Source organism: Sporosarcina koreensis (assembly GCF_000826145.2).
GTDB lineage: Bacteria > Bacillota > Bacilli > Bacillales_A > Planococcaceae > Sporosarcina > Sporosarcina trichiuri.
This window is the reverse complement of the sequence record NZ_LN651335.1, coordinates 173015-229494: the sequence shown is the minus strand read 5'-3', so window position 1 is coordinate 229494 and position 56480 is coordinate 173015. Positions and strand designations below refer to the sequence as shown.

Annotated in this window: 57 protein-coding genes, 1 pseudogene, 2 riboswitches and 1 other annotated feature (1 of these 61 cut by a window edge); of the genes and pseudogenes, 19 read left to right on the top strand and 39 right to left on the bottom strand. The window is 55.5% G+C overall.

What is annotated here, in order from left to right; genetic code table 11:
- The 4 genes from BN1190_RS02605 to BN1190_RS02590 all read right to left on the bottom strand — a co-directional run.
- Positions 1-1810: the 5' portion of an ATP-dependent Clp protease ATP-binding subunit gene (locus BN1190_RS02605; protein WP_040285457.1), read on the bottom strand. It extends 647 nt beyond the left edge of the window; only the first 1810 of its 2457 coding nucleotides appear in the window; the start codon lies at positions 1808-1810; its stop codon lies off the left edge, out of view.
- 150 nt (positions 1811-1960) lie between these two features.
- The gene (locus tag BN1190_RS02600) at positions 1961-3046 is read right to left on the bottom strand and encodes a protein arginine kinase (RefSeq protein ID WP_040285456.1); all 1086 of its coding nucleotides are present in this window, start codon (positions 3044-3046) and stop codon (positions 1961-1963) included.
- Positions 3036-3587 carry a UvrB/UvrC motif-containing protein gene (locus tag BN1190_RS02595; protein WP_040285455.1) on the bottom strand — a complete coding sequence of 184 codons (552 nt, stop codon included), beginning with the start codon at positions 3585-3587 and terminating at the stop codon, positions 3036-3038. The genes BN1190_RS02600 and BN1190_RS02595 overlap by 11 nt, the downstream gene beginning before the upstream one ends.
- Positions 3588-3622: 35 nt before the next feature.
- Positions 3623-4093, bottom strand: a complete 471-nt coding sequence (locus BN1190_RS02590; RefSeq protein ID WP_040285454.1) for a CtsR family transcriptional regulator — start codon at positions 4091-4093, stop codon at positions 3623-3625.
- Between the two features lie 274 nt (positions 4094-4367).
- Here BN1190_RS02590 and BN1190_RS02585 point away from each other — a divergent pair, with 274 nt between their 5' ends.
- Positions 4368-4955, top strand: a complete 588-nt coding sequence (locus tag BN1190_RS02585; RefSeq protein WP_040285453.1) for an acetyltransferase — start codon at positions 4368-4370, stop codon at positions 4953-4955.
- Positions 4956-5011: 56 nt separating this feature from the next.
- On the opposite strand, the gene BN1190_RS02580 is transcribed toward BN1190_RS02585, so the two are convergent.
- The 4 genes from BN1190_RS02580 to BN1190_RS02565 all read right to left on the bottom strand — a co-directional run bounded on the left by BN1190_RS02580 (position 5012) and on the right by BN1190_RS02565 (position 8852).
- Positions 5012-6700: a hypothetical protein gene (locus BN1190_RS02580; RefSeq protein ID WP_040285452.1), complete on the bottom strand. Its 1689-nt coding sequence runs from the start codon at positions 6698-6700 to the stop codon at positions 5012-5014.
- 68 nt (positions 6701-6768) lie between these two features.
- Positions 6769-7815: a tellurite resistance/C4-dicarboxylate transporter family protein gene (locus BN1190_RS02575; protein WP_040285451.1), complete on the bottom strand. Its 1047-nt coding sequence runs from the start codon at positions 7813-7815 to the stop codon at positions 6769-6771.
- A 117-nt stretch (positions 7816-7932) separates the two neighbouring features.
- Positions 7933-8541 (bottom strand): biotin transporter BioY, encoded by a 609-nt coding sequence (locus tag BN1190_RS02570; protein ID WP_098060105.1) that lies wholly within the window; start codon positions 8539-8541, stop codon positions 7933-7935.
- 125 nt (positions 8542-8666) lie between these two features.
- Positions 8667-8852 (bottom strand): hypothetical protein, encoded by a 186-nt coding sequence (locus tag BN1190_RS02565; RefSeq protein ID WP_040285450.1) that lies wholly within the window; start codon positions 8850-8852, stop codon positions 8667-8669.
- 178 nt (positions 8853-9030) lie between these two features.
- Positions 9031-9132: riboswitch (SAM riboswitch) on the top strand.
- A 105-nt stretch (positions 9133-9237) separates the two neighbouring features.
- Between BN1190_RS02565 and BN1190_RS02560 the strand changes: the two genes are divergently transcribed.
- Both BN1190_RS02560 and metH read left to right on the top strand, forming a co-directional pair.
- The gene (locus BN1190_RS02560) at positions 9238-11097 is read left to right on the top strand and encodes a bifunctional homocysteine S-methyltransferase/methylenetetrahydrofolate reductase (protein WP_040285449.1); all 1860 of its coding nucleotides are present in this window, start codon (positions 9238-9240) and stop codon (positions 11095-11097) included.
- Positions 11078-14536, top strand: coding sequence for a methionine synthase (gene metH, locus BN1190_RS02555; protein ID WP_040285448.1), 3459 nt, complete (start codon positions 11078-11080; stop codon positions 14534-14536). The genes BN1190_RS02560 and metH overlap by 20 nt, the downstream gene beginning before the upstream one ends.
- A 50-nt stretch (positions 14537-14586) precedes the next feature.
- Here metH and BN1190_RS02550 read toward each other — a convergent pair whose 3' ends face one another.
- A complete protein-coding gene (locus BN1190_RS02550; protein WP_052461658.1) occupies positions 14587-14910 on the bottom strand; it encodes a hypothetical protein in 324 nt (107 codons plus the stop codon).
- Positions 14911-15047: 137 nt separating this feature from the next.
- Positions 15048-15227 (bottom strand): hypothetical protein, encoded by a 180-nt coding sequence (locus BN1190_RS02545; RefSeq protein WP_040285447.1) that lies wholly within the window; start codon positions 15225-15227, stop codon positions 15048-15050.
- 223 nt (positions 15228-15450) lie between these two features.
- On the opposite strand from BN1190_RS02545, the gene BN1190_RS02540 reads away from it, so the two are divergent.
- The gene (locus BN1190_RS02540; protein ID WP_040285446.1) at positions 15451-15843 is read left to right on the top strand and encodes a thiol-disulfide oxidoreductase DCC family protein; all 393 of its coding nucleotides are present in this window, start codon (positions 15451-15453) and stop codon (positions 15841-15843) included.
- A 39-nt stretch (positions 15844-15882) separates the two neighbouring features.
- On the opposite strand, the gene BN1190_RS02535 is transcribed toward BN1190_RS02540, so the two are convergent.
- Positions 15883-16239, bottom strand: a complete 357-nt coding sequence (locus BN1190_RS02535; RefSeq protein ID WP_040285445.1) for a DUF779 domain-containing protein — start codon at positions 16237-16239, stop codon at positions 15883-15885.
- A gap of 21 nt (positions 16240-16260) precedes the next feature.
- Entirely contained in the window at positions 16261-17802 is a 1542-nt protein-coding gene (gene adh / locus BN1190_RS02530) for an aldehyde dehydrogenase (protein ID WP_040285444.1), read from the bottom strand.
- A 284-nt stretch (positions 17803-18086) separates the two neighbouring features.
- Between adh and BN1190_RS02525 the strand changes: the two genes are divergently transcribed.
- The 5 genes from BN1190_RS02525 (at position 18087) to BN1190_RS02505 (ending at position 23459) form a co-directional block, all read left to right on the top strand.
- On the top strand, positions 18087-19241 hold the full coding sequence (locus tag BN1190_RS02525) for a S1C family serine protease (protein ID WP_244898661.1): 1155 nt from the start codon (positions 18087-18089) through the stop codon (positions 19239-19241).
- A gap of 126 nt (positions 19242-19367) precedes the next feature.
- Positions 19368-20060 (top strand): response regulator transcription factor, encoded by a 693-nt coding sequence (locus BN1190_RS02520; RefSeq protein WP_040285442.1) that lies wholly within the window; start codon positions 19368-19370, stop codon positions 20058-20060.
- The gene (locus tag BN1190_RS02515; protein WP_040285441.1) at positions 20057-21469 is read left to right on the top strand and encodes a sensor histidine kinase; all 1413 of its coding nucleotides are present in this window, start codon (positions 20057-20059) and stop codon (positions 21467-21469) included. The genes BN1190_RS02520 and BN1190_RS02515 overlap by 4 nt, the downstream gene beginning before the upstream one ends.
- Before the next feature lie 111 nt (positions 21470-21580).
- Entirely contained in the window at positions 21581-23011 is a 1431-nt protein-coding gene (locus tag BN1190_RS02510; protein ID WP_040285440.1) for a SulP family inorganic anion transporter, read from the top strand.
- 28 nt (positions 23012-23039) lie between these two features.
- Complete coding sequence (locus tag BN1190_RS02505; protein ID WP_040285439.1) at positions 23040-23459, top strand: universal stress protein; 420 nt, start codon at positions 23040-23042, stop codon at positions 23457-23459.
- Positions 23460-23497: 38 nt separating this feature from the next.
- On the opposite strand, the gene wrbA is transcribed toward BN1190_RS02505, so the two are convergent.
- Positions 23498-24109 carry an NAD(P)H:quinone oxidoreductase gene (gene wrbA / locus BN1190_RS02500; RefSeq protein ID WP_040285438.1) on the bottom strand — a complete coding sequence of 204 codons (612 nt, stop codon included), beginning with the start codon at positions 24107-24109 and terminating at the stop codon, positions 23498-23500.
- 94 nt (positions 24110-24203) lie between these two features.
- A complete protein-coding gene (locus BN1190_RS02495; protein ID WP_052461657.1) occupies positions 24204-25403 on the bottom strand; it encodes a DUF3238 domain-containing protein in 1200 nt (399 codons plus the stop codon).
- A gap of 91 nt (positions 25404-25494) precedes the next feature.
- A riboswitch (TPP riboswitch) is annotated at positions 25495-25602 on the top strand.
- Positions 25603-25719: 117 nt separating this feature from the next.
- Between BN1190_RS02495 and tenA the strand changes: the two genes are divergently transcribed.
- Genes tenA through thiW form a run of 5 tightly spaced genes read left to right on the top strand, consistent with a single transcriptional unit; the run spans position 25720 to position 29182 of the window.
- The gene (gene tenA, locus BN1190_RS02490) at positions 25720-26406 is read left to right on the top strand and encodes a thiaminase II (protein WP_040285661.1); all 687 of its coding nucleotides are present in this window, start codon (positions 25720-25722) and stop codon (positions 26404-26406) included.
- Positions 26403-27212, top strand: a complete 810-nt coding sequence (gene thiM, locus BN1190_RS02485; RefSeq protein ID WP_040285437.1) for a hydroxyethylthiazole kinase — start codon at positions 26403-26405, stop codon at positions 27210-27212. Before tenA ends, thiM begins: the two co-directional genes overlap by 4 nt.
- Positions 27209-28048, top strand: coding sequence for a bifunctional hydroxymethylpyrimidine kinase/phosphomethylpyrimidine kinase (gene thiD / locus BN1190_RS02480; RefSeq protein ID WP_040285436.1), 840 nt, complete (start codon positions 27209-27211; stop codon positions 28046-28048). Before thiM ends, thiD begins: the two co-directional genes overlap by 4 nt.
- 19 nt (positions 28049-28067) lie before the next feature.
- Positions 28068-28688: a thiamine phosphate synthase gene (gene thiE, locus BN1190_RS02475; protein ID WP_244898665.1), complete on the top strand. Its 621-nt coding sequence runs from the start codon at positions 28068-28070 to the stop codon at positions 28686-28688.
- Entirely contained in the window at positions 28688-29182 is a 495-nt protein-coding gene (gene thiW / locus BN1190_RS02470) for an energy coupling factor transporter S component ThiW (RefSeq protein WP_040285660.1), read from the top strand. Before thiE ends, thiW begins: the two co-directional genes overlap by 1 nt.
- Before the next feature lie 387 nt (positions 29183-29569).
- Here thiW and BN1190_RS02465 read toward each other — a convergent pair whose 3' ends face one another.
- The 8 genes from BN1190_RS02465 to ytxJ all read right to left on the bottom strand — a co-directional run bounded on the left by BN1190_RS02465 (position 29570) and on the right by ytxJ (position 36768).
- A complete protein-coding gene (locus tag BN1190_RS02465) occupies positions 29570-30115 on the bottom strand; it encodes a histidine phosphatase family protein (RefSeq protein WP_040285434.1) in 546 nt (181 codons plus the stop codon).
- An 81-nt stretch (positions 30116-30196) separates the two neighbouring features.
- Positions 30197-31087, bottom strand: a complete 891-nt coding sequence (locus BN1190_RS02460) for a dimethylarginine dimethylaminohydrolase family protein (RefSeq protein WP_082023239.1) — start codon at positions 31085-31087, stop codon at positions 30197-30199.
- Between the two features lie 126 nt (positions 31088-31213).
- On the bottom strand, positions 31214-32554 hold the full coding sequence (locus BN1190_RS02455; RefSeq protein WP_040285433.1) for a D-serine ammonia-lyase: 1341 nt from the start codon (positions 32552-32554) through the stop codon (positions 31214-31216).
- A gap of 14 nt (positions 32555-32568) precedes the next feature.
- Positions 32569-33183: a response regulator transcription factor gene (locus BN1190_RS02450; RefSeq protein ID WP_040285432.1), complete on the bottom strand. Its 615-nt coding sequence runs from the start codon at positions 33181-33183 to the stop codon at positions 32569-32571.
- A 7-nt stretch (positions 33184-33190) separates the two neighbouring features.
- Complete coding sequence (locus BN1190_RS02445) at positions 33191-34324, bottom strand: sensor histidine kinase (RefSeq protein ID WP_040285431.1); 1134 nt, start codon at positions 34322-34324, stop codon at positions 33191-33193.
- Between the two features lie 85 nt (positions 34325-34409).
- Positions 34410-35462, bottom strand: a complete 1053-nt coding sequence (locus tag BN1190_RS02440) for a fatty acid desaturase (protein WP_040285430.1) — start codon at positions 35460-35462, stop codon at positions 34410-34412.
- Between the two features lie 145 nt (positions 35463-35607).
- Positions 35608-36354 carry an SDR family NAD(P)-dependent oxidoreductase gene (locus BN1190_RS02435; RefSeq protein ID WP_338066423.1) on the bottom strand — a complete coding sequence of 249 codons (747 nt, stop codon included), beginning with the start codon at positions 36352-36354 and terminating at the stop codon, positions 35608-35610.
- Between the two features lie 87 nt (positions 36355-36441).
- Positions 36442-36768 carry a bacillithiol system redox-active protein YtxJ gene (ytxJ, locus tag BN1190_RS02430; RefSeq protein WP_040285657.1) on the bottom strand — a complete coding sequence of 109 codons (327 nt, stop codon included), beginning with the start codon at positions 36766-36768 and terminating at the stop codon, positions 36442-36444.
- Positions 36769-36961: 193 nt separating this feature from the next.
- Here ytxJ and BN1190_RS02425 point away from each other — a divergent pair, with 193 nt between their 5' ends.
- From BN1190_RS02425 to mscL, 3 genes and pseudogenes are all read left to right on the top strand, one after another.
- Positions 36962-37618 (top strand): phosphatase PAP2 family protein, encoded by a 657-nt coding sequence (locus BN1190_RS02425; protein ID WP_040285429.1) that lies wholly within the window; start codon positions 36962-36964, stop codon positions 37616-37618.
- A gap of 33 nt (positions 37619-37651) precedes the next feature.
- The gene (locus BN1190_RS02420; RefSeq protein WP_040285428.1) at positions 37652-37981 is read left to right on the top strand and encodes an MGMT family protein; all 330 of its coding nucleotides are present in this window, start codon (positions 37652-37654) and stop codon (positions 37979-37981) included.
- 30 nt (positions 37982-38011) lie between these two features.
- A pseudogene (mscL, locus tag BN1190_RS02415) lies at positions 38012-38389 on the top strand (large conductance mechanosensitive channel protein MscL); the annotation flags it as partial.
- 319 nt (positions 38390-38708) lie between these two features.
- On the opposite strand, the gene BN1190_RS02410 reads toward mscL, so the two are convergent.
- The 10 genes from BN1190_RS02410 to BN1190_RS02365 all read right to left on the bottom strand — a co-directional run bounded on the left by BN1190_RS02410 (position 38709) and on the right by BN1190_RS02365 (position 48154).
- Positions 38709-39182: an acyl-CoA thioesterase gene (locus BN1190_RS02410; RefSeq protein ID WP_040285655.1), complete on the bottom strand. Its 474-nt coding sequence runs from the start codon at positions 39180-39182 to the stop codon at positions 38709-38711.
- A gap of 57 nt (positions 39183-39239) precedes the next feature.
- Entirely contained in the window at positions 39240-40169 is a 930-nt protein-coding gene (locus BN1190_RS02405) for a C40 family peptidase (RefSeq protein WP_040285427.1), read from the bottom strand.
- A 23-nt stretch (positions 40170-40192) separates the two neighbouring features.
- On the bottom strand, positions 40193-41113 hold the full coding sequence (locus tag BN1190_RS02400) for a S66 peptidase family protein (protein WP_040285426.1): 921 nt from the start codon (positions 41111-41113) through the stop codon (positions 40193-40195).
- 123 nt (positions 41114-41236) lie between these two features.
- A complete protein-coding gene (locus BN1190_RS02395) occupies positions 41237-42193 on the bottom strand; it encodes a DUF4003 family protein (RefSeq protein WP_040285425.1) in 957 nt (318 codons plus the stop codon).
- 88 nt (positions 42194-42281) lie between these two features.
- On the bottom strand, positions 42282-43064 hold the full coding sequence (gene trpA / locus BN1190_RS02390; protein ID WP_040285424.1) for a tryptophan synthase subunit alpha: 783 nt from the start codon (positions 43062-43064) through the stop codon (positions 42282-42284).
- The gene (gene trpB / locus BN1190_RS02385) at positions 43061-44257 is read right to left on the bottom strand and encodes a tryptophan synthase subunit beta (protein ID WP_082023237.1); all 1197 of its coding nucleotides are present in this window, start codon (positions 44255-44257) and stop codon (positions 43061-43063) included. Before trpB ends, trpA begins: the two co-directional genes overlap by 4 nt.
- A gap of 12 nt (positions 44258-44269) precedes the next feature.
- Positions 44270-44878 carry a phosphoribosylanthranilate isomerase gene (locus tag BN1190_RS02380; RefSeq protein WP_040285422.1) on the bottom strand — a complete coding sequence of 203 codons (609 nt, stop codon included), beginning with the start codon at positions 44876-44878 and terminating at the stop codon, positions 44270-44272.
- Positions 44878-45666 carry an indole-3-glycerol phosphate synthase TrpC gene (gene trpC, locus BN1190_RS02375; RefSeq protein ID WP_040285421.1) on the bottom strand — a complete coding sequence of 263 codons (789 nt, stop codon included), beginning with the start codon at positions 45664-45666 and terminating at the stop codon, positions 44878-44880. The genes BN1190_RS02380 and trpC overlap by 1 nt, the downstream gene beginning before the upstream one ends.
- Positions 45666-46694, bottom strand: a complete 1029-nt coding sequence (trpD, locus tag BN1190_RS02370; protein WP_040285420.1) for an anthranilate phosphoribosyltransferase — start codon at positions 46692-46694, stop codon at positions 45666-45668. Before trpD ends, trpC begins: the two co-directional genes overlap by 1 nt.
- A gap of 56 nt (positions 46695-46750) precedes the next feature.
- Positions 46751-48154 carry an anthranilate synthase component I family protein gene (locus BN1190_RS02365; RefSeq protein WP_244898660.1) on the bottom strand — a complete coding sequence of 468 codons (1404 nt, stop codon included), beginning with the start codon at positions 48152-48154 and terminating at the stop codon, positions 46751-46753.
- A 40-nt stretch (positions 48155-48194) separates the two neighbouring features.
- Positions 48195-48426, bottom strand: a binding site (T-box leader).
- A gap of 213 nt (positions 48427-48639) precedes the next feature.
- On the opposite strand from BN1190_RS02365, the gene rluF reads away from it, so the two are divergent.
- On the top strand, positions 48640-49344 hold the full coding sequence (gene rluF / locus BN1190_RS02360) for a 23S rRNA pseudouridine(2604) synthase RluF (protein WP_040285419.1): 705 nt from the start codon (positions 48640-48642) through the stop codon (positions 49342-49344).
- 46 nt (positions 49345-49390) lie between these two features.
- Here rluF and BN1190_RS02355 read toward each other — a convergent pair whose 3' ends face one another.
- From BN1190_RS02355 to BN1190_RS02340, 5 genes are all read right to left on the bottom strand, one after another.
- The gene (locus BN1190_RS02355; RefSeq protein WP_040285418.1) at positions 49391-50116 is read right to left on the bottom strand and encodes an amino acid ABC transporter ATP-binding protein; all 726 of its coding nucleotides are present in this window, start codon (positions 50114-50116) and stop codon (positions 49391-49393) included.
- A 14-nt stretch (positions 50117-50130) separates the two neighbouring features.
- The gene (locus BN1190_RS02350; protein WP_040285653.1) at positions 50131-50796 is read right to left on the bottom strand and encodes an amino acid ABC transporter permease; all 666 of its coding nucleotides are present in this window, start codon (positions 50794-50796) and stop codon (positions 50131-50133) included.
- Between the two features lie 57 nt (positions 50797-50853).
- Entirely contained in the window at positions 50854-51690 is an 837-nt protein-coding gene (locus tag BN1190_RS02345) for a transporter substrate-binding domain-containing protein (protein ID WP_040285417.1), read from the bottom strand.
- Positions 51691-51823: 133 nt separating this feature from the next.
- The gene (locus tag BN1190_RS15365) at positions 51824-51994 is read right to left on the bottom strand and encodes a transporter substrate-binding domain-containing protein (RefSeq protein WP_425313916.1); all 171 of its coding nucleotides are present in this window, start codon (positions 51992-51994) and stop codon (positions 51824-51826) included.
- Positions 51995-52636: a transporter substrate-binding domain-containing protein gene (locus tag BN1190_RS02340; RefSeq protein ID WP_425313915.1), complete on the bottom strand. Its 642-nt coding sequence runs from the start codon at positions 52634-52636 to the stop codon at positions 51995-51997.
- 185 nt (positions 52637-52821) lie between these two features.
- On the opposite strand from BN1190_RS02340, the gene mgtE reads away from it, so the two are divergent.
- Positions 52822-54210, top strand: a complete 1389-nt coding sequence (gene mgtE, locus BN1190_RS02335) for a magnesium transporter (protein ID WP_052461655.1) — start codon at positions 52822-52824, stop codon at positions 54208-54210.
- A gap of 60 nt (positions 54211-54270) precedes the next feature.
- On the opposite strand, the gene BN1190_RS02330 is transcribed toward mgtE, so the two are convergent.
- Positions 54271-54888 (bottom strand): NAD(P)-dependent oxidoreductase, encoded by a 618-nt coding sequence (locus BN1190_RS02330; protein WP_040285416.1) that lies wholly within the window; start codon positions 54886-54888, stop codon positions 54271-54273.
- The gene (locus BN1190_RS02325) at positions 54885-56405 is read right to left on the bottom strand and encodes an acetyl-CoA hydrolase/transferase family protein (protein WP_040285415.1); all 1521 of its coding nucleotides are present in this window, start codon (positions 56403-56405) and stop codon (positions 54885-54887) included. Before BN1190_RS02325 ends, BN1190_RS02330 begins: the two co-directional genes overlap by 4 nt.
- Positions 56406-56480 lie beyond the last annotated feature (75 nt).

Genomic DNA, 56480 nt, shown 5'->3' with positions numbered 1-56480 from the left:
GCTGTCCGCCTTCGTCATAGCCGACGTACCCTGGAGGTGATCCGACAAGACGCGACGTCGCATGCTTCTCCATGTACTCGGACATGTCGATCCGGATCATCGAATCTTCATCTCCGAACATCGTTTCTGCAAGCGCGCGGGCAAGTTCCGTTTTCCCGACACCCGTCGGTCCGAGGAAGATGAAGGAACCGATCGGGCGTTTCGGATCTTTCAAACCGGCACGCGCTCTGCGGATCGCTCTCGAGATCGCAGTGACGGCCTCCTTCTGACCGATGACGCGTTTATGCAGTTCCTCTTCCATATTCAGCAGTTTTGCGGATTCGGTTTCGGCGATACGGGCAACCGGGATTCCGGTCCACATCGCGACAACTTCCGCGATATCGTTGACGGTCACTTCGGATTCTTTCTTCCCCTGCTTTTCTTTCCATTCGGTCTTCGTCGTCTCGAGCTCTTCTTTCATCTTCTGCTCTTTGTCGCGATAGGAAGCGGCTTTTTCGAACTCCTGGCTCTGGACCGCTGCATTCTTCTCTGAGCGGATCGCTTCCAGTTTCTTTTCGAGTTCACGCAGGTTCGGCGGTGTCGTATAGGAACGCAGGCGGACTTTCGAACCTGCCTCGTCGATCAGGTCGATCGCTTTGTCAGGCAGGAAACGGTCCGAGATGTACCGATCGGACATTTTGGCAGCGGCTTCAATCGCCTCATTCGTGATCTTGACCCGGTGATGGGCCTCATAGCGGTCACGCAGACCGTTGATGATCAATACGGTTTCCTCGACCGTCGGCTCATCGACCTGGATCGGCTGGAACCGGCGTTCGAGTGCTGCGTCTTTTTCGATATACTTCCGGTACTCATCGAGCGTTGTTGCACCGATACACTGCAGTTCACCGCGGGCGAGTGAAGGCTTCAGGATGTTGGACGCATCGATCGCCCCTTCTGCCCCTCCGGCTCCGATGAGCGTATGCAATTCGTCGATGAACAGGATGATATTGCCCGCCTGGCGGATCTCTTCCATCACTTTCTTCATACGATCCTCGAATTCACCACGGTATTTCGTGCCCGCGACGACAGTTCCCATATCAAGCGTCATGACCCGCTTATCACGCAGGATCTCCGGCACTTCGTTGCTGACGATCTGGAGCGCCAGCCCCTCGGCGATCGCCGTTTTTCCGACACCCGGCTCCCCGATGAGGACAGGGTTGTTTTTCGTGCGGCGTGCCAGCACTTCGATGACCCGTGTGATCTCCTTGCCGCGGCCGATGACCGGATCGAGCGTGCCTTCCCGTGCAATTTCGGTCAGATCGCGTGCCAGGCCGTCCAGTGTCGGTGTTGCAGCCGACGCATTCGCGTTCTGGCTGTTCGCACTTGCTGCATCATCACTGCCGAGCAGCTGGAGCACCTGCTGCCGCGCTTTGTTCAGGCTGACACCGGCATTGTTCAGGACGCGTGCCGCGACACCTTCCCCTTCACGGATCAAAGCGAGCAGGATATGTTCCGTGCCGATGTACGAGTGACCGAGCTTGCGTGATTCGTCCACCGACAGTTCAATCACTTTCTTCGCCCGGGGTGTATAATGGACAATCGGCCCGACGTCCTTGCTGCCTGTGCCGATCAGATTTTCGACCCCGGATTCGATCGTTTCGAAGCTGACACCGATCGCTTCCAGTGCTTTTGCAGCGATGCCGCCGCCTTCACGGATCAGCCCGAGCAGGATATGTTCAGTGCCTATCGCTTCATGCTTCAGTCGGATCGCCTCTTCCTGAGCGAGCTGAAGGACCTTTTGCGCACGTTGTGTGAATCGGTTAAACATCATATTTCTTCCTCTCCTTCTGCACAGACTATTTTTCTTCATCATACCTATCTATATTCAATGGGACCGCTGAACAATCGGCAGTTCCGCGAATTGACTTTGACTATCTTTGATTAGGTTATCGGATTATCGTCTTCTGCGCAAAAAAGACGCTTACGGCGACTCCGGATTCCGGCTGCTGTCCTCCGTCCTGCGCTGCAGCCGTTCCCTGAACAGCTTCGCCCGGCTGCTGTCCAATTCTTCGGACGTCAGCTCTTCCCCCTCGTAGTTCTGGAGGAAGCCGGACTGCATGAAGACCATCAGTTCGTTCAGTATATTCATATCGACATCTTCAATCAGACCGAGGTCGATGCCGAGCCTGACATCGGACAGGCACCGTGCCGCTTCCGCTGAAGGGAGCAGCCGTGCGTACGACAGCGTGCCGAGCGCGCGGAACACACGATTCTCGAGTGCCAGTCTGGACTTGCCGAGCAGCATCTCCCTGGATTTCCGCTCATGGGCGATGATCCGGCTGACGATGTTGGCGAGTTCGGCGAGTATCTCCTTTTCCGACTTGCCGAGTGTCAGCTGATTGGAGACCTGGTAGACGTTCCCCGGCGCTTCACTGCCTTCTCCGTAACTCCCCCGGACGGTCATGCCGAGCCGCGAGACAGCCGGAATGATCCGGTTGATCTGCTTGGTCATGGTCAGCGCCGGTAAATGCAGCATGACCGAGGCGCGCATGCCGGTTCCCGTATTCGACGGGCAGCTCGTCAAATAGCCGAATTGCTCATCGAATGCATACGGCAGCCGGCTCTCCAGCAGATTGTCCGTCTCGTCCGCCTTCTGATAGGCATTTTCGATCTGGAGACCCGGATAGATGCATTGTATGCGCAGGTGGTCTTCCTCATTGACCATGATGCTGACGGTCTCATCTTCCGACAGCAGGACGGCCCCGTACATCACCGCATCCGCCAGCTGAGGACTGATGAGGTGCTTTTCCACAAGCGTCTGCCTGTCGAGTTTCTTCAAATCACTCATTCTGGTATAGGAATACCCTTTTTTCTCCGGGATAAGCAGCGCATCCGCAATGAGCTCCCCGATTTTTTCCGCTTCCTCGTGGGGGAAGGAAATCGGGAACCGGAACCCGCGGAGATTGCGGGCAAGACGGATGCGGGTCGACATGACAATATCGGAATGCTCGCCATGCGGGACCATCCATCCCGTCACGGCGTTCTGCATGTACTTGTCATTCCCCATCCGAAATCCCTCCTTCAGCCGGTTCCGCAGCCAGCTTGCGCTTCCACTCGTTCACTTCATCGCGCAGGACAGCTGCCTGTTCGAATCGTTCTTCCTGGATGGCCTCCTGCATGCTGGCCCGGAGCGCTTCGATCTTTTTCCGGATTGTCATCTTCTCATTGAATGACGCCGGTATCTTTCCCGTATGTGCCGTGCTGCCATTGTGCAGTTTGCCGAATACCCGCGGCAGCCGTTCACGGAATGTGTCGTAGCAGACCGGGCAGCCGAATTTACCGATTTCCAGGAACCTGTGGAAGGTCAGACCGCATTCCGGACATTCCGGCATCCCCTGGTTCCCCCGCGTCTGCGGCTGGATCGCTTCCCCGGTCAGCCACTGAGAGAGGAACTGCTGGATCGACATCGGCTCCTGCTGGGGACTGAAAGAAAACGTCTGCAGATTGAAGGCGCACTGGTCACAAAGGTTCCGTTCCACCGGCCCATTCGGCGTCTCCTGTTTCAAAATGACCGATACCGGCCGTTCCTTGCAATTTTCGCAAAGCATGATAATACCACCTCACTGATTGGTTGGTTGTCCGCTCATTCGGACTGGTCGTAAAGGAGCGAAAACAGCATTGCCTGAAGCACCCGCGCCCGGATCACTTCCCGTTCCTGCAGGGGATAGTGTTTAGCGGCATGATCGACCGCCGCCAGCATCAGGCGTGCTTCGCGTTTCGTCACCGCCTGTTCAGCGAGGAGCCGGTAGATGATATCTTCCGTCATGACGGAAGATGCCCCTTCCTGCAGACTCTCTAAAATATGATCGACGAGCTCCTTGCGTGAATTGGTCTGTATGCGGTGGATCCGGATGTACCCCCCGCCGCCCCGCTTCGACTCGACAGCGTACCCCCGCTCGATCGTGAACCGAGTCTTGATGACGTAGTTGATCTGCGAAGGGACACATTGAAATTTCTCAGCCACTTCATTGCGCTTGATTTCCGCGATTCCATTATCTTCATGTTCGATAATCGACTTCAAATACCCTTCTATGATGTCGGAAATGTTTCGCATCGTTTTCACCTCTTTTGCCGGCAGATTCTTCCGTTGACTTTGACTATCTTTGACTTAATTGTACCGCAACGGAGGAAGGCTGCGCAAGGATTTTGCCGCGGCGCAGCAGTATGCAGCAAGCCCGAATCAGTTGAACGCTCCCTGCATAGTATGATAAAATTGAATGCGTGAAAGATCCTGAGGATTTTTTTCTGACCTCTTTTTTCCTCTCCTTATGTTTGATCCCCAAACAAAAAGCTCCGGGTACACCCATACCGACGGAGGAGATTTACGTATGAACTGGTACGAAAAACTGAGTGAGTATTTCCCAATCGAAGAGATGAAATCAAAAGAGCATATGGACGCCCTGCTGAAAGATAAGCACAATGTCTACCATAAGGATGAAGGGCCGAAACATGTACTTATGTACGTGGAGACCGAATCATTCGTCTTTGTCGATTATCTGTTCGTGTCCGCAGCGTCCCGCGGCGAAGGACTCGGCAAGAAACTGCTGACCAAGCTGAAAGAGAAAGGGAAGCCGATCCTGCTGGAAGTGGAGCCTGTCGATTACGAAGATACCGACACAGCAAAACGGCTGAAATTCTATGCCCGCGAGTCATTCCACCACGCCCAGCGGATCGGCTACAGCAGACGTTCGCTTGCAACAGGCGAGCATACGGACCTCGAGATCCTGTACTGGTCGCCGGATGATGCGGATGAAGAAACGGTCTATGATGCGATGAAGATGACGTATGAAGAGATCCACACGTATAAAGACGATGAGTTTTACGGGGAATCATACGATCCTTGCCATCAAGTGTTAACATTTAAGACCGAAGGCAAACCTAATATCCTGAAAGAGTTCGCAACAGTCGGCGCGTAAGCCCGATGGTTCCATAGAAAAAGCAGAAGCCGTTTCCAGCGCTTCTGCTTTTTTCGTTATTCTCCGAGCGATATATTCGTCATTTCCTTCACCGGCAGGAACAGCTCGCCGGTTTCCTGATAGGTGATGGCAAGCTTATCGCCTTCCTGGATGTATACAGCTTCCGGGACGGATTCCGTTGAAATGAGGAAATTCCGGCCATCCGACGATTTCACCGATACGATCGTATAATCTCCGGCTGATTCCTTATAGACCCGCTTGACCGTGATGGCGGCTTTCGCTTCTGCAGAATTGGAACTTCCCTCCACAGAACTGCCTCCCCGCTGGAGAGCGGTCTTATACAGCTTCAGCGCATCCTTCGGAGAATTGCCGTAGACCGAGATTTCCGGGTTGGCAGCGGATACGATGAAATAATTCTGCAGGAACCCATTGGAATCGAGGACAGGCACAAGCCAGCTCGCTTCCCCGTAGAAGTTGTAGAGCACAGGCATTTCACCGGACCACTTCTTCTCGATAAATTTCTTTTCGATGATCTGGAGAGCCCCCTGGGAGTCCATATAGGATTCTTCCAGATCACCGGTATAGTACGTCCCCTTCCCTGTCCGGCCGTCTGTCAGTGAATAGCCGAGCATCGAGTCGACGCCCTCTTTCGGGCTCGTGAAATCGGTGAAATAATACATCCGCCCGTCTTCCGAGAAAATCGGACTGACATTCGCTTCCGTCCCTTCATCGGACGGCAGTTTGACATCCTTCTTACCGACGACCGAATTCCAGAAACCATGGATGTATTTGCCGAAGTAGCTGTTCTGGAGGCTGACCGCCTGCGGGGAGACCGCGCCATCGATATAGTCCGGAATCTCCGCTAGCGGGAATTTCTCCGATTCGCCCGTCATCGGATCGGTCATGATGATCCCTTTCACATCGAATCCGTTCCTGGCAGTGATGAAGTCCCCGTACGACCGGATGTAGTGCGGATTGCCGTCATCGTCGATTTCGAGCTGGACGTCCCCGTAGAAGATGAGATCCGGGAACTCCAATCTCATATGACGGCCGACCTGTTTGTTGAAATAGGACGTCTCCGTATAGGTCATCTCGGAAGCGATGAATTTCGGGTTGTCCGCAGAATCGGTCGCACTCATGCGGAAGTAGCCGGGTGTCGTCTTGCCGTTCCACCATTTGAAGAACCCTGAGAACTCGACAGGGGCGATGTAGACGAAGTCGTCCTTGACTTTCTGGATCTGCAGATGGCCCAGATCGTAATAGCTCGTGTCCGGCACCTGGCCGAATGCTTTCTTCATCTTGTTCCGTGCGAATTTCGGCGGGACACTTGCCGGGGTCTTCGTTTCGTCGAACGCCTCGATCTCCACCTGCTGGTCCATCTCCACCGCCTCATACTTGGTGTCTGCGTTGAAGAGCGGCGCGGTGAGCACGTAGATGCCCGCTCCTGCTGCGAGGACAGCAGCAATCCCTTTCAATTTACGCATCATGCCGGTGTCAGCAGCCGTCCCGATGATGGCGGCCGCCAGAATCAGTGCCCACAGGGAGGACCAGTGCTGATCCAGGCTGGTCGTGTAGTAGAAAACGGCGATCCCGGCAGTCAGCAGGACTGCAGCCGAGACAAACAGTCCAGCCCGGAGACCTGTGCCGCCTCCCTTTTCTTCCGTGCCCAGCTTCCTGGAGAACGGAACCGCAAGCAGTGCTGACAGAACGCCTGCCGCGAGAGAAAAAACTAGTAAGTGAATCATTGCTTCGCCCTTCTTTCCGAGGTAGACTTCTTTTCTGTCTTACCATACGGATGAGAGCGCAATCCGTTTCACTTCACATCCCCCATTTTTCCGAAAGACCGCAAAATCGCGGTACACATGGCGAGGAATACGACAATCCATGAACCGACTGCCAGAAAAGCCATCCCTTCCGACAGGACCGATACAAACGGCAGCTGAAGCGCTTTTGAAAACTGGAATGTTCCGGCTGTGTACATGGCCAGCGGGAACACCATACTCCAGATCTGCGGATTGTAGCGGATCGGCGGACGGTGGAATCCATAATGCCAGATCGTCAGGATCACCAGCAGAGGGATCCACCAGGTGCCTGTAATCCAGAAGAACAGCGTGAATCCTTTCAGGAATGGCGTAATCTCATTGATAAGCGGGAAATACTCGGCATGCAGGATCAGACTGGAACCGGCAAGTGTCGTGATCGCCAAGGCGCCCATGCTGATCCAGTACGGCGGCGATAATTCGCCGTAGGAAAACCGGACAAATGCAAAGCGGTAGAAGATGAGGGCCATCAGCGGGAGATAGAGCATGCTGCCCAGGAAGTACATGGATAACGATGTGAACAAAAGGATGTCCTGATGCTGATGGACAGATGGCGACAGCAGGGTTCCAAGCACAGCAATGGATTGTGTCGCGACAGAGGACAGCAGCCATGTGCCATTGAACCCTTTTTCAAGCGGCGGTTTCTCTTTCCGGATGGTCATCGCCGTGAAAAACGTATACATAATAACAGCCCAGAGGATGAGTGCGGTGAACCAGAGGACTTTCGCTATCATGATGCAGCCGCCTGTCAGCAGCAGCTGGCTCCCGAAGACAGCCGTCCCGGCAACCAGAGTGAAAAAGCCCGCTCCTTTGCTGTGGCTGACGACATCAACCCGCACTTCACGCGGCCAGCGGAACAGACGTATCAGCGTCATCAGCCAGAGGACCGTATACAGCACTGTATTGACTGCGATCAGAATAGGCGCAAGTCCGTGGAATCCAAGCAGGTTGAGCCCGACTGCGAGAGCGCCCGTAGCCATGACGGAGGCGAAACTGCCTGGAAACAGATGCTTGGCCTGCTTCATCAGTATATCGATCATCGTTCTGTCTCCTTTTTCGTCTGAGAATAATTACACTATTCCCCACTCAGCAGCCGGCAAGCCTGAAAACGCTGAAAACCCGCCTGCGGCAATAGCAGGCGGGTGCATGGAACGCATTTACAGTGACCGGCGGATTTTGAGGATGCGCACCATCCGATGGCCGAATATGCCGGCAAGGACTGCCAAAATGACATCTTTCGGGATTGTCGGAAGCATCCAGATCCAGGCGATTTTATACGTGAATGCATCCGGCGCGGCTGCCCAGAGCTTGTACGCCGCGTACATCCAGTTCGTGCCGATCGCATAGTTGATGACGAATCCGATAAGTGCTGCAGCGATGAAGGCAGGCAGGGTGCCTTTCTTCTCGACTATTTTACCGGCAGCGTATGCCACAGCTATGAAGGAAAGGATAAAGCCGAATTGTGTACTGACGACCGTACTGAAACCTCCGCCGAATTTTGCGAAGACCGGCGCGCCGGCCAGGCCGATCGCCATATATACCGTCATGGCGGCAGCGCCGTAGCGGCTTCCGAGAAGCAGGCCGGCCAACGTCGCGAAAAACGTCTGCAGCGTGATCGGCACGCCGCTGACCGCCATCGCGGGTATGAAATACGTAATATTCGCCCCGATCATCATCAAAGCCGCGAACATGGCGGAATAGACGAGGCCGAGTGTACCGGATATCGTTTTCGACCGGTTCGGTTTCATTGCTGCTGTTGTTCCCATCCCAGACACCCCTTAACTATTTGTATGGATTAAGAATAAGTGTCTTTTGGATTTGTGTCAACTCAATTTTAACTTAGGTTGACTCAATTTCAGTCAAAAAAAACGGACAGGCGCTTCCCCGTCCGTCAGCGGCGCTCCCCTTCGTCTTTCGGGAACAGGAAAAATGAAATGACCCCGCTGACGATCATCGCGCCTATCGTTATATACAATCTGGACATGACGGGCACATCCGTATAATTTCTGCTTAGCATCACCCAGGCGATCCCGCCGACCAGCAGCGCAATCGGGATGATGAATTTAAACGCCCGCATAGCAATCCCCTTTCCGTACTTGTCCACCAGTTTACCATATCCGGCCGGGGATGGGACAGGGCCGTATACCTCTTTCCTCCGATCACCGGCTGCCATGATGGAGACATCAATTCGTCTATTGACGGAACTCTCAAACAACGGTATGATATGTTCAATAATTATTACAACTGAATAGTCATTCTTATCAAGAGAAGCGGAGGGACTGGCCCTGTGATGCTTCAGCAACCAGCCATATGGTCAGGTGCTAATTCCAGCGGATACAGGATCCGGCAGATGAGGAGAAGACAATCATTATACAGATGACAAAGCCTTCTTCGTTTTGCGAAAAGGCTTTTTTTCTATTCTCTGCTTCAGCGCACTGCCGCAAGAAAGGACGGATGATCAGATGGACTTATTGGAACGCTTGAAAAACGAAGTGCTCGTCGGCGATGGCGCAATGGGGACCTTGCTGTACGCCGAAGGGCATGATTTCTGTTACGAACAGCTGAATGTGGAGAAACCGGAACTGATCGGAGACATCCACCGGCAGTACATCGCTGCCGGCGCGGATATCATCCAGACGAACACCTACAGCGCCAATGCGGTGAAACTCGCCCGGTACGGCCTGGAGCACCGTGTCAGGGAATTCAACGAAGCGGGCATCGCCATCGCAAAGGAAGCTGCCGAAGCCGGCGGTCAGTACATACTCGGCACCATCGGCGGGCTGCGCAGTGTCGGTAAGAACGAAGTCTCTCCCGAAGAAGTGCCGGCGATCGTCCGGCAGCAGGCGGAAGTGCTGCTCGCCGGCGGTCCGGACGGCCTGCTGCTGGAAACGTACTATGATTTCGATGAACTGAGCGCGGTCGTTACCCAGTTGCGGAAGCTTACAGATATCCCGCTGATCGCGCAAGTGTCCATGCACGAACCCGGGGTGCTGCAGAACGGACTTCAGCTGAATGAGGCGCTGCACCGTCTCGAGTCTCTCGGCGCCGATGTGGTCGGTGTCAACTGCCGGCTCGGCCCGTATCACACCATCCAGGCATTCGAAGGGGTCGACCTGCCGGAGAAGGCATTCCTGTCCGCCTATCCGAATGCCAGCCTGCTCGACGTGGAGGACGGCCGGATCGTCTATGTGTCGGAGACGGATTATTACGGGAGAGCGGCAAAGATGCTGCAGGAAGAAGGCGTCCGGCTGATCGGCGGCTGCTGCGGCACGACGCCTGCACACATCTCGGCTGTTAAGACGAGGCTGGCCGGAACGGTGCCGATCTCGGAAAAGAAAACTGCAGAGCGTAAACCGGTCATCATCCGTGAACCGGAGCCGGCCCGCTATGAGCCGCTGCACGAGAAAGCGAAGCGTGAACGGACGATCCTCGTGGAGCTGGATACACCGAGGCACCTGGAGACGGAAAACTACCTGGAAGGCGCAAGACAGCTGAAAAAGGCAGGTGCGGACGCCGTAACGATGGCGGATAACTCCCTCGCCTCCCCGCGCATCAGCAATGTGGCCATGGCGTCCCTCGTGAAGCATCAGGATGATGTCCGGCCGCTCGTGCACATCACATGCCGCGACCGCAACCTGATCGGACTGCAGTCCCATCTGATGGGGCTTGATGCACTTGGTATCCACGACATTCTCGCAGTGACCGGGGATCCGACGAAAATCGGGGACTTCCCCGGGGCGACCAGTGTCTATGATGTATCGAGCATGGAGCTGTTCCAACTCATCAAACAGCTGAACAAAGGGATTTCCTTCTCCGGCAGACCGCTGCGCAAAAAAGCGAATTTCTCGGTTGCGGGCGCCTTCAATCCGAATGTCCGTGTCGTGGAGCGCGCGGTCAAGCGGCTGGAGAAGAAGATTGAGAACGGCGCGGATTATTTCATCTCCCAGCCGGTCTATACGAAAGAGAAGATCATCGAGATCCATGAAGCGGTCAGCCATCTCGAAACACCGATCTTCCTCGGAATCATGCCGCTGACGAACAGCCGCAATGCCGAGTTCCTCCATCACGAAGTGCCGGGCATCAAACTGTCCGATGACGTGCTCGCGCGCATGAAGGATTGCGGGGATGACCGGGAGGCAGCCACAGCGGAAGGGCTCCGCATCGCCAAGGAACTGATCGACACAGCGGCAGGACTCTTTAACGGGATCTATCTGATCACACCATTCCTGCGCTATGACATGACAGCTGAACTGATCCGCTATATAAAAGAAATCGACGCCGAAGCAGAAAGGGAGATGCACCATGCCGCAATCACGCATTGAGACAGAACTGAAGAAGAGGATACTGGTCATGGACGGCGCGATGGGCACGATGCTGCAGAACGCGGACCTGACTGCGGAAGATTTCGGCGGCGACGCCTTCGAAGGCTGTAACGAGTATTTGAACCTGACGAAGCCTGAAGTGCTCAGGAAGATCCACCGGGAATACCTCGAGGCAGGCGCCGATATCATTTGTACGAATACGTTCGGCGGAACACCTGTCGTCCTGGATGATTATGACCTTGGCAGTCGTGCGGAGGAGATCAACCGGAGAGGGGCGGAGCTCGCCCGCAGTGCGGCCGACAACTATTCGTCACCTGAACAGCCGAGATTCGTCGCAGGGGCGATGGGTCCGACGACAAAGACACTGTCCGTGACGGGCGGTATTACGTTCGACCGGCTGGCAGATGACTTCTATGTCCAGGCGAAAGGGCTGATCGAAGGCGGCGCTGACCTGCTGCTAATGGAGACGAGCCAGGATATGCTGAACGTCAAAGCGGGAACGGTCGGCATCCGGCGGGCGTTCGAAGAGACCGGCCGTGAACTGCCGGTCATGATCTCCGGGACGATCGAACCGATGGGGACAACACTCGCAGGCCAGAGCATCGAAGCGTTCTATGTATCGATCGAACATATCCGGCCGCTGTCCGTCGGGCTGAACTGTGCGACCGGCCCGGAATTCATGACGGACCATCTGCGGTCGCTGTCGGAGCTTGCAACCGGATTCGTCAGCTGTTATCCGAACGCCGGCCTCCCCGATGAAGAAGGGCATTACCACGAATCGCCCGAGTCGTTATCGACCAAGCTGGAAGGCTTCGCCGAAAAGGGCTGGCTGAACATCGTCGGCGGCTGCTGCGGGACAACGCCTGCCCATATCCGGGCGATCCGGCAGGCCGTTGATGGCAAAACACCGCGCACACGGCCTGCCGAGGAGGATGCACACGGGCATGTGGTGTCCGGTATCGAACCGCTCCTCTATGATCCAAGCATGCGCCCGATCCTGGTCGGTGAACGGACGAACGTCATCGGTTCGCGCAAATTCAAACAGCTGATCGCCGATGGCAAGATCGAGGAGGCGGCGGAAATCGCCCGGGCCCAAGTGAAGAATGGCGCACATGTCATCGATGTCTGTCTGGCGAATCCCGATCGCGATGAACTGACGGATATGAGAGACTTCATGCGGGAAGTCGTCAAGAAGGTGAAAGTGCCGTTCGTCATCGACTCGACGGATGAACAGGTCATCGAGGAAGCATTGAAATACTCACAGGGAAAGGCGATCATCAATTCCATCAATCTGGAGGATGGCGAAGAACGCTTCGATGCCGTTCTGCCCATCGTCAAGAAGTACGGTGCCTCGGTCGTCGTCGGGACGATCGATGAAACCGGCATGGCGGTGACGCGTGAGCGGAAACTCGAGATTGCCGAGCGGTCCTATGAACTACTGACGGGTAAGTGGGGGCTCGCGCCCGAAGACATCATCTTCGACCCGCTCGTCTTCCCCGTCGGCACGGGAGACGCGCAATACATCGGATCCGCCGTGGAAACGATCGAAGGGATCCGGCTTATCAAGGAGAAGCTGCCGCGTGCGCTGACTGTACTCGGTGTCAGCAACGTATCATTCGGCCTTCCCGGCGTCGGACGCGAAGTGCTGAATGCCGTGTATCTGTACCACTGCACACAGGCCGGGCTCGATTATGCGATCGTCAACACCGAGAAACTGGAACGGTATGCATCCATCCCCGAGAAGGAGATCAAAATGGCGGATGACCTGCTGTTTTCGACGACAGACGAAACACTTGCTGCGTTCACTGAATTCTACCGGGGGAAGAAGAAGGAGAAAACCGAAGATGATATCCCGAAAACCGTCCCCGAGCGGCTCGCCTACTACGTCGTCGAAGGGACGAAGGAGGGGCTGATCCCCGACCTGGACGCAGCGCTGACCCAGTATGACGAACCTCTGGATGTCATCAACGGCCCGCTGATGACAGGGATGGCGGAAGTCGGACGTCTCTTCAACGCGAACCAGCTGATCGTTGCGGAAGTGCTGCAGAGTGCGGAAGTGATGAAAGCATCCGTTTCATATCTCGAGCAGTTCATGGAGAAGAAAGAGGACGATAACGGCAAGGGGAAGATCGTGCTCGCCACCGTCAAAGGGGATGTGCACGACATCGGCAAGAACCTGGTCGAGATCATCCTGAGCAACAACGGCTTCAAGGTCATCGATATCGGCATCAAAGTGACCCCTGCTGAACTGATTGACGTCATCCGGAAAGAGAAGCCCGATATCGTCGGCCTGTCAGGACTGCTCGTGAAGTCCGCCCAGCAGATGGTGCTGACGGCGCAGGACTTCAAGGCGGCGGGCATCGATCTGCCCGTCATGGTGGGCGGCGCGGCACTCACCCGCCGGTTCACGGACACGAAGATCTCCCCGGAATATGACGGGCCGGTCATCTACGCGAAGGATGCCATGCAGGGACTCGACCTTGCCAACCGTCTGCAGAGCGACGGCAAGGACGCACTCCTGCTCGAACTCGATGAACAGCTCGAGAAGCGCGCGGCCAATGATGCCATCAAAGCGGCGAAAGCAGAGGCGCGTGCCGATTCCGCGGTGGCGGTCGCCATCCGGCCCGTCAAGACGGTGCGGGAAGATGCGCCGGTCTTCGTGCCCGGGGATCTGAAGAAACGCGTGCTGCGGGACTATTCAATTGCGCATCTGTCTCCGTACGTCAACATGCGGACGCTCATCGGGCATCATCTCGGACTCCGGGGGAACGTGGACGCCATGCTGCGGAAACAGGAACCCCGCGCCGTCGAGCTGCACGAGATGGTGACCGGGTTCCTGAACTCCGGGAAGCTCGGGGCGTCCGGTATGTATCAGTTCTTCCCGGCTCAGGCAGACGGGGACGATGTCATCATCTATGATCCGGCTGATGCGACGACGGAAATCGAGCGGTTCACGTTCCCGCGCCAGGACCAGGAACCGTTCTTATGTCTGGCGGATTATCTGAAAACCGTGCAGAGCGGTGAATTGGACTATGTCGCCTTCATGCAGGTGACAGCCGGCCATGGCGTCCGCGCAGAAGCCGAGCGCCTGAAAGCGGACGGCAAGTTCCTCGAAAGCCATGCGTTCCAGGCGACCGCGCTCGAACTCGCGGAAGGGTTCGCGGAACGCGTGCACCAGGAGATCCGCGACCAGTGGGGCTTCCCGGACGCCACCGACTTTACGATGAAAGACCGCTTCGCGGCAAAGTACCAGGGGCAGCGGTTTTCCTTCGGCTACCCCGCCTGTCCGAACCTCGAAGACCAAGCCAAGCTATTCGGCCTGCTGAAACCCGAGGAAATCGGTGTCCATTTGACGGAGGAGTTCATGATGGAACCGGAAGCGTCCGTCTCCGCCATCGTCTTTGCCCATCCGGATGCCCGCTACTTCAATGTCGAGTGAACGGAAAAAGAGAGCCTGCAGGCATCGGCCTGCAGGCTCTTTTGCGTTTATTATCGTCTGCCCCACGGCATAGGACCCGGTCCCATCTGAGGACCCCATGGACCCATCCCCGGTCCGTAACCCGGCATGGCCTGGACGGTCTGGCCCGGCATTGTTTCGTTCACTTCTGTGTAATAGTGGCGCGGCACTTGTACGGTATGCTGACGGTTGACGTTCACGAACGGGTGGACCACCGGCAGTTCCTGCGGTGTGAACGTATCGTGATAGCGGTACTGTGTCGGGCAGATGACCGGCTGTGCCGCGCTGTTGCATGGCTGCATCGGCGGCATCGGCTGCGGTCTCATTCCACAGCGGTTCTGATTGGAATGCATCATCTCATCACCTCCTCCCTCCATTACATGCAAATGAGCCGAACTGAAGCGGGCTTGCGCCTCGGAGGAAAAAAGATTCGCTAGTTATGTTTTCCGGATCCATCCATGCATCAAAAAAACCTTCCGGCTGGAAGGTTTTCTCATTGATAGTCCCTTGGGAGTTCGTGTTCATCGAACCCATACTCCGGCGGGGGTGCCGGACGGTGTGCAATCCGTCTGCTGAAATCCGGTGCTCCTTCGCCGATCATCTGCAGGCTTGCGATATAGTCAGGATCGCTGCGCAGATTCATTTCGTCTGGATGAATGTGCTGACGTTCCACTTGGATCACCTTCCCCTGATGTTTTCACATGGCAGGACAACAGTGCGTGAACAAGATCTGCGACAAAACAGACAACAGACTTCCTACCTCTTACTCTATCATATTCCGCGTCTCATTACAATACTATTCATTCTATTCAGATAGTTATACAGCTATCGCCTTGTTTCAGCTCTTTCCATTTCGGCTATAGTATAAAGACCATAAGCAGTGAGGAGGCTGTCGCATGAAACGCATTATCCTGTTTGACGGCGAATGTAATTTCTGTGATGCAAGCGTACAATTCATCATAAAACGCGACCCTTATGAATATTTCCAGTTTGCCGCGTTGGAAAGTGAGACCGGCAGGCAGCTGGCGGAGGACTATCATATTCCTGATGATGTGGACAGCATGGTCCTCATCGAAAACGGCAAGACCTATATGAAGTCAGGGGCCGCCCTGCGGATTGCGAAGAAACTGGATGGACTTTGGCATCTCGCCTTCCTGTTCATCCTCATTCCGGCGCCGATCCGGGACAGCGTCTATGATTTTGTGGCGCGCAACCGGTACAAATGGTTCGGGAAGAAAGAGGAAGCCTGCATGCTTCCATCGCCATCCGAGCGGAAACGGTTCATCTGAAAAAAAGACGGCTCCCCACTCACGGGAAGCCGTCTTTTCTCATGTCTGTAATTGGTCCGTCTCTTCTTTCGTGAACGCCCGCGACCGGGTAAGAAACCGCTTGCCTTCCACCCCTTCGAGGGAAAACATGCCGCTCCGCCCGTCAACGACGTCGATGATCAGCTGGGTATGCTTCCAGTAATCGAACTGCGACTTGAGCATATAGAACGGGACTCCTCCGATATGGCCAAGCAGGACATCCTGACTGCCGATGAGCAGGTCCCCCTCCGGGTAGCACATTGGAGAGGAACCGTCACAGCAGCCCCCTGACTGGTGGAACATGAGCGGACCGTGTTTCTGTTCCAGCAGTCGGATGAGGGCGAGTGCCTCTTCCGTCGCTGTGACTCGTTCCGTCATCTGCGGTTCACCTCTTTCCGATCAGAAGAACCCTTGTTTCTGTTCGCTGTAGCTGACGAGCATGTTCTTCGTCTGCTGGTAATGTTCGAGCATCATCAGGTGATTCTCACGGCCGATGCCAGATGCTTTATAGCCGCCGAACGCCGCATGTGCAGGATAGGCATGGTAGCAGTTCGTCCAGACCCGGCCGGCTTCAATTCCGCGGCCGAACCGGTAGGCCGTGTTCATGTCGCGTGTCCAGACGCCTGAACCGAGGCCGTACAGCGTATCGTTCGCGATCTCGAGCGCCTCTTCTTTTGTTTTGAATGTCGTCACGGCGACGACCGGTCCGAAGATCTCCTCCTGGAAGATCCTCATTTTGTTATGGCCCTTGAATACCGTCGGTTTGACATAGTAGCCGCCAGACAGATCCCCGTCGAGCTTGTTCTGCTCGCCGCCTGTCAGGCATTCGGCCCCTTCCTGCTTGCCGATGTCCAGATAGGAAAGGATCTTCTCCAGCTGCTCGTTCGAGGCCTGTGCGCCCATCATCACAGTCGGATCGAGCGGATTGCCGATCTTGATGGCTTCGACACGGGCGAGCGCACGCTCCATGAATTCGTCATAGATCGATTCCTGGATGAGCGCACGGGACGGGCATGTGCACACTTCCCCCTGATTCAGGGCAAACATGACAAACCCTTCCACCGCCTTGTCCAGGAAGTCATCGTCCTCCGCCATGACGTCTTCAAAGAAGATGTTCGGCGACTTTCCGCCAAGTTCCAATGTAACCGGGATGAGATTCTGTGACGCGTACTGCATGATCATCCGGCCGGTCGTCGTTTCGCCCGTGAATGCGACTTTACCGATCCGCGGGTTCGAAGCGAGCGGTTTGCCCGCCTCCAGCCCGAAGCCGTTCACGACGTTCAGGACACCCGGCGGCAGCAGATCTTCGATCAGTTCGACGAGCACCAGGATTGAGGCCGGTGTCTGTTCCGCCGGCTTGAGGACGACACAGTTCCCTGCCGCAAGTGCCGGCGCAAGCTTCCAGACAGCCATGAGGATCGGAAAGTTCCATGGGATGATCTGCCCGACGACGCCGATCGGCTCATGGAAGTGGTAGGCGACCGTATCGTTATCGATTTGGCTGACGCCGCCTTCCTGCGCGCGGACGGCTGAAGCGAAGTAGCGGAAATGGTCGATGGCAAGCGGCAGGTCGGCGTTCAATGTCTCACGCACCGCCTTGCCGTTCTCCCAAGTCTCCGCCACTGCGAGCATTTCCAGGTTCTGTTCCATGCGGTCGGCGATTTTCAGCAGGATATTGGCCCGTTCCGTAACGGACGTCTTCCCCCAAGCGTCTTTTGCAGCATGCGCCGCATCCAGCGCCAGCTCGATGTCCTCCTCCTTCGAGCGTGCCACCTGCGTGAACACCTTGCCTGTGACCGGTGACGGATTATCGAAGTACTCGCCGCTCAGCGGTGCCGTCCATTTCCCGTTGATGAAATTATCGTAGCGTTCCTTGAAGTTTACAAGCGCCCCTTCTGTGTTCGGATTTGCATATGCCTGATTCTCGACCTGCTGTACCATTTCCATTCCTCCCGTTTGTCAGTGTATTTGTAATTCCGGCTGTTTTGATCAGCCATCCATCCTACGCCGGCTTGTCCGGCCGCATGAAAGATGTATACGCTTTCATTCCGCAAAATAAAAAATGGTCGTTTCCCTATCACTATATCTGACTACTCAAACTATTACAACTTTATTCTGCAATAATTGCTTTCATAATTTACAACCCGGCAACAAGCCGGTAATAATTTGTTCATAACTCCCGCTTACAATGAATGTACGATAGAAAACAAAGGGAGAGATCACGTATGAATACATCGAAAACGAAATGGATCCTATCGACAGTGGGAGCCGGTGCGCTCGGTTCGGTGCTGACGCTCGGCGCCGTCCTGAATACGGACGTGCTGGCCCAGAAGACGGATGTCCAGTCCGCGGAAAAGACAGAAGCCGCACAGCCGTACAACGTAAAGCAGACAAGCACAGCGGCGCTCCCTCTTTCCGACATGGTGGCCAAGGCCGGCAAAGCGATTGTCGCTATTGAAAACTATCAGACGGCAGGGAACCGGTTCGCCGGTAATGCCGAATCGCAGAAGGCTGGAACAGGGTCCGGAGTCGTCTATAAGACGGACAGCGAGCATGCATATGTCGTCACGAACAATCACGTCATCGAAAACGCTTCGAAACTCGTCATCACGACAGCGGGCGGACAAAAAGCAGACGCCGAACTTGTCGGTGCAGATCCGCTGACCGATATCGCGGTCGTGAAGATGGATAAGAACTATGCGGAAGGGATGCTGGCACTCGGGGACTCCAGCAAGCTGCGTGCCGGTGATCCGGTCGTTGCAATCGGCAATCCGCTCGGCATCGATTTTTCAGGAACTGTCACACAGGGCATCGTCAGCGCGCCTTCACGCTCCATCGCCGTGGATACCGCAGCCGGCAAGTGGGAAATGGACGTCATCCAGACAGACGCCGCCATCAACCCCGGGAACAGCGGCGGCGCTCTCGTCAATACGGCAGGCGAGCTGATCGGTATTAACAGCCTGAAGATTGAACAGAGCGGCGTCGAAGGACTTGGGTTTGCTATCCCGAGCAACGAAGTCAAAACGCTGGCGGCACAGCTTATGAAGAACGGTAAAATCGACCGTCCGTATATCGGCATCGGACTCATCGATCTTGCAGACGTACCGGAAATGTATGTCAGAGATCTGCCTGAGGAGGTCCATGGCGGTGTCATGGTCGGCAGTGTCGACGCCTCCTCCCCCGCGGGGAAAGCCGGCTTCAGAGAGCAGGATGTCATCACAGCCGTCAACGGCAAGGCGGTCGAGTCGTCCGCGGACTTGCGCAAACTGCTGTATACCGACCTGCATATCGGCGACCGGGCGAAGTTCACAATCTACCGGAACGGCGATAAGATGGAACTTACATCCCAGCTTGCCAGCAGCTCCTCCGCCACTGAATAATCGCGATCGATCCAGCCGTCCTGAAAACGGAGTATCCCTTTTCAGGACGGCTTTGCCTATGTGTGAAACAGTTGCGCAGCCGCCTTGTTTTCAGATAGGTTAAGACTATACAGGAGGCGATGGCCGTTGAAAATCCTTGTTATCGAAGATAACGAAAACGTATCGCAGATGATCGAGCTGTTCTTTGTGAAGGAAGGGATCGAGGGGCAGTTCATCACCGACGGCAGAGAGGGGCTCCGCCGGGCGCAGGAAGAGAACTGGGACTGCCTCATCGTCGACTGGATGCTGCCGTCGACGGATGGAGTCGCCATCTGCCGGTCACTCCGGTCTGACGGCAATGACGTTCCGATCATCATGCTGACGGCCAAAGACACGGAGTCGGACCAGGTGCTCGGCCTCGAGATGGGCGCCGATGATTATGTGACGAAACCGTTCAGTCCGCTCGCCCTCATGGCGCGCATCAAGGCGGTCACACGAAGGAGAGGCTCTGCTTCCGGCGGCGTACATCTCTTGCAGGCCGGCTTGTTCAAGGTGGATGAACAGGCCCGTCAAATCACGGCTGATGGGCGTCTGATCGATAATCTGACACCTAAGGAGTACGATCTGCTTGTGTTCTTCATCCGCCACCCGAAGCAGGTATTCAGCCGGGACCAGCTGCTAGAACACGTGTGGGGATTCGACTTCTACGGGGACGACAGGACGGTCGATGTGCACGTGAAACGTCTGCGGACAAAACTCGGCCGTCTCGGGGCGTCCGCCATCCAGACAGTCTGGGGTGTCGGCTACAAGTTCGACGGCTTCCCGGAGGACGTCCGATGAAAGTGAATGTGTTCACCCAGCAGCTGATCAGCCACGTCACCGTGATCCTGGCGGCCATCCTGTTGGCCGGCTTCCTGTTCTCCCATTTCTTTGAGCAATACGTATACGATACGAAAACAGAGGAGCTCACCCAGTACGGGCAGTCGCTCCTGAGCGATCTCGGCCGCAGCAGCCAGCCGGCGGATGCGGTGCTGCGCTCATTCGGCCGGGTGCTGAAGAGCCGGGAGATCGAGTACAGCCTGTTCGATGAGCAGTCGAAGATCATCTACTCGACAGGTCTCCGGACGCCGCTGATCGAGCTGGATGAATCCGAATGGACGAAACTGCAGGACGGTGAAACGATCTCCGTCAGGCAGGAACAGGAGCGGTTCAGCCAGGCTGTGACCTTCGTGCTCCTCCCTTATTTCCAGCACGGGCAGTTTGTCGGCGGCGTCCTGCTGACGTCACCAATCGGGGGTACGCAGACCGTCATCGCACAGATGAACCGGTACCTGGTCTATGCAGCAATCGCCGCACTGGCAGCCGCCGTCCTTCTCAGCGGATTGTTCGCGCTCTATTACGGCCGCCGGATCCGAAAGATACGAAGGGCGGCATCAGCCGTTTCCTCCGGGGATTACTCGATCCGGCTGGCAACTTCCGGACGGGATGAGATCGATGAGCTGGCGGCTGATTTCAATGCGATGGTCCGTGATCTGCATGCTTCCCATGAAGAGATCGAAAACCTTGAAAACCGCAGACGCCAATTCATGGCGGATGTCTCCCACGAACTGCGCACACCGCTGACGACGATCCGCGGAACGATCGAGGGCCTGCAGAACGACATGATCCCCAACCAGCAGCGCCGGAAAGCACTTGGACTTGCGGGCAGCGAAACGAAGCGGCTGCTCCGGCTCGTCAATGAAAACCTCGACTACGAAAAGATCCGCTCCAACCAGATCACGCTCGTGAAACAGGAGATCCGGATTCTGGATCTGTTCGAAATCGTCCGTGATCAGCTCGAACCGCTGGCAGAAGAACGCCGGACAGCCATAACCGTCCAAGCATCGGAATCGATGACTGTCCATGCCGACTATGACCGCCTTACACAGATCCTGCTGAACATTACGAAAAACAGCATCCAGTTCACAGAAGACGGCACCATCGCCCTGTCCGCATGTCATGAGGACGGCCTGGATATCCTCGAAATAGAGGATACAGGCATTGGCATGACGCCTGAAGAAGTCGAACGGATCTGGAGCCGTTTCTATAAAGCGGTCGACTCCCGGGCTTCGAACCCGTACGGGGAATCCGGACTCGGCCTGTCCATCGTCCGGCAGCTCGTCAGCCTGCACGGGGGGACGATTGACGCAGTGAGCCGGAAAGGTCAGGGGACTCGTTTCGTGATCCGCCTGCCGCATGCAGCAGACTGAACGGCAGCAGTATTTGCAAATCCGCTGTTTTTTCCTGCCGTCCTGCATGGTAAACTGGGCAGATGCAGCCGGCAGACGGCTGAAATTCAGCAGAACGGAGCTTTTTCTTACATGACAGCTTATTTACAGCAGCATTGGTTTTCAAATATACGCGCCGATATCCTTTCCGGAATCGTCGTGGCACTCGCCCTTATTCCGGAAGCGATCGCATTCTCGATCATCGCAGGGGTCGATCCGATGGTCGGCCTGTACGCATCCTTCATCATCGCGGTCGTCATTTCCTTCACCGGCGGACGTCCGGCCATGATTTCGGCGGCGACCGGCTCGATGGCCCTCCTGATGACACCGCTGATCCGGGACTACGGTCTCGACTATCTGCTTGCCGCGACGATTCTGACAGGGGTTCTGCAAGTGATATTCGGCGTCTTCAAAGTCGCGAAACTCATGAAGTTCATACCGAATGCCGTCATGATCGGCTTCGTCAATGCACTGGCCATCCTGATCTTCATGGCGCAGGTGCCGCACTTCTTCGGGATTTCCACCATGACGTATGTATTCGTCGCCATCACTCTGCTGATCGTCTATATCCTGCCGCGCTTTTTCACAGCTGTACCGGCTCCGCTTATCGCGATCATCGTGCTTTCGGCCGCGGCGATCTATTCAGGCGCGGATCTGCGTACTGTCGGTGATCTGGGGCAGATTACACAGTCCCTGCCGAATTTCCTGCTGCCGAACGTTCCGTTCACGCTGGAGACGCTGCTCATCATTTTGCCTTATTCGCTTGCACTCGCGATTGTCGGCCTGCTGGAGACATTGCTGACCGCAACGATTGTGGATGAAATGACAGAGACCGGCAGCGAGAAGAACCGGGAAGCGCGCGGTCAGGGAATCGCCAATATCGTAACCGGGTTCTTCGGCGGCATGGCGGGCTGCGCGATGATCGGCCAGTCGGTCATCAACGTTAAATCCGGCGGACGGACAAGGCTGTCGACACTGGTCGCCGGGATGTTCCTCATGTTTCTCATTCTGGTGCTCGGCGAATGGGTCGTCCAGATTCCGATGCCTGTCCTTGTCGGGATCATGATCATGGTGTCCGTCGGCACGTTCGACTGGGGCTCATTCAGCTATTTGCGGAAAGCGCCGAAAGCCGATGCAGCTGTCATGCTGACGACCGTCGTCATCGTTGTTGCTACGGACGATCTGTCGAAGGGTGTGCTCGCGGGCGTCATCCTGAGCGCCGTCCTGTTCGTCGCAAAGATTTCGAAGATCGAAGTCGTCCGGATCGCCGAGCCATCCGCCGTCCGTTATGCAATCAAAGGCCAATTATTTTTCGCATCCGTTGAAACTTTCCAGAATTCGTTTAAAATGGAGGAAACGGCAGATACGGTCATCCTCGATTTCACCGATTCCCAAGTGTGGGATGATTCCGCCGCTGTTGCTGTTTCCAAACTGACGGACGCGTACCGGCTCCGCGGTGTCCATGTGGAACTGAAAGGACTCGGGGACTCTGGCAGGCGTCTGCTGCGCGGACTGGACGCCTGACTTCAGACAGATGAAAGAGGTGATGTGCATGTACACGAACATCCTGCTCGCGACCGATGGCTCTGACAACTCTCTCCGTGCCGCACGCGAGGCGGCTCGGATTGCGAACTGTTCGGATGACAGTCTCATCACCATCCTGTTCGTCGCTGACTTCGACAAGGCGAAAGAAGCTGTTCTGCATGCGCCAAGCAGAGAGGCGCTCGAGGCGGCACGAAAAAAGCAGGTCCTGCCGATCGAAAAGATTTTGCAGGAATACGCGGCACCTTACCGGATCCACATCCTCCACGGCGATCCTGCTGCGGAGATCATCAACTTTGCGCATGCCGAGAATACGGATTTAGTGGTCATCGGCAGCCGGGGACTGAACGCTTTGCAGGAGATGCTGCTCGGCAGTGTCAGCCACAAAGTCATGAAACGGGTGTCCTGCCCGGTGCTGCTCGTAAAATAGCAAACCGCCGCTCCTTTACCGGAACGGCGGTTTTTCTTTCACTTCATATGCTGGAGGGCTTCCGCCACGCGGACGGTGCGCTTCGCCTGATGGGCGACCGCTTCCTGGATCGCCTTGCGGTCGGTTTTCATTTCACCGGCCTGGTCGACGGCCACGCTTGTGCCATATGGGTTCCCGCCTGCTGCGAACAGGACGGGGTCCGTATAGCCCGGTGCCGCGACGATCGCGCCCCAGTGATACATCGTCGTATAGAGGGACAGGATGGTCGCCTCCTGGCCGCCGTGCTCATTCTGTGCGGATGACATGGCGCTGACAGCTTTGTCCGCCAGTTTCCCCTGTGCCCACAGACCGCCCAGCGTGTCGATGAAACTCTGTACCTGACCCGGGATGTTGCCGAACCGGGTCGGGATGCTGAAGATGATGGAGTCCGCCCATTCGAGATCCTCGGGGGTCACTTCGGGAATATCCTTCGTTTCCTCATGGTGCTTTTTCCAAGCGGCATTCGACTCGATCGCTGCGGCCGGAGCCGTCTCCTTCACTTTCAGCAATCTGACTTCTGCACCTGCGTCTTTCGCTGCTTCCGCCGCCCACTCTGCAAGCTGGTGGTTCGTGCCGGTGGAACTGTAATATACGACTGCTGTCTTAACCATGCGAACGCCTCTTTTCCTTTTTATCTTGAATTCAAGGTAAATATACCGCATTCCGGTTTTTCCGTCCACTTACATGCTCAGCGGCGAATCATTCTTAGGACAGATTGGAATACCGCCAATACTGGAAGGCCGTCACTTCCGTCATATAGGCCAGTCCTTCACTCCGGCTCTGATGGACGGGGATCCAGCGTGTGCCGCTGCCTCTCCGGAGATAGATTTCATGATCGGGCGACTGGTCATGATAGCCGGTCAGATCGAATGTGCCATTCTTCCTGAGGACCGCCTGCACTTCGTAGTTGATGTCCGGCGCGGTCGTCAGAGGGTTCCCGACAGCATGTGTCAGGAAGAAGCCCGTCTCCCCTTCGCCGTGATCCAGCTGCTTCATCCCGATGCCTTCGTCGGATGCCGTATCGCGTTCCCGCACCTTTTTGTCGAGCCCGTATGCAACGCTTTCGCCCACTTCCTTTGTCATGATCAGCGGCGAATCTTTCCGGCTGTAATCGAGATCGATGTCCACGCACGTCCGGAACGCATCCGACTCGGGATCGAAGCGGCGGTTGTCCCCTTTGAAATAACGGTTCGGGGACAGGACATTCGGGTTCTCCAGTATGTCGTCCTCCAGAAAGGTCTTGTAGCGGAAATGCCATTGTTCCACTTGTTCCGGCGGTTTCCGGTCCCGGACCGGCTTCAGGAGCGCGTCGATCCTCCCGATGCTTTTCATCATCGTGAAGCCTTCGATGGATGCCTTCTTTTCCGTCGTTTTCGGATAGAAGATCCCGAACACTTTTGCGATGATCGACTTGGAAATATTGTACTTCTCTTCGGAGTCCGCGATCGGCCGCTCACTGTAGATCGAATACGTCAGCGGTTCGTCCTTCGGGAAATCCCGGTCGATGAACCGGTTCGCCTCCACTGTCGCCAATTCTTCCCCGTTCCGGTACACCGTATACCTCTCCGTATCTTTCATGCGCTCCCAGGACAGCGCCACTTGTGTCTTCGCGACAATTGTCGTCATAACAAGTGACTGGAGCGGATTATCCGCGTTCTTCTCCATATCGAGCGGAGAGGTCTGGACAATGATGACGTCTTTCACTTCCCCGTCTTCTTCCCGTTCGATTGTATAATCATAGAGTTTCCCCGGAGTGAAGTCCGTGTCCTGGAAGTCGGCTGAGGTCCCTTCGTATACATGCTCCCCGTCTTTGTAGACGTGGTACGTGCCGCCCGCATCGTCCCAATCGAATGCAATCCGGCCGATGTCGTGCGTCACGGATGTGATTTCAAATCGTTCCGGCATGAGTAGTGCCTCCTTTACACGTGGTAGTAGTATTTTGCCCGTCTTGCCAATAATTGAAACTATGATATAGTAGTGGGGAAAACTGAATACGATTGACCACTGGGGGAGTCTTTGCACAAGACTGAGACGCATATGGATATGCGGACCCTTCGAACCTGATCTGGCTCATACCAGCGTAGGGAAGTGGCTCGCAGGCAGGATGTTCCACTATGCAGATTTGTCTTTCCGCAATGATCCCTGATTCGCGAACCGCTTCTTTCGGCTGATGGGCCGATGGAGCGGTTTTTTCGTATTTCAAGGAAAGGGGAAGATGATGATGACATTTTGTGAAGACGTACGGCGCCTGTGTGACCCGATCTGGGAGGAGAGTTTCAACCATCCCTTCATTCGGAAGATCGCCGATGGAACATTGCCGGAGGAGGTGTTTCGCCATTATGTATTGCAGGACTCCTATTATCTGAAGCACTTTGCAAAGGTGCATGCACTGGCGGCTGTCCAGGCAAAAGACCTGCGGACGACCCAGGCGTTCGCGCAGCACGCGGAGGATACGTGCGGCGCGGAGATTTCGCTGCATGAAGGATTCTTCGATCTGCTCGGCATCACACAGAAGGACTTGGATGAGTTCGAACCCGCTCCGACTGCGTATGCCTACACGTCGCATCTGTACCGGACTGCCATGAACGGAGATCTGGCGGATACGCTGGCTGCCCTCCTGCCGTGCTACTGGCTGTACTATGAAATCGGGGAGCGGCTCAAGGATGCAAAGCCGGATCATCCGGTCTATGACAAGTGGGTCGCGACCTACGGCTCGGAGTGGTTCGAACGCGCGACCCGGGAGCAGATCGACCGGATGGACGGACTGGCGGACGGACTGTCGGAAACACGCCGGAAAGAGCTGCAGGCCCACTTCGTGAAGAGCAGCCATTACGAAACACAGTTCTGGGAGATGGCCTGGACCGGCCAGCAGTGGTCCCTGCTCGGTGACAAGGAAGTGACCGTATGAGGCTGCCTGCCGAGACGATTGCAGCTGTCCGGGATTCCTCCCCGCTCGTCCACTGCATGACGAACATCGTCGTGGCGAACTTCCAGGCGAACGGCCTCCTGGCTTTAGGGGCGTCCCCGATCATGGCGGATTCTGCGGAAGAGGCGTCCGATATCGCTGCACTCGCCTCCTGCACGCTATTGAATATCGGGACACTGGATCCGCAGAAGATCGAAGCCATGCTCATCGCAGGAAAGAGCGCACGGGCAGCCGGTAATCCGCTGATCCTGGACCCCGTCGGCGCAGGTGCGACGCCCTACCGGAAACGGACCGCAGAACGCCTGTTACAGGAACTCGACATCACGATGATCCGCGGCAATGCGGGTGAAATCGCTGCGCTCGCCAACATAGAATGGAAATCGAAAGGAGTGGACGCAGGCAGCGGGGATACCGACATCACAGAAGCGGCCCGCCGTGCGGCAAAGGCACACAACTGTCTCGTTGCAGTGACCGGAGACGATGACATCATCACGGACGGGGTACGGACAATCCGCATATCCGGCGGGCACCCGATGATGACAGCGACAACCGGCACCGGCTGCCTGCTGAGTGCCATCTGCGGGGCATTCCTTGCTGTCGGACGGAGTGAGCCGCTCCTGACAGCGGCGTACAGCCTGGCGTTTTATAAAAAGTGCGGGGAAGCGGCTGCGGAAGCTTCCGGAGGACCCGGGGATTTTCCTGTCCATTTCCTGAACGCACTCCACTCCCTCGATGATCCATGTGTCAGGGCCGATCAATTCCGCTTTGAAGAGGAGATGATTTCATGACTTCCGTGGCACTGACGATTGCCGGATCCGATTCCGGCGGAGGTGCAGGCATCCAGGCGGATTTGAAGACGTTCCAGGAACTCGGCGTCTTCGGGACATCCGTACTGACCGCCATCACTGCACAGAATACTCGCGGCGTTCATGCGGTGCAGCCTGTCGAGCCTGCGATCGTCCAGGCCCAGCTGGATGCGGTGTTTTCAGATTTCCCGGTTCGAGCCGTCAAGACGGGGATGCTGTATTCAGCCGAGCTGATCGAGATGACAGCGGAGGTTCTCCGCAGCAGGAAGACGATCCCGCTGGTCATCGATCCGGTGATGATCGCAAAAGGGGGTGCGTCCCTGCTGCAGGAAGAAGCGGTCAGGTCGCTGCGGCACGGACTGCTCCCGCTTGCTGCCCTCGTCACACCGAATATTCCGGAAGCGGAGGTCCTGACAGGGATGACGATCCGATCGGCCGTCGATATGGAGAATGCGGCACGGCAGCTGCTCGGCTTGGGGGCGTCCGCTGTTCTGCTGAAAGGCGGCCACCGGACGGATGTGCCGTTTGCGGAAGATCTGTTCCTGTCAGCCGACGGAACGTCTTTCCTTATGCGCTCCAGTCGTATTGACACGCAGCATACCCATGGGACGGGCTGCACGTTTGCAGCGGCCATCACTGCTGAGCTTGCAAAGGGGCATAGTCTGCAGGCGGCCGCCCGGACGGCGAAGCAGTTCATCCAGCTCGCGATCGAACACGCCCCCGGTATCGGCAGCGGTCATGGACCGACGAACCACGCCGCCTGGCGCGTGCACAATGATGCACGGACAGAGGGGGTTGAACTCATTGCATCCAATTGACCTGCGTCTGTACTTCATCATGGGGTCGGCAGATGTTCCGGCCGGTGATCCGCTGACCGTCCTCGAAGCTGCCTTGCGGGGCGGGGTCACCTGCTTCCAACTCCGTGAGAAAGGGCCTGCCGCTTTGACCGGCCTGGAAAAAACCGCGTTCGCCGAGAGCTGTCTCCGGTTGTGCAGAGCATTCGGAGTCCCGTTCATCGTCAATGATGACGTGGAATTGGCAGTGCAGACCGGGGCGGACGGAGTCCACGTCGGACAGGAGGACCGACCGGCTGCAGCTGTCCGCGGGCTGATCGGTCCTGACCGGATCCTCGGCGTCTCTGTCCATTCGGAAGACGAGGCGGCAGCAGCTGTTGCAGCAGGAGCTGATTACGTCGGCATGGGGCCGGTCTTTGCGACCCGCTCGAAAGCGGATGCCCGGGCCGTTGCCGGGACAGCAGCCATCCATGCAGCAGCCGGCCGTTTTCCGGAATTGCCGATCGTCGGCATCGGCGGCATCACGGCAGAAAAGTCCCCTGCTGTCCTAGCGGCCGGTGCAAGCGGGGTGGCGGTCATTTCCGCCATCGCCTCCGCCCCTGATGCTGAACAGACGGCAGCGGCATTCTTGAGTGCGATGGCGCAGAAGGAGGCACGCGTATGATGTCTGCGAAGAAGCTGACAGCGATCGGACTCCTGACAGCGATCGCCGTTGCCGGGTCCGCCTTCGTTTCCTTCCCGGCCGGGGTTGCACGCGCCTACCCGATCCAGCATGCCGTCAATGTTGCGGCAGCCGTATTGCTCGGACCGATTCCCGCCGTTCTGGTTGCATTCCTCACGGCCATTGTTAGGATCTTGACAGGGACAGGTTCCCTCCTGGCGTTCCCTGGCGGTATGATCGGCGCGGCGATGGCCGGTCTGCTGTATACGAGAGGGCGGCATATTTGGATGGCTGCCATTGGCGAAATGATCGGCACGGGCCTGATCGCCTCCCTGTTCGCCGTCCCATATGCAGCGGTCCTGATGGGGACGTCGGCCGGCGCCTTCTTCTTCATGCCGCCTTTCCTTGTTTCGAGTGTCAGCGGTGCTCTTCTCGGCGGGCTGCTGGCTGCGCGGCTGCAGCGTCTTCCGGCCGGCCGCCGGCTCGCATCCTGGTGACACTGTGGCGCCTGAGGTTTTTTGGAGTGTACGTCTTGACGCAGGTCTGTACCTGGTGTGCTGGACAGGCATGAGCATGACGGTTCTGCAGAAAATGCGCCGGCCCGCCGGCACACACAAGCTTTCTTTTGACTTTCCGCTCTTGAACGCGGCGAAAGTGAAGGATTATGCATGATAAAGGTTCGTGGGCCGGCGGATGGTATGAGCAGTTTTGTGGGGTTATGATCACTTTTTCCGGTTTATGATCACTTTCTGCGGTTTATGATCACTTTCCGCGATTTATGATCACTTTCCACGATTTATGATCACTTTCCGCGGTTTATGAGCACTCCCCCTTTTATTTTGTATACAGACATCAAAAAACCGGGCGGCTGCCCGGTTTTTCCGTCATTTATGATGCTGCAATGGCTTATATATGCCGCTGTCACCCGAAATCTGCAATTCGTAGACATCGGGATGCTTCAGTGCCTGCCAATCCTCGAAGCCTGCCCTTTCGTCGTAGCAGCGGAGGATCAGGATGAACAGCAGGCTGTGGGTGACGATGACGGTCCTGCTGTCATCCGGCAGCTCGGCGATCACATCGCATGCCCGCTGCATCGCATCATGCGACGACTCTCCGTCTTCATAGGACAGATTCAGATCAAGGAATGTATCCTCCACTTTCAGCAGCCAGTCATCGAAGACCTGGCTGCTCATTTGTCGTTCGGCCAGGCGGCTGTCCTCTTCGATATGGATTCCGAGCTTATCCCCGATGGCAGCAGCTGTCTGGCGGGCCCGCCGCAGCGGACTCGTGATGACTCGGTCTGCCGCCGGACATCCTTCCAGAAACTCGCCCAGCTCCTCGGAATGGATGATGCCTTCCGCTGTCAGTTCGTCATGCGCGCCATTGCCTTCCGCTTCGCCGTGATTGACCAAGTATATGGTTTTCCCCATTAAATGACCTCCTGTGTCGTAGTCTGCAATTTCCCGTGTAAAAAAAGACCGGCTGCCTGTCCGGCACCGGTCTCTTTTCCGTCAGTCCTTGCGTACCACCGGCATCGAACAGCATCGGAACGAGCCGCCGGACTTGATGATCTCCGAAAAATCAACTTCGATGACGTCGAAGCCCTTCTTCCGCATCGCCGCATTCACTTCCGGATTTTGCGGAAGGCTGAACAGCTGTCCATCCCCGATCGACAGGACGTTCGTGCCCATCGTGAACTGTTCGGACTCCTTCACTTCAATCAGATCGTACATCGACTCCAGCATCTGCCGTGTGTCCTCGTCGAACGCCTGCGGGAAATAGAGCCCGGTCTCCGGCGAGAGGACATTGAATACACAGTCCAGATGCAGATACTTTTCATCGAACGGCACCCGGATGACTTCATGGTCGGGAAGGCTCTTCTCGAGCTGGCTGACTGCTTCTTCACTCGTCCGGCTGCTGATGCCGATGAATACCCGATTCCGGTCGACGATCACATCGCCGCCTTCCACATGGCTCTCCGATACGCGGAACGGTATATTTTCTTTCAGCAGCCAGTTTTGGAGGGCCGCCTCTTCACCTTTCCGGATATCGCTCGCCATATCTGCGAGGAACAGCCGATCACCGACCGTGAAGCCGATATCCCGCGTGAACACCTGCTCGGGATACCGTTCTGAAGACGGCAGCTTGATGACTTCCACGTTGTGCTCGCGCAGCTTTTTTTCAAACGCCTGGTGCTGCGCCATCGCTTTGGGACGGTCGATATTCTCGTCTTTATACTTTTTCTGTACGTCGTTGATGACATCTTCGATTGCCATGTATTTCGGTTCACACAGAACGACACGACGGAGTGTATCGTACTCGGTTGCACATTTTGCCGCCGGCAGCTGCGGCCGGAAAGCTTCCTGTTCCTTCTCTGCTGTTTCAGTAAGAGGGGAATTCATAGTTGTTCATCCTCCAATAGAGATGTAATTAAGTTTGTCCCTATATATTCCCCTCGCGGCTGATTATCAAACGGGCGAACCCGAATTCCGCATTGTCAATCAATTCTAATCACTGCACATTTACGGTCAATCGTTTTTTGTCGATTTCCCGGGAAATAATTCGACAGCTTTCCCCTTTTCATAGTACTCACCCAAGACATCCTCAGGCACCATCCCTCCGCCTGTCGACCATACAAGATGCCTTGCTTTCGGCGAATCAGCATCCTTCACGCTGCCTTCACTCAAGAAGACCGGACCCATCATACCTGCAAGGGCGGATGGTTCCGCAAAAATCCTCTCCGTATCTGCCAGCATTCTCAACAAGCCGAACAAGGTCCGGTCCTCCACTGTGAAGATCCCATCCAGCAGCGGGGTCATCACCTTTCCCACAAACCCTGACGGCCTTCCGACAGCAAGACCGTCTGCCGCCGTCCGGTTGTCGAGCCCGATATCCCGGACACTGATCTGTCCGTGCAGCTGTGTCATCATGCCCAGCAGCATGCAGGGCGCATTGACGGGCTCTGCAAAATAGCAATGCACAGCATCGCCGAACTGCAGTTTCAGACCAAAAGCAACTCCACCCGGTCCGCCGCCGACTCCGCATGGTAAATAGACGAACAGCGGATGCTCCTCGTCTATCCGGATATCCTGCTCCGCAAGTTGGCTGGCAAGACGCTCACCCGCTACAGCATATCCGAAGAACAGGTCCTTGGAATTCTCATCATCCACAAAGTGGCAGGATGGATCGGTTTCTGCTTCCGCCCGGCCCTCTTCCACCGCCTTGCTGTAATCATCTTCGTATTCTTTCACGATGACCCCTTTGCTGCGAAGCAGTTCCTTTTTCCACTGCTTGGCGTCCGCGGACATGTGGACGGTCACTTCGAAACCGAATGCGGCGCTGAGGATTCCAATGCTCAGACCGAGATTCCCGGTAGACCCGACTGCGATTTTGCGGGAAGCGAACAAGTCACGGAACCGGCTGTCCATGAACTGGCGGTAATCCTCTGAAGTGTCGATCAGGCCATGTTCGGCAGCCAATGACTCCGCCACTTTCAATACCTCATGGAAGCCTCCCCTCGCCTTGATGGAACCCGAAATCGGAAGAGCGTTGTCCTGTTTCAACAGAAGCATACCGGGAATTTCCATGCCGGTTGTCCGTACCAGTTCCTTCTGCATGGCCGGTATCTGCGTAAGAGGTGATTCGATACGCCCTGACCGTTCAGCAGTTTCGGGGAAAACAGCTGCGAAGAAAGGGGCGAACCGGTCGAAACGCCGTGAAGCTTCCTTCACCTCCGTGTTTGTCAGCCCAGAAACAGCCAGCCCTGTTTCGGCATCTGACACCTGAGGATTCTGCCACAGCCACTCATTCCGTTCTTTCAGCTGTCGGATATTCGGGAACCGTTCCTCCCATTCTTCCATTGTCTGCATATTGCTGCCTCCCCTCATTTTCTGGACCATCCTTTTTCCTGGAACCGCTTGACCGCCTCGATACGGCTTCCTGCTGACATCTTATCGAGGATGATGGAAATATAGTTGCGGACTGTGCCCGGCGTGAGATGCAGAGCGGCCGCAATCTGTTTTGTCGTCCTGCCGTCTGAGATCAGTTCCAGCACCTCGGCCTCCCGTTCGGTCAGCGGGCTTTCCGTCTCCGGATCATCCCCGTACGCAAGGTCCACCAGTTCAGGTGCGTAAATACGGCGTCCGGCCATGATGGAGCGTATGGACCCGGCCAGCTCCTCGAACGGACTGTCTTTCAGGAGATAGCCGCGGACACCCGCCTTCCTGGCGCGTTCAAAATAGCCCGCCCGTGCGAATGTCGTCAGGATGATGATCTTGCACGGTTCCGTCTGGAGCCGTTCGGCCGCTTCCAGACCGGTTTTTACAGGCATCTCGATATCCATGATGCAAATATCCGGCTGCAGATGCTGTACGAGCTGCACCGCCTCTTCGCCATTCCTCGCCTGGCCGATCACTTCCATGTCTTCCTCCAGGTTGAGCAGCGAAGCGAAAGCTCCGAGCAGCATTCCCTGATCCTCTGCCAGTACAATTCGGATCATGCGTCCTTCACTCCTTTACGATATGTTTCAGAACAGAGGGCACAGAAAATGTCAACGTGGTACCGCCTTCAGGAGCCGGTGCGATATGAAGAGTTCCGTTGACAAAATCCAGACGTTCCCTCATGCCGTTCAATCCATTGCCCGGAAGCGAATCCCGGCCTTCCGTCAAACCGATTCCGTCATCCGTCACGGTGATGGCATACCTGTCGCCCGCAGGCTGGAATGTGATGGTGCAATGGTCGGCAAAGCTGTGTTTCACAATATTGGTGACAGTCTCTTTCATACACATGCTCAGCACATTTTCTGCAATCGGTGTGATCGACTCATAGACCGGATCTCCATGGACGGTCAGCTCGATTTCCGCAGCACCCAGCATCTGCCGGACACGGGCAAGTTCCTCGTTCAGACGCACGGCACGCATCGTCGAAACAAGTTCCCGCACCTCGTTCAGTGCGATGCTTGCTGTCTGCCGGATCTCCTGCAGCTCTTTTGCTGCGCGTACGGGATCCCGTTCAATCATTTTTCCCGCCAGATCGCTTTTCAGCCCGATCAGTGACAGTTTCTGACCAAGCGTATCATGCAGATCACGCGCAATCCGCTGCCGCTCGGCGACCAATGTCAGTTCAGAGATCCGTTCCTGTGCGTATTCAAGCTGTCCTTCCAGTTTCTCCTGCTTGTTGCGGTTATAGAGGTTGAACGGCAGCAGCACAACGCCGATCAGCGTCAGTATGAGAAAGTGGACCTGCGGCAGGAACAGCTCGATTTCGATGAAGAAACCGGCAACGATGGCGCCGATCATCACTGCGATATGGATACCATATATGATGAAAAAACCGACAGGCCGCCGGATGTTCCCGATGAAAAATGCGGTGAACAGCGAAAGGTAGACATACCCGTACAGCAGGGTGAGCCCTACATTGATAGCCATTTCAAGGCCGATCCACATATAGACGAGCCCGCTCTTCGACCGGAACGAAAATCGGTAACAGAGGAAGAACAGCAAGACCATCACGATGCCGAATCCGATATTTCCGGGGTCGGATGTCCGGAAGATGAAGAAAAACGGCAAAACGCAGAACACCACCCAAATATACCCGCTCAGCCATGGATTCCTGGGAAACAGGTTATACCAATTCTCCATCAGCACTCCTCCCTCCATGTTTGTTTTCAGTGTACCGGTTCAAACAGAAAAAAGCCATCTCACGCAAGAGACGGCTTCAGTCCTGTTATTTCGTTTCCAGTCTCGTTTTCTCCGCTTTCAGCTTGAGGGCCGGCGTCTTGGCATTCATGAGCCTGCGGACATCCCGGAATGTGACGAATGTTTTGTGTTCCGGGTCGTATAGCTTGTAGCGCAGCGACTCGAGACTTTTTTTCATATCAATCGTCGTGGCTTTCTGGAGAGGCGGTGTCAACTCGTGCGCCATTTCCAGATTGTAGTTCGGCACGCGCGGCGCCAGGTGATGGACATGGTGGAATCCGATGTTGCCGGTCGCCCACTGCAGAACCTTCGGCAGTTTGTAATACGAACTGCCTTCGACCGCCGCCTTGACATAATCCCATTCGGACTCTTCTTCGAAATAGGAATCCTCGAATGTATGCTGGATATAGAACAGCCAGATCCCGAGTGCGCCTGCAGTGAACATGGCGATTCCCTGAACGAACAGGAATGCCTGCCAGCCGGTCAGGAGGATCAGGGCTGTGTACAGCACGACAAGTGAACCGTTGATAAGATACGTGTTCATCCGTTCTTTCTTACGGGCATCTTTCCGGTTGAACCGGCTTGAGATCAGTACAAGATACAAGGGTCCAAATCCGAACATGATGAGGGGATTGCGGTAGAAACGGTAGCCGAGCCGTGTCCAGAACGAGGCTTCCTCGTATTCCCGGACTGTCATGACCCAGATATCACCGACGCCTCTTTTATCGAGGTTCGAGCTTGTCGCATGATGGATTGCATGTTCGCGCTTCCATTTTTCATAGGCGAACAGCGTAAGGATCCCTGTTATGGTTCCGACAATATCATTCGCTTTCTTATTCTTGAAAAACGAACCGTGCGTGCAGTCGTGGAAGATGATGAAGGTCCGGACAACAAAGAAAGATGCTGCAACACTGAATCCAGCCGACAGCCACATCGACACGGAGAATGCCTGCCAGGCCGCAGCCCATAGGATCACCAGCGGAAAAATCGTGTTCACGAGCTGCAGAATGCTTTTTTTCATATCGGATTTTGCGAACGGGGCTACACTTTTGTGCAGCTGTTTTGTCTTTTCTTTACTCATGACAGCCTCCCGGTAAGACGATCGAAAGCTCCGACCGTTCTGTGATACCTTTATTATAAAGAGAGGAAGGCAAACACAATAGACATGACTGTCATGAGTTTCGTATGTTAAGTGTCACACTTTGCGAAAAATTTCACAACACCGGTCATTTCAGCATGCCGCCATCCACTTCCAGAACTGTCCCGTTGATGAATGAGGCTTCATCGGAGGCCAGGAACAAGTAGGCGTTGGCGACATCGTCGGTTGTCCCCAGACGGGGTGCAGGCGTCAGCTGCCTCAGTTGAGCGACAACCTTTTCAGGGATCGTGTGGATCATCTCTGTCTCGATGAACCCCGGAGCGACCGCATTCACCGTGATGCCCTTCGGACCGAACTCCTTGGCCCATGTCCGGGTCATCCCGACAACCGCAGCTTTAGATGCTGCATAGTTCGCCTGGCCGATGTTGCCGCCCGTTCCTGCGATGGACGATGCACTGATGACCCGGCCGTATCCGGCTTCCGCCATACCTGGCAGAAACGCTTTTGTACAATTGAAGACGCCGGTCACATTGACATCGAGCACTTTTCGGAAGGCTTCAGCGTCCATTTTCAGCGTCATGGCGTCCATCGTGATGCCGGCATTGTTAATGAGGATATCGACACTGCCGAATTGTTGGACGATTGCTGCTGCCGCCTGTTCCACCTGCTGTTCATCCGACACATCCGCCTTGAAAAATGCAATATCATTCCCTTCCGCATGCAGCTGCCTTGCCAATGCATCCCCTGCCGTTTCGTCAAAGTCGATGATCGCCACTTGTGCCCCCTGCTCGCAGAACAAGCGGGCTGTCACAGCTCCGATTCCTTTTGCTCCGCCAGTGATCACAGCTGTCTTCCCGGTAATCCGCAATTCCATCGCCCTCTTCCTTTGTCTATCTGAGTATTCGAATCATACCATAACAGGACAAAAAAGGCATTCCGTTTTTTGGAATGCCTCTTGCGTTCAGGTATTCTGCTGCTCGGCCATTTGCAGGTTTTCCTGCTGGATATCGTAATGCGATGCATGCCAGGCGGCTTTCCCGCCTTTGATCAGGATTGCCTGGGGGGATTCATGTCTGACACCCAGGTCATCTGCGATTTGTTTTGAAATATCCTTCCCTGTCTGGACGACGACCATATATTTCGGGAGATCTGTGACATATCCCCTGAATGCTTCATAGCCCGCTGCACTGATAGGACACGTGCTGCTGTGTTTCAGTACAAACACCGGATGCTCATCGGATTGACGCAGGGCATCCTGCCATTCTTCTATCGTCTTCAGTTCGTTCATGTATATTTTCCCCTTTCCGGTACTCCTGCTGTATACAGTCTTCATTCTCTTTCCCCCCTGTGCATCTTTGATAAACAGTCCCCCGCTGTATCTTCTTTCATCTGCCGGACTCCATGGATATCGCTTGCATTTTGTCCGGCCGTTCGCAAGAATTAATAGGTAGTGAAATGATGTACAGAAAGGTTTGAATGCAATGCGTGTATTGACAGGCAGGTTGCTTACAGCCCTTGTCTCTTGCCTTATCCTGGCCGCTGTATTCGGCTATGTTGCCTACTCGATCGGAAGCGGAGGGATCGTACGGTTCGACAACGCGGTCATCAGTGCCGTGCAGGGCATGGAATCACCGGCGCTGACTGCTTTCATGAAATTCTTCACAGGCATCGGTTCAACGAAAACCGTGCTGGTGATCTGCGTGATTACGCTTGGCTTCCTCGTCTATTATCGTCAAAAAGCCCAGACGCTCCTGTTTGTCGTCGTGATCGGAGGGACGGCTGCGCTGAATACAGTACTGAAACTGTTCTTCCAGCGGGCGCGTCCGGACACGAACCGGCTGATTGAAATCAGCGGGTACTCGTTCCCGAGCGGACATACGATGATGGCCGCAAGTCTGTATGCAATACTTGCATATATACTATGGTGCAATCTCCGGCACACTGGACGGACCATCTGCTTGGCTGCTGCCGCCTTCATGATCGCCATGATCTGCATCAGCCGGATTTACCTTGGCGTCCACTATCCGAGTGACGTCGCAGGCGGTCTGTGCGCGAGTGCATTCTGGGTGATTGTCGCAACAAGCGTGTATTCGGGATACATCGATCGCAAATCACCGGCGGCAGGGCTCCCACGATGAGTGTGCGGCTTCAACTGACAGAGGAGGTGCCGTATGAACCCCTTCACTGAAAAAGCGGTCCGTACGATCCAGTCCATCCCAGAAGGCCATGTCATGACGTACGGACAAGTCGCCGCGGCTGCAGGCAACCGGCGGGGGGCCCGGCAGGTAGTCCGCATCCTGTACTCCATGAGCGTTTCCCACCGGCTGCCCTGGCACCGGATCATCAACGCGAAAGGCGGTATTTCCGCACCGGCAGACGCAGAAGAAAAAGGTATCCGCCAAAAACGGCTGCTGCTTTCGGAAGGGGTCGTTTTCCGGGAAGACGGCACCGTCGATCTGGAGAGATACCGGTGGTTCCCGCCGGACGCCAGCATGGAGTAGCTAGTTCTGATAGTACAAAAGGAGGTCCCTATGTGGTCTGATTTCAAGAAGTTTGCATTCAAAGGAAACATTTTTGATTTGGCGATCGGGGTGGTCATCGGCTCGGCATTCGGCAAGATCGTTTCCTCGTTAGTGGAAAACATCATTACGCCGCTGCTGGGCCTTCTGCTGCAGGGGATCGACTTCTCTGAGATGGCTTACCGGTTCCCCGGCACAAAAGCGATCATTACATATGGCGTCTTTCTGCAGTCCATCATCGATTTTCTTATCATCGCCTTCTCCATCTTCATCGTGATGCGTTTCCTTGCGAAGTTCAAGATCGAAGAGGCGGATGAACCGGACAATGCGGATTCCGTCGATGCGAAGGAAGAACTGCTGAAGGAAATCCGGGATCTGCTGAAAGCCCAGCAGTCCGCCGCTATGGAATGTGCAGCAGACGGACAGTCGGATCAGGGGAGGACACTTCCGCCGGATGCGGAAAGGGAAGGTCCTGAACCCAGCAGCCCTGGCCCTGACCGGGATTGATGGAATGGGCCCGTCATGGTACAGTTGAGTCAATGACCTGGTAAAGGAGGGGCTTTTTCATGTGGTTCGTGTATATTATGTTTGCACTATTCGCTTTTGTCCTCGTTGGAAGTGTGGCCGGCGTCGCACTGTCTTTCAAAAACCATAAATGAACAGAACAGGCTGCCCGACCGGGAGATCCATCCCCGTCAGGCAGCCTGTTTTAATGTTCCATTTCCATCCGCTGTCTCCGGTGCAGCCGACGGGCCGGTGCTGTTTCGAAAATCCGTTTCTCCCCTTCGCTTTCAGGGATGACACCGGGCACCGGTGTCGGACGGTTATCCGGTCCCATCGCTACCATTGTCAGGAACGATTCGGTGGTCATCTTCCGCTCGTTCGTCAGCGGATTGGCGGAGTGCACCATCACGTACACCTCCATCGATGTCCGGCCTGTCGAGCTGACATTCGCTTCGAGCTCGAGCACATCCCCCACCACTGCTGACGACAGGAAGTCGACAGAATCGATCGATGCGGTGACGACAGGTGTCCTTGCATGTTTCATCGCTGTAATTGCAGCAATTTCATCGATGTAGGCAAGCACCTTTCCCCCGAATATCGTGTCCAGGTGGTTCGCATCCGGCGGAAGTACCAATTTTGTCTGTATCGTTCTGGATTCGCTCATTTTACGTGGTTCCATCATGTCAAGTCCCTTTCTGCGTGAAGTTTTTCTGCATGGTTTCAACTGTATGCCCGCTTACGTATACCGCCGGACAGCGCACAGTCTTTCTGCATACGCCGTATTCTTCAGCTCATCAAGTACGACGGCCCCCCGCTTCGATGAGGTGGCATGGATCATCTGCCCGTCTCCATAGTAGAAGCCGACATGGGTAATACGGTCGGATTCCTCCCCTGTGAAGAACAGCAGATCACCGCGCTGCCAGGCAGCCTGTGTATCGGGAGGGACTGCCTCGCCTTCGGCTGCCTGATCGCCCGCGTCCCTCGAGAGATACAGCCCGCATGACTTGAACATATTGTATGTCAATCCGGAACAGTCATACCCGTACGAGGACATGCCTCCCCAGAAGTAGGGCAGGTCGAGGAACTCGACAGCCCGCTCCGCTGCTTCAGCGGCCGTTTGTTTCTGAAAATGATGGATTGACGTTGCGGCAGTTATATCCTGTTCCCGCAGCAGCCGCTCACCATGGGGTGTTGCAACGGCCGCCCAGCCGTCCCGCATCCCGAGCAGCGGCAAGATTGAATTGAACGGGATGACCAGTGCATCCGGCTGACCGTCCGTGCGCCATACTTGGCACTTCGGGACGTCGGTTCTGACAACGCCTTCCGGATCATCGAGCGGTTCCGACTCTTTCAGCTGGGCGGCAGGCACCCATCCCGGATACCCCCGCTCGTCTTTCACGGAACGCTGCCAGACCGCAATCACTTTCGCCCATCCGTCTTCGATTGAATCGACGATCACCGGCTCCCCATACAGCAGCTGGCTCTGGACCCGGCTCTCTTTGCAGAGCGCAAACCGGTCGTCCTGGGTCATCGCAGAAATCCAGTCATTCATGCTCTGCGGCGCAGCGGTTCCCGCCTCATCCATCGGGTGACGCACCGACTCCGGTGATGTCCAGATCGTCGCTACAGGTACGGCACACACCCACATTGATTCTGCTTGTTCCATTATCAATCAGCTCCTTCTCCGTTTCACTCGATGCCTGGCAGGATCGTCAGCGTTTTTCCGTCGGCATCCAGGCGGGCTGTTGCACCGAGCGGCACAGCGAAATGCGGTTCACAGTGACCGATTTTGAATCCGCTGACGACCGGTTTCCCGAGTGATGCTGTATAAAACTCCAATACGTTCTCCAATGACTGGGACGGTTTCTTCTTCGGTTCAGCATCCGCGAAATCCCCGATGACAATTCCTGCAGCATCTGCGAATTTCCCCGCGAGACGCAGCTGGTTCATGAGGTTATCGACACGGTACGGCTCTTCCCCGACATCCTCGATGAGCAGGATCTTGCCCTTCGTGTCGATTTCGAACTTCGTCCCGATGCCGCTTGCCAGCAGGGATAGGTTCCCGCCGGTCAGCTCGCCGGAGACGACGCCTCCTGACATTGAACGGAGCGGACTGATATCTTCCGAATAATGGAGTTCCATCGGCTCGAACAGCTGCCGGAACAGTTTCGCGGACAGTTCGCTGAACGTATCTTTGCCGACACAGGATGCGAGCATAGGACCATGGAACGTCACAAGACCGGAATACTTGGCGATCGCCGTATGGAGAAACGTGATATCACTGAAGCCCCAGAAAATTTTCGGATTTTCAGAGATCAGCTGGTAATCCAGCCTGTCGGCGTAGCGGGCGGAACCGTATCCTCCGCCGGCACAGATGATGCCGTCGATTTCAGGATCTGCAAACATCGATTCAATATCCGCCAGCCGGTCATCATCTTCCCCGGCCAAGTACCCGTTGACATCCTTGACGTGTTCGCCAAGTTTCCACTTCAGTCCCAGCTGCTCCAGGAATACATACGAGCGCTCCAGGCTTTCCTGATTGGGCGGGCTGGACGGAGAGACGATGCCGATCGTATCTCCGCGCTGCAGCCGTTTCGGTGTGAGTTTCAAACTGTTTCCTCCTTAGATTGATTGCGTTTCTATCAAGTCTATCATATAACGTGAACAAAAAAAGCAGCCCGGGGCCGTCTTACAGAAGACTTGTCCGGACTCCTCCAGTTGTCGCAGTAAAAGTTATGAGAGGGCGGAAGTTGTGGAGGCGGCGATAGTTGCGATGGTGGCAGCCAGGATCGCCTGCCTGATGAGCACTTGGAGTTTTCTTGGAACCCCGGCAGCTTGGCCCTGCTCCATGTACTGCTGCAGCAGATACCCTGTGCCGAATGAGAAGGCCAATGTCTTGTGCCATTTGAACAAGTCCTCTTTCGCCAGGCAGTTCGCCAGACTGATAAGTTCCTCGATCTGAGCTTCATTGCAATCCAGTATGACCATGAAACCGATCAGCGGATAATGCATCGGTTTCAGATTGACACGCTTATGTACATGCTTCAGCAGCTGCTTGGCACGGTCAATCCGTTTTTCTTCGAACGTACAGCGGTCGATTGTCAGCACTTGCGAGAGCCATTGCAGTTCCGTCCCTGACCTGAAACCGGTTCCGTTCAACTCATCATAATACTTGCGCATCAATGAAGCCTGTTCTGCCGGATCATTGTTCAGCTTGCCCAGCAGCATGGCGTAAGAGTAATCTTCATCCGACGTCAGCAGGAAATGCTGTTTCTTCATCTCATTGTACAGCCGTTTCGCCTGTACGGCTTCGGTTTGGTAGGTTGCGGGGACGGGGGTCATCAGCATGGCTGCCAGGAAGGAATGGACCGTGTTCTTGAATCCAGCTTTCCTCAGCACCTGCTGCCGTTCAAACAAGCCGCTGACAGCCTGCTCTGCCGGCATTCCGGCGGTATCCAGGAACGACGCGAGCATCGGCAGGAAATTCCCCCGCACCGGGGACAGCCAGCCGGCTCTCTTCTTCAGCTCATCCATCGTACAAAGAAAACTTTCCGCATCAAAATCCTGCTGTGCCAGCACGTAATAGGCCGATGTCGTCAGCACCACTTTTGCATCGACCGTCCAGCCTGCAAGTGACGTCACTTTTTCATGGGTCCACACCAGCTCGGCGTTCACTGTTTTCCAGTCCATCCCGTCCCCTCCTTTCCTAAGTTGTACGTATGCAACAGGGAAAAGTTTCATGCGTTCCTCTTTACAAGGCGATACCGTCAAGGATCTTTCAGGAGCGGATCGGTGTCCGTCCCGCTTCGGCCAATTGCCGGATGGTGTCCGGGTTCCCTTTGTGGAATGCGCTCACCACCGCACTGCCGACGATGACGCCATCGGCAAGTTGTTGGAATTCAACGATCTGCCCGGGAGATGAAATGCCGAAACCGGCGAGCACGGGAACGCGGGCAATTTCCCGTAATGACTTCAGATGGCCTGACAGGCTGCCGTCAAATCCGCTGCGCACCCCGGTGACACCGTTGACGGTCACAGCATAGATGAACCCTTCCGCATCACGAGCGATCTTTTCGATCCGCTCCTTCGAACTTGTCAGGGAAATGAGCGGAATCAGCGCAATATCAGTCCCTTTCAGAACACCCGCTGCCATTTCCCTTTCCTCATGCGGCAGATCCGGGATGATCAGCCCTTTCACCCCAGCCCGGCCGCAGGCATCCGCAAACTCGGAGAGACCATATGCGAGCACTGGATTCAAGTAGGTCATCAGGACAATCGGCACGTCATGCGCCTGCATCGTCAGTTCCTCCAAGACACGGCGAAGCGTCACTCCGGCAGACAGCGCCCGTTCGCCCGCTTCCTGGATGACTTCCCCGTCTGCGGCCGGGTCGGAGAACGGGATGCCGAGCTCCACTGCATCCGCACCGATCCCTTCCAGATACCCGATCCTCTCATGCAGGATACCGAGACCGCCGTCGCCCGCCATCATATAGGGAACGAATAAGGGGCGTCCTGCTGATTTCTTCTCTTGCAGTGCAGCTGTCAATGTATGCTGTGTCATCGGTTCCCACCTCCCAGTGCTTCCCGTACGGTCTGCATATCCTTGTCACCGCGGCCTGACAGGCAGACGACCACTATCTGTTCCGGGTTCATCTTTCCCGCAAGCCCGCATGCGAAATGAATGGCATGCGCACTTTCGAGCGCCGGGATGATCCCTTCCGTGCGTGACAGCAGCTGCAGTCCTTCCAGTGCTTCTGCATCAGTTGCTGACGTGTAGGTCACTCTGCCGATATCATGCAGGTGGCAGTGTTCCGGTCCTGCTGCCGGGTAGTCCAGCCCGGCCGAAATGGAATGGGCTTCCTGGATAAGTCCGTCATCGTCTTGCAGTACATACATATACGCTCCGTGCAGCACGCCTTCTTTCGCTTCCGCCATCGCGGATGCATGTTTGCCTGTGGACAGACCGCCGCCTGCCGCCTCGACGCCGTACAGTGCGACTTCCCTGTCCTCCACAAACGGATGGAACATGCCAATCGCATTGCTGCCGCCTCCAATGCAGGCGACAACCGCATCCGGAAGCCGGTGCTCTTTTTCAAGGATCTGCCGTTTCGTCTCCCGGCCGATCACCTGCTGGAAATCCCTCACGATTTTCGGGAACGGATGAGGACCGAGTGCGGAACCGAGAATGTAATGGGTGTCTTCCACATTCGCCACCCAGTAGCGCATCGCTTCATTGACTGCATCTTTCAGTGTTCCGGATCCCTTGCTGACCGATTCCACCTTGGCACCGAGAAGCTCCATCCGGAACACATTCGGCTCCTGACGGCGGATATCCTCTTCCCCCATGAACACGACACAATCCATTCCGAGCAGCGCACATGCGGTCGCTGTCGCGACACCGTGCTGCCCGGCGCCGGTTTCCGCAACGACTTTCCGCTTGCCCATGCGCTTTGCGAGCAGTGCCTGGCCGAGTGCGTTGTTGATCTTATGGGCGCCTGTATGGTTCAGGTCTTCCCGTTTAAGATAGATCCTGGCTCCTCCTGCAGCTTCTGTCAGACGTGAAGCGAAATAGAGGGGGGTCTCCCGTCCGACATAATTTTTCAGGTATCCGTCCAGCTCTTTATGGAAATCCTGATCTGCGATCGCCGTTTCGTGCGCTTCTTCGAGTTCCGCCAATGCACCCATCAATGTTTCAGGGACGTATTGTCCGCCAAACCGTCCATATCTACCTTTACCCTCTGCTGTCTGTATCATGCTCATCTCTCCTCACTTTGTCTGCTTCACCCGGCGGATGAAGGCCCGGATCAGCTGCTCGTCTTTTCTCTTGTTGTACTCAACACCGCTTGACACGTCGACCATGGCAGGCTTCAATCGCCTGATCGCTTCGCCGACGTTCCCGGCGTCCAGGCCGCCTGCGAGGATATAGGGACGCTCCGCGAAGACTGACCCTTCCAGCAGCTCCCAGTCGAACTTCCGGCCGCTGCCGCCTTCATATTCAAGTCCCGGGGCATCGAACAGCGGCATGGCCCGGCTCCCGGCTGCCTTGCTCAGGTCCGAGCCGGTCCGGACGGAGATTGCTTTCACTGCCGGCAGTCCGACGATTGCCATATCCTCTTCCGTTTCGCTGCCGTGGTACTGGATCATATCGAGCCCGGCGATTTCAGCCGTCCTCCGGATCTCTTCCGCCGGGGCATCGACGAACACCCCGACTTTCAGGACCGCCGACGGAATCTCCTGTGCCAGCTCGGCCGCCTTTTCCGGCGTGATCCGCCTGCTCGACGGGGCGAATACGAACCCGATGGCATCTGCGCCGGCCTGCACAGCTGCCCGGACATGGGCCGCTTCCATCAGTCCGCAGATTTTCACTTTCGTCATCACAGGTCCTCCTTCCGCTGCACTTGGAGCGTACGCAGCATCTGTACGGGATCAGGGCTTTTCATAAGCGCTTCACCAACGAGGATGCCCGATGCACCTGCTGCCGCAGCCCGTTCGGCCTCAGCCGGGCCGAAAATCCCGCTTTCGCTGATAAGTACTTGCTGTCCGTCGAACGGGAATGCCCCGGTTATTTTTTCAGTCTGGATGAGATCGACTTCGAAGGTCCGCAGGTCGCGGTTGTTGACGCCGATCAGCCGGGCTCCCGTGCCAAGTGCACGCGTCAGCTCCTGTTCACTGTGCACTTCCATCAGCACCTCCAGTCCAAGAGATTCCGCATATTCGAACAAAGCCGTCAGTTCCGCATCCGGCAAGGCTGCTGCAATCAGAAGGATCACCGAAGCCCCTGCCGCTTTCGCCCTGTCGATCTGGACTGGATGGATGATGAAATCCTTGCACAGGACGGGGATTCCGACAGCCTCTGCTGCAGCGGTCAGGTCGTCATAGGAACCGCTGAAGAACTTCGAATCGGTCAGGACGGAGATGCATGCGGCACCGGCCTCTTCGTACAGCCTTGCCTGATGCACCGGGTCCACCGCCGCCTGGATCTCTCCTTTCGACGGGGAGGCCCGTTTGATCTCCGCAATGACCTGCAGGTGCTCCGTCTTCCGCAGCGTCTGCAGCAGGGACGGCCGCGGTTTGTCAGTGCGATGGATGACCGGACCCTTTTGCTTCAGCAGCTCCGCAACTTCCTTTTCTTTCTCTTGCAGGATCGTATCGAGGATTGTCATCACCCCACCGCCTTTCTTCCGACTTGCCGGCAATAGGCGATCACGTCTGACAGCTGCTGAGCGGCCTTCCCACTGGAGATGCACTCTCTCGCAGCTTCGACACCTTCCCTCACCGTCGGAACCGCTCCTTGCGCGAACAGACCGATGCCTGCATTCAGCAGCACGATATCCAGCTTCGGACCTTGCTTCCCTTCGAGGACGGAGCGGATGATACCGGCGTTCTCTGCGGCATCACCGCCCTTCACTTCCTCAAGACCGGCGCGTGCCAGGCCGGCATCCTCCGGTGTCAGGCTGAAGGGGATCAGGTCTCCGCGGTCTGCCAGAACGAGCGTATTGCGGCCCGCCAGCGATGCTTCATCGAGTCCGCCCGCACCGCAGACGACCACTGCCCGCTCCCGTCCCGCCATACTCAGCACTGCTGCATAATCCATGACGAACTCCTTCCGGGAGATGCCCGTGTATTGGGATGACAACGTCGTCGGGTTCGCGAGCGGTCCGACCAGGTTGAAGACTGTCGGACTGCCGATCTGCCGCCGGATTTCTCCGATCCGTTTCAATTTCGGATGATAGGCTTGCGCAAACAGGAACGCCATCCCTGTTTCCTCCATCATCCCTTCGGTTTCAGCGATACTCAGATCATTCGGAATGCCGAGAGCTTCCAGTACATCGAAACTTCCCGCCCTGCTGGACACTTTCCGGTTGCCGTGTTTTGCAACCCGGACGCCTGCCGCTGCCAGAACGAACGCTGAGGCCGTACTGATATTGAAACTCCCGGAACCGTCGCCGCCGGTGCCGCAGTTATCGAAGCAGGGGGTTCCCGGCAGATCCGGCCGGATGGCATGACGATTCATGACTGACGCAAGTGCGGCAACTTCGGAGGCGGTCTCCCCTTTCTGTGCCAGTGCTTTCAGGAACTCGATGATTTCGGCTGTTTCCGTCTCTTCCCGGAACAGCTCCTCTGCTGCCTGCTCCATCTCGCTGAACGTCAAATTCCGGTTCGCCCGGATTGTTTCTGTATAGTTTTTCATCACTCATCTCTCCTGTCTCTTCTCATCTCATGTTTTCATAGTCGTACAGCTGTCATTTACACGTCCTGGCGACTGAGCGCCGTCAGGGATCTTGACTTGTAGACCGTTTCCAAGTATTCGTTGTGCGGAACCGATGCAGCTACGATGCCGGCGCCCGCCTGTACGTATGCCCGGCCGTTCCGGATAATCATTGTCCGGATGGCGAGCGCTGCATCCAGATTGCCGTTCAGACCGATATAGCCGATTGCCCCTCCGTAGACGCCTCTTGGCATTCTCTCAATCTTGCGGATCCATTCCATCGCTGTGCGTTTCGGGTTCCCCGTCACTGTCCCTGCCGGCAGACAGGCTTCGAGGGCATCCACCGCATGATTGCCGGGAGCGAGCTGACCTTCCAGTTCAGAGACCAGATGCATGACATGCTCATACCGGATCGTCTCCTGATACGCAGCAATCCGCACAGTCCCTTTTTCGCAGAACTGCTCCATCTCCAATTTGCCCGACTCGACCAGCATATCGTGCTCCGCCAGCTCTTTCGGATCGTTCCGAAGAGAAGTTTCCAGCGCCTCATCGTCCTGACGGTCTCTCCCGCGCGGCCGTGTTCCGGCAATCGGGTTCGTCTGCACAATTCCCTGCAGCACTTTGACAAGACTTTCCGGGGAGGCGCCGAGGATGATCTGCTCATCGGATTCCAAGTAATACATGTACGGCGATGGGTTCTGCTGCCGCAGCCGTTCATAGACGGCAAGCGGATCACCCGTCACGTCCGCTTCCATCCGACGGGACAGGACGATCTGCTCCGCGCCGCCGCCATGGATGACATCGAGCGCGGTCTGGACATCCGCCTCGAACTCACGTTGCGATACGCCGCTCCGGAATGCAGATAATTCAGCCGTTCCGCCGCTCTCATTTTCGTCTTCCGAGAGCAATCGTCCTGCAATCGTCTCAAGGTCCATTTCTTCCGGCGTTTCTGTGAGTTCCGTATGGCGGACGGTCACTTCATCCAGCTGATGGTCGAAGATGATGATTGTATCGTAGAGGTGATACAGCGCACTCGGCTCCGCCCCATCACTGGCAGATTGAGGATCACCCGCCTCATAGCTGACGTATCCGACCGCTCCGCCCGTGAATGGAAACGGGGAATCATCCTGGACTCTCGGAATCAGCTGCTTCAATAAGCTGAACAGCTCCCCTTCGTGAAAGACCGATGTCCCTTTCCGATAGTCGATCTCCTGCAGTCCGTCCGCCCGTCCTTTATATGATTTGATCGGATCCGCTCCGATGAATGAATAGCGGGCATGCTCTCCGTCACCTGCCGAACTCTCGAGCAGGAAACACCGTTCACCGCCCAGCCGTCTCAGGAGCTGTACAGGTGTCAGCCCTTTGCCGTCCATCTTCTTTTCTGTCACTCTGCTAGTCATTCGTTCCGCTTCCATCTCCATCTCTCCTGTTCTGTCGGACAACGACAAAAAGCCCCCTGCCCGAAGACCATGAAGTCTCCTTGCAGAGGACGGAAATTCCGCGTTGCCACCTCTATTGGAATGCATGCGCATTCCCGCTTTGCGTGCTGTATGTGCACTTCCCGTAACGAGGGAATGACGTCCGAAAAAACCAGTATTAGGTCTCTCCAGCTCTCCTAAGCCCATTCACATCACGGGTGCGATCGGTTTCCACCAGCTGCCGACTCTCTGTACGCGCCTGCTGTGATGCTACTTTTCTTATTCGATGATTTCTCAGCTATGCTCTTCTCTGCTAATCTCAGCTCTCCGTGGGTGGTCCCGCTCCCGGCACCGGCTGCCCATCTGAAAGTTGTCACCAATCTTACCGCTTCACAATCAGTCTGTCAAACATTTTCTTTTCCGAAAACTCAAAAACGCTTGCGAAGTCTTTGTCGGGAGCTTGAAAACGGGCTACAATAGAAAAAAAGCGGGATGGAGTGGGACGGACTATGCGTATCAATAAATTCCTGAGCGAAGCGGGCATCGTATCACGCCGCGGAGCGGATAAATGGATCGACGAAGGACGGGTGGTCATCAACGGCAGGCCCGCGGAGTTAGGAAGTCAGGTGGCTGCAGGCGACCAGGTGGAAGTGGACGGCAAACCGGTTGCCGCACAAGAGCAGCTCGTCTATATCATGCTGAACAAACCGGTCGGCATCACGAGTACGACCGAACGCCATGTGAAAGGGAACGTCGTGGATTTCGTCAATCATCCGCTGCGCATCTTCCATATCGGCCGTCTCGACAAAGATTCCGATGGCCTGCTGCTTCTGACGAACGATGGGGATATCGTTAACGAAATCCTGCGCGAGGAGCATGGGCACGAGAAGGAATACATCGTGACGGTCGACCATCCGATCACGGACAGTTTCATCCGCCAGATGGAACAGGGGGTCGCCATCCTGGATACGGTGACGAAGCCCTGCAAAGTCAAAAAGCTCGGTGCCCGGAAATTCAATATCACCCTGACACAGGGGTTGAACCGTCAAATACGTCGGATGTGCTCAGCGCTCGGCTACAATGTCGTCAGTCTCCGCCGGATGCGTATCATGAATCTCAAGCTCGGAAGTCTGCCTGTCGGCCAATGGCGGGACCTGACGGAGACGGAACGTACCAACTTGTTCAAAGAGCTGAACTATACGCCGAAACGCTGAAAAACCGCTGCCTGATAAAACTGCAGGCAGCGGTTTTTTCTCTGATTCAGACGTTGACCATTTCAAGGAACTGCCGCGTCCGTTCATTTGTCGAATGATTGAAAAATGTATCGGGATCTGCATCTTCGATGATGACGCCTTCGTTCAGCATGATGATCCGGTCCGCCACTTCTTTCGCGAACTTCATCTCATGGGTGACGACGACCATCGTCATCCCTTCTTCCGCGAGTTCCTGCATAACCTGCAGAACTTCACCGACGAGTTCCGGGTCAAGTGCGGACGTCGGCTCGTCGAACAACAGGGCCTTCGGTTCCATCGCGAGGGCCCTGGCGATGGCGACACGCTGCTTCTGTCCGCCCGACAGCTTGTTCGGGTAGACGTCCGCTTTGTCGGACAGGCCGACTTTCCCAAGAATCTCCATCGCTTTCGTCTTCGCCTTGCCTTTGTCTTCCTTCTTGACGATGACCGGGGCCTCCATGACATTCTCCAGCACCGTCTTATGCGGGAAGAGGTTGAAGTGCTGGAACACCATACCGACTTCCGCCCTGACTTTCGACAGGTCATCCTTTTTCTGATCGACCGGTTTTCCGTCGATTGTAATCACACCGTCGTTCGTCAGCTCCAGAAAATTGAGGCAGCGCAAGAATGTGCTCTTGCCGGATCCGCTGACACCGACCATGACGACCACTTCGCCGGGATGCACTTCCATGTCGATTCCTTTCAGCACTTCCAGCTTACCGAACGACTTATGGATATTTTCTGCTTTGATCATCGTATCTGCCTCCATTATTTGTCCACGTCCAGTTTGTTCTCATACCATCTGAGCAGCGCTGTGAAGATCATGACGAGCACGAGGTAATACAGGCCGACCACGAGGAACGTCTCAAGTGGCAGGAAGGAGGAAGCGGCCTCCCGGTTCGCAAGACCGAAGAGCTCCGATACACCGATCACATAGACAAGTGAGGAGTCTTTCAGCGTAATGATGAACTGGTTGCCGAGCGGCGGAATGGCCCGCCGAAGGGCTTGCGGAAAGATGATCCGGCGCATCGTCTGCGTCCGGTTCATGCCGAGTGCAAGACTCGCTTCCCGCTGACCTCTGTCGACCCCCTGGATTGACCCCCGGAAAATTTCCGCAATGTACGCACCATTGTGGATACCAAGTGCGATCGCTCCGGCCCAGAAGTTGGACAGGATGATGATCGATGTGATTCCGTAGTATAGAAACATGATCTGCACAATCAGCGGTGTCCCGCGGATTATGTTGATATATAGATTTGCGATCGTCTGCAGGATCTTGGAATTCGAGATCTTCATGAGCGCGAACAAGAGTCCGAGCAATGTACCGATCACGACAGCGATTGCCGTGATTTCGATTGTCAGCAGACCCGCTTCCAGAAATCCTTTGTACGTCCGTATGAACACTTCATATATCGTCACGAGAACTTCAGGCACCGGCACACCCACTCTCTGTCAAACATACCGTCATATCATTCATATCATTCATATCACTCATTCCAACAATTCGACACCTTCCAGATCGATATCCAGAAGATCGCGGTCGAACCACTTCTCTGAGATCTCTTTGTATTTCCCTTCGTCAACGAGCTCTTTCAGCGCCTTATCGATCGCTTCTGTCAACTCCTTGTTGTCTTTGCGGACGGCAATCGACGGCTGCTCCACCCACAGTGGCTTGCCGACTTCCTTGATAGCGAATCCATTATCGATGGCTTCATAGCCGACAATGTCCGCTGTGATGACCGCATCCAGGCGGTTTTCGACAGTCAGGTCTTTCAGCGCGACGACGTCACTGCTGTAGTACTGGATATTGTCCGACAGCTCTTTCGCAGGCTCCTCATAGGTCGACTGTGCAACGACACCGATCTTCTTTCCTTCCAGATCTTCCGGTGTTTTGATATCTTCGTTGTCTTTCGATACCCAGATCATGCCGCCGGAGTAATAATAGGGCTCCGTGAAATCAGCCTGCTCGGCCCGTTTTTTCGTATAGGCCATCGATCCGATGATTGCGTCGTATTTCTTTGCGACGAGCCCCTGGAGGATCGTCTCGAATGGGTTCGTGACTGGCACTGGGTCCAGGCCGAGCTTATCGGCGATCGCTTCACCGATCTCGATATCGAACCCTGTCAATTTCCCATTATCTTCATAACTGAACGGCTTGTACACACCGCTTGCTGCGTACGTGAACTTCCCCTTTTTCACTAATTCATAACCGGCATCCTTCGAGCCGCTGTCGCTGCCTGACGCTTTGCCGTCATCGTCTTTGCCGCATGCTGCCAGCAGAAGGACGGACGCTGCAAGCATGAGCAGCATCATCTTGAATTTTCCCATTCTCTGAAACTCCCCTTTGTCTGCCATCCGGCTTTTTTGACACTCTATCTCCCATTACCCTGCATGAATTCTTGTAAACGTGAAAATTGAAATAACCGTAATCTTTTTGTAACAATTACTGCCAGTCATCCTGTCACTCTAGTAATTCTGCGTTTTCCAAATCTATATCGAGCAGATCCCGGTCAAACCATTTCTCGGAAATTTCCTTGTATGTGCCTTCATCGATCAGTTCTTGCAATGCATCATCGATCGCCTGCCGCAATCCGTCATTGTCCTTCCTGACAGCAATGGACGGCTGTTCCACCTAGAGCGGTTTGCCCACTTCCTTGATGGCAAACCCTTTGTCGATTGCTTCATAGCCGACAATGTCAGCGGTAATAACGGCGTCCAGCCTGTTTCCGACAGTCAGGTCTTTCAGCGCCACCTGGTCTGCACTGTAGTATTGAAGATTATCTGATAGTGTTTCGGCCGGTTTTTCATAGGTTGTTTCCGCGCCGACTCCGATTTTCTTCCCTTTCACGTCTTCGGGGGTTTTAATATCGTTGTTGTCTTCTGCGACCCAGATCATGCCGCCTGAATAGTAATAGGGTTTAGTGAAGGCTGCCTGCTCGGCCCGTTTTTTCGTATAGGCCATCGAGCCGATGATGGCATCATATTTCTTCGCCACCAGGCCGGGCAGGATTGTTTGGAATGGATTTGTTACGGGGTCAGGCTCAAGACCGAGCTTATCAGCGATTGCTTCGCCGATTTCAATATCGAATCCTGTCAGCTTTCCGTTCTCCTCATAATTGAACGGTTTGTACTCACCGCTGGACGCGAACGTCAGCTTCCCTTTCTTCACCAACTCGTAATCTGCATCGTCATCCGAACCCGCAGAGCCCCCGCCGCACGCACCAAGCAGCAGAGCACCCGCGAGCATCATACTTCCGATCGACCACTTCTTCATGAATTCCATCCACTCCTTATTTTAGGTTAACGTCTATTAAAACATGAAATTTCTGAAATGTGAAATCGGATTTCTTGTATTCTTGCTTATTTCTGGACGATGAAAGCCGGCTTGTTTCTTTTGCAGCAAGACAGGGCATAGTCCCAGTAGAGATTTTTACTGGCAACCGATGAAAAGCTGAGGTGATGAAATTGGGACTGCTCAACAAGGAGAAAAAACAGGAGAATTGGGATAAGGAAAAACTGGAACGAGCGATTGTCCGCGTCTTAAGTGAAGGCAAAAAAGATACGTTTCTTGAAATTGTCCACACCCTGCCCCCTCACGAACTCGCAGAGTATTATAAAGAGCTGCCGAAAAAACGGAAACCGCTATTTCTGGAATGGCTGTCCATCGAAGAAATTACCGGCATTCTGCGGTATTTAAGCAAAGACGAACAGCTCACTGTCCTGGAACGGATTGGGCCGGACCGGTCGACACATATTCTGCACATGATGCAGAACAACGATCTGGCATTCCTGCTGACTGGCCTCTCAAAGGGCAAAGTCGATGATCTCATTGCCCAGATGCGGCGTGAAGAAATGGAATCGATCCTGCACATTATGGATTATCCGCCCAAAACGGCAGGCCGGGTCATGACGAACCGGTATATCCCGATTTCGCCCGACAGCACGGTCGGTGAAGCGGAGGAGAAACTGAAAACGTTTGAGAACCTTGCGTATTTTGTGAATTACCTATATGTGGTCGATGAGAATCAGCGCCTTATTGGCGTTGTGACGTTCCGCGATCTCCTGTTGTCGGAAAACAGCAGCCGAATCTCGGACATCATGCGGGATCAGCCGATTACAGTCGACGTCCAGATGAAGCAGGAGGAAGTCGCCAGGATCATCGGTCAGTTCGATTTCGAGGCGATCCCCGTCGTATCGGGGGACCAGGTGCTCGTAGGGACGATTTCCGGTGATCAGGTGCTCGATATCGTCGTGCGTGAAGCTGATGAGGATATCGAGATGCTGCTGGCTTCCGGTAAGTCGATCGACTTCCGGACGAAACCAGTGACCGCTGCCAGGCGCAGGCTGCCCTGGCTGATCCTTCTGCTGTTCATCGGACTCGTATCGGGCAGCATCATCTCCCGCTTTGAGGAAACATTGGAAGCAGTTGTGGCGCTGGCATTCTTCATGCCGATGATTGCCGGGATGACCGGAAACACCGGGACCCAATCTCTTGCAGTCGTCGTCCGGGGGCTCGCTTCCGAAGAGATGACCTGGAAAAAGGCGACCAAGCTCATTCTCCGTGAGCTTGTCGTCGGTGTCCTGATCGGTGTCACCTGCGGTCTGCTCATCGCAGTCATCGCCTTTTTCTGGCAGGGCAGTGCGGTTCTCGGCTTTGTTGTGGGCGTATCACTGCTATGCACGCTCATCATCGGGACAATCGCCGGGACTGTCATCCCGCTGATCCTGAACAGATTCAAAGTCGATCCGGCTGTCGCGTCAGGGCCTCTCATCACGACATTGAACGATATTCTGTCATTGCTGATTTATTTCGGCATCGCGACGATGTTCCTATCGAAACTCACATGAAAAAAAGCTGAGGCGAAAGGTCTATACACCTTTCACCTCAGCTTTTTGCCGTTTCGACTGTCAATAAGCAATGCCGACACGGTGTCCCGCATGCTTGCCTTCAATCAATTCCCTCACTGCGAAATGGGCGGTATCCCCCGTCGATATCTGTCTGCCGTCGGGCGGCAGCCAGTCATCCATTACGCGGTATACACCTGTCTCGCTGCCGTCAGGTAAATAGGTCGGGCAGACGATTGTCCAATCCAGACTGGATGCGGCAAGCGCGCTGTACGCAGCATGGTGCTCTTCCGCTGCAGCTGTCAGCTTGCGATTCGAGTCACCGCCATTGTAGCGCAGTGCCCCTGGCGTCAGCCGGCTGTTGAGGATGCCCGCTGTCCCGATCGTCAGGATTCGGCGGATCCCCTCCTGTTCCATCCCCGCAATCATATGGGGGACCGCCTCGCTCAGTGTTGTCGATTTGTCTGTGCCGAGTGCACTTACGACGCAGTCCGCTCCTTCGATCGTCTTTTGGGCATCCTGCTTCTGCTTCACATCTCCCTGGACAACTGTCAGATGCGGATGAGCCTTCAGTCTGCCAGGGTCCCGTACGAGTGCCGTGACAGTATGGCCGTCTTCCAGCAATGCCGCAAGCATGAGGGAACCGACTCTTCCTGTACCGCCGAACATGGCAATTCTCATAGTGGTTTCACTTCTTCCCGAGTTTCGTGCATCGTGCCGGTTTCCGTCAGCCGGATATGCCAGCCGAGTGCCTTCTCCAGAATATGCGGGGTATGGCCGCCGCGGCTCAGCGCCTCTTTATAGTACGTCCACAGCTGATCCCGGTAGGAAGGATGAGCACAGCGGTCGATGATGAGCGGCACCCGCTCTTTCGGTGCCAGCCCTCGGAGGTCCGCATAGCCTTGTTCCGTCACAATGATGTCTACATCGTGCTCCGTATGATCGACATGGGAGACGAACGGAACGCAGCTCGATATCGCGCCATCCTTCGCAAGTGACTTCGTCACGAAGATCGCCAGTCTGGCATTGCGTGCAAAGTCACCGGATCCGCCGATGCCGTTCATCATCTTCGTGCCTGTGACATGTGTCGAGTTGACGTTGCCGTAGATATCAAATTCGAGTGCCGTGTTGATGGAGATCGTACCGAGACGACGGATGACTTCCGGATGATTCGAGATCTCCTGCGGCCTCATGATGATTTTCTCTTTATAGAACGGGAGATTGTTCCGCAGTTTGTCCATCCGTTCTTCCGTCACTGTGATGGAGGTGCAGGAAGCGGATTTCACTTTTCCCGCGTCGATCAGTTCAAAGACCGAATCCTGCAGCACTTCGGAGTACAGTTCGAGATTTTCGAATTCCGAATCCAGCAGACCATGGAGCACGGCATTCGCCTGCGAACCGATTCCCGACTGAAGCGGTGCCAGCTCATTCGTCAGCCGGCCCGCTTCGATTTCCGAGCGGAGGAATTGCAGCAGATGTCCAGCCATGGTCTCCGTTTCCGCATCGGGCTGGTCGATCGTCGAGAATGAATCGTATTCCTCGGTCAGCACGATCCCTGCAATTTTATCGGGGTCCACCGGGATGCCGTACGTGCCGATCCGTTCGTCCGGATGCATGAGCGGAATCGGTTCACGGTCTCCGAGCACGCCGGGATCATAGACATCATGGACCCCTTCCCATTCTTCAGAGTGTGCGACGTTGATCTCCACGATGATCGCCTTCGCATGTTCTGCAAAAATCAAGGAATTTCCGATGGATGTCGAAGGAATGATCGACCCGTCTTCCGCAATTGCAACCGCTTCGAGGACTGCATAATCGATTTGCGGCAGAACACCGCCGCGCACCAACTCAGAGGTATTGGACAGGTGGTGATCGACGAACAACAATTCCCCATTGTTGATGCCTTTGCGCATTGCGGCATCCGCCTGGAACGGCAGCCTCTTGTTGACGATTCCCGCTTCTGTGAACAGCTTGTCGATATCATGCCCGAGTGACGCGCCCGTGAAGACATTCACTTTGAATTGTTCATCATGCGCCCGTTTCACCAGTGCTTCCGGTATCGCTTTCGCGTCTCCCGCACGTGTGAATCCGCTGAGGCCCAATGTCATTCCGTCCTGTATCCACGAAGCCGCCTCGTCGGCTGACACGACTTTCTCCCGCAGCGACTCTCTTCTGATCCGTCCCAACTGTCCTTCCATTTCCGACAGCTCCTTATTGTAAAGTTGATATATTTAGATTTTTTATACAAATCATTGGTATTGTACCGATATACC

What these genes read in the sequence shown, in the direction of transcription:
- BN1190_RS02600 (WP_040285456.1), bottom strand. Translation starts at nt 3,046, where the DNA reads ATGGGGAATGACAAGTACATGCAGAACGCCGTGACGGGATGGATGGTC.
- BN1190_RS02595 (WP_040285455.1), bottom strand. Translation starts at nt 3,587, where the DNA reads ATGCTTTGCGAAAATTGCAAGGAACGGCCGGTATCGGTCATTTTGAAA.
- BN1190_RS02590 (WP_040285454.1), bottom strand. Translation starts at nt 4,093, where the DNA reads ATGCGAAACATTTCCGACATCATAGAAGGGTATTTGAAGTCGATTATC.
- BN1190_RS02585 (WP_040285453.1), top strand. Translation starts at nt 4,368, where the DNA reads ATGAACTGGTACGAAAAACTGAGTGAGTATTTCCCAATCGAAGAGATG.
- BN1190_RS02580 (WP_040285452.1), bottom strand. Translation starts at nt 6,700, where the DNA reads ATGATTCACTTACTAGTTTTTTCTCTCGCGGCAGGCGTTCTGTCAGCA.
- BN1190_RS02575 (WP_040285451.1), bottom strand. Translation starts at nt 7,815, where the DNA reads ATGATCGATATACTGATGAAGCAGGCCAAGCATCTGTTTCCAGGCAGT.
- BN1190_RS02570 (WP_098060105.1), bottom strand. Translation starts at nt 8,541, where the DNA reads ATGGGAACAACAGCAGCAATGAAACCGAACCGGTCGAAAACGATATCC.
- BN1190_RS02565 (WP_040285450.1), bottom strand. Translation starts at nt 8,852, where the DNA reads ATGCGGGCGTTTAAATTCATCATCCCGATTGCGCTGCTGGTCGGCGGG.
- BN1190_RS02560 (WP_040285449.1), top strand. Translation starts at nt 9,238, where the DNA reads ATGGACTTATTGGAACGCTTGAAAAACGAAGTGCTCGTCGGCGATGGC.
- metH (WP_040285448.1), top strand. Translation starts at nt 11,078, where the DNA reads ATGCCGCAATCACGCATTGAGACAGAACTGAAGAAGAGGATACTGGTC.
- BN1190_RS02550 (WP_052461658.1), bottom strand. Translation starts at nt 14,910, where the DNA reads ATGATGCATTCCAATCAGAACCGCTGTGGAATGAGACCGCAGCCGATG.
- BN1190_RS02540 (WP_040285446.1), top strand. Translation starts at nt 15,451, where the DNA reads ATGAAACGCATTATCCTGTTTGACGGCGAATGTAATTTCTGTGATGCA.
- BN1190_RS02535 (WP_040285445.1), bottom strand. Translation starts at nt 16,239, where the DNA reads ATGACGGAACGAGTCACAGCGACGGAAGAGGCACTCGCCCTCATCCGA.
- adh (WP_040285444.1), bottom strand. Translation starts at nt 17,802, where the DNA reads ATGGTACAGCAGGTCGAGAATCAGGCATATGCAAATCCGAACACAGAA.
- BN1190_RS02525 (WP_244898661.1), top strand. Translation starts at nt 18,087, where the DNA reads ATGAATACATCGAAAACGAAATGGATCCTATCGACAGTGGGAGCCGGT.
- BN1190_RS02515 (WP_040285441.1), top strand. Translation starts at nt 20,057, where the DNA reads ATGAAAGTGAATGTGTTCACCCAGCAGCTGATCAGCCACGTCACCGTG.
- BN1190_RS02510 (WP_040285440.1), top strand. Translation starts at nt 21,581, where the DNA reads ATGACAGCTTATTTACAGCAGCATTGGTTTTCAAATATACGCGCCGAT.
- BN1190_RS02505 (WP_040285439.1), top strand. Translation starts at nt 23,040, where the DNA reads ATGTACACGAACATCCTGCTCGCGACCGATGGCTCTGACAACTCTCTC.
- wrbA (WP_040285438.1), bottom strand. Translation starts at nt 24,109, where the DNA reads ATGGTTAAGACAGCAGTCGTATATTACAGTTCCACCGGCACGAACCAC.
- BN1190_RS02495 (WP_052461657.1), bottom strand. Translation starts at nt 25,403, where the DNA reads ATGCCGGAACGATTTGAAATCACATCCGTGACGCACGACATCGGCCGG.
- tenA (WP_040285661.1), top strand. Translation starts at nt 25,720, where the DNA reads ATGACATTTTGTGAAGACGTACGGCGCCTGTGTGACCCGATCTGGGAG.
- thiM (WP_040285437.1), top strand. Translation starts at nt 26,403, where the DNA reads ATGAGGCTGCCTGCCGAGACGATTGCAGCTGTCCGGGATTCCTCCCCG.
- thiD (WP_040285436.1), top strand. Translation starts at nt 27,209, where the DNA reads ATGACTTCCGTGGCACTGACGATTGCCGGATCCGATTCCGGCGGAGGT.
- thiE (WP_244898665.1), top strand. Translation starts at nt 28,068, where the DNA reads ATGGGGTCGGCAGATGTTCCGGCCGGTGATCCGCTGACCGTCCTCGAA.
- thiW (WP_040285660.1), top strand. Translation starts at nt 28,688, where the DNA reads ATGTCTGCGAAGAAGCTGACAGCGATCGGACTCCTGACAGCGATCGCC.
- BN1190_RS02465 (WP_040285434.1), bottom strand. Translation starts at nt 30,115, where the DNA reads ATGGGGAAAACCATATACTTGGTCAATCACGGCGAAGCGGAAGGCAAT.
- BN1190_RS02460 (WP_082023239.1), bottom strand. Translation starts at nt 31,087, where the DNA reads ATGAATTCCCCTCTTACTGAAACAGCAGAGAAGGAACAGGAAGCTTTC.
- BN1190_RS02455 (WP_040285433.1), bottom strand. Translation starts at nt 32,554, where the DNA reads ATGCAGACAATGGAAGAATGGGAGGAACGGTTCCCGAATATCCGACAG.
- BN1190_RS02450 (WP_040285432.1), bottom strand. Translation starts at nt 33,183, where the DNA reads ATGATCCGAATTGTACTGGCAGAGGATCAGGGAATGCTGCTCGGAGCT.
- BN1190_RS02445 (WP_040285431.1), bottom strand. Translation starts at nt 34,324, where the DNA reads ATGGAGAATTGGTATAACCTGTTTCCCAGGAATCCATGGCTGAGCGGG.
- BN1190_RS02440 (WP_040285430.1), bottom strand. Translation starts at nt 35,462, where the DNA reads ATGAGTAAAGAAAAGACAAAACAGCTGCACAAAAGTGTAGCCCCGTTC.
- BN1190_RS02435 (WP_338066423.1), bottom strand. Translation starts at nt 36,354, where the DNA reads ATGGAATTGCGGATTACCGGGAAGACAGCTGTGATCACTGGCGGAGCA.
- ytxJ (WP_040285657.1), bottom strand. Translation starts at nt 36,768, where the DNA reads ATGAACGAACTGAAGACGATAGAAGAATGGCAGGATGCCCTGCGTCAA.
- BN1190_RS02425 (WP_040285429.1), top strand. Translation starts at nt 36,962, where the DNA reads ATGCGTGTATTGACAGGCAGGTTGCTTACAGCCCTTGTCTCTTGCCTT.
- BN1190_RS02420 (WP_040285428.1), top strand. Translation starts at nt 37,652, where the DNA reads ATGAACCCCTTCACTGAAAAAGCGGTCCGTACGATCCAGTCCATCCCA.
- BN1190_RS02410 (WP_040285655.1), bottom strand. Translation starts at nt 39,182, where the DNA reads ATGGAACCACGTAAAATGAGCGAATCCAGAACGATACAGACAAAATTG.
- BN1190_RS02405 (WP_040285427.1), bottom strand. Translation starts at nt 40,169, where the DNA reads ATGGAACAAGCAGAATCAATGTGGGTGTGTGCCGTACCTGTAGCGACG.
- BN1190_RS02395 (WP_040285425.1), bottom strand. Translation starts at nt 42,193, where the DNA reads ATGGACTGGAAAACAGTGAACGCCGAGCTGGTGTGGACCCATGAAAAA.
- trpA (WP_040285424.1), bottom strand. Translation starts at nt 43,064, where the DNA reads ATGACACAGCATACATTGACAGCTGCACTGCAAGAGAAGAAATCAGCA.
- trpB (WP_082023237.1), bottom strand. Translation starts at nt 44,257, where the DNA reads ATGATACAGACAGCAGAGGGTAAAGGTAGATATGGACGGTTTGGCGGA.
- BN1190_RS02380 (WP_040285422.1), bottom strand. Translation starts at nt 44,878, where the DNA reads ATGACGAAAGTGAAAATCTGCGGACTGATGGAAGCGGCCCATGTCCGG.
- trpC (WP_040285421.1), bottom strand. Translation starts at nt 45,666, where the DNA reads ATGACAATCCTCGATACGATCCTGCAAGAGAAAGAAAAGGAAGTTGCG.
- trpD (WP_040285420.1), bottom strand. Translation starts at nt 46,694, where the DNA reads ATGAAAAACTATACAGAAACAATCCGGGCGAACCGGAATTTGACGTTC.
- rluF (WP_040285419.1), top strand. Translation starts at nt 48,640, where the DNA reads ATGCGTATCAATAAATTCCTGAGCGAAGCGGGCATCGTATCACGCCGC.
- BN1190_RS02355 (WP_040285418.1), bottom strand. Translation starts at nt 50,116, where the DNA reads ATGATCAAAGCAGAAAATATCCATAAGTCGTTCGGTAAGCTGGAAGTG.
- BN1190_RS02345 (WP_040285417.1), bottom strand. Translation starts at nt 51,690, where the DNA reads ATGGGAAAATTCAAGATGATGCTGCTCATGCTTGCAGCGTCCGTCCTT.
- BN1190_RS02340 (WP_425313915.1), bottom strand. Translation starts at nt 52,636, where the DNA reads ATGAAGAAGTGGTCGATCGGAAGTATGATGCTCGCGGGTGCTCTGCTG.
- mgtE (WP_052461655.1), top strand. Translation starts at nt 52,822, where the DNA reads ATGAAATTGGGACTGCTCAACAAGGAGAAAAAACAGGAGAATTGGGAT.
- BN1190_RS02330 (WP_040285416.1), bottom strand. Translation starts at nt 54,888, where the DNA reads ATGAGAATTGCCATGTTCGGCGGTACAGGAAGAGTCGGTTCCCTCATG.
- BN1190_RS02325 (WP_040285415.1), bottom strand. Translation starts at nt 56,405, where the DNA reads ATGGAAGGACAGTTGGGACGGATCAGAAGAGAGTCGCTGCGGGAGAAA.